We start from the raw sequence: 56,055 nt of genomic DNA, 5'->3' as shown, positions 1-56,055 counted from the left end.
GGTCCTGGAAGACCAGCCCGACACGACGGCGGATCTCGGTCAGGTTCCGCTGCTGCACCGGCAGCCCGCCCACCTCAATCCGCCCCGACCCAGCACGCAGCACGCCGTTGAGGTGCAGCGTCATCGTCGTCTTGCCCGCGCCGTTGGGCCCGAGCACGGCGACCCGCTCCCCGCGCTCGACGCGCAGGTCCAGGCCGCGCAACGCGCGGTGCCCGTCCGGGTACTCGTAGGTCAGCCCGGAAACCTCCAGTACCGCGACGTCTTCCGACGCCGCAGCGCGTTCGGGCGAGGTCTTGCTCAGGCTGTCCACAGCGCGGCTCCCAGGAGAACAGCGGCGACGGCGGGTGCGGCCATGCCCCACCACCACATCGCCGACGACGTGCGGCGCGACTCGCCGAGGTCGGGCATCGCGCTGCGCCACCCCCGCGAAACCATCGCCAGGTGCACCCGCTCACCCCGCTCGTAGGAGCGGATGAACAGGCTGCCGATGCCCCGCGCGGTTGCTCCGACCTGCCACAGGAATCGCGGGTCGTGCCCGCGGCAGATGCGGGCGATGCGCATCCGGTCCGCCTCGGCCACGATCACCTCGGCGTAGCGCAGCATCAGCGTGATGATCGTGATCAACGACTTCGGCGCGTGCAGCCGCTGCAGACCCACCACCAGCTCGCGCGGCGCGGTGGTGGCGGCCAGCAGCAGCGATGTCGCCAGCCCGAGCGTGCCCTTGACCAGGATGTTCCAGCCCGCCAGCAGTCCCTCGGTGGACAGCGACAGGCCCGCCACATCCGTCGTCGCGCCTCCAGCGGTGAACGGCAGCACCAGGGCCAGCACCACGAACGGCACCTCGATCAGCAGGCGGGCGGCCAACCAGCGCGGCGGGATCCGCGCGAGCAGAGCCAACGCGGCCAGCAGCACCGCGTACCCGCCGAAGGCCCAGAACACCTCGCGCGGAGTCGCCACCACGCACAGCACGACCAGGAACGCGGCGACGATCTTGACCTCCGGCGACAGCCGGTGCAACGCCGAAGCACCCGGCAGGTGCAACGCGCTCGCGTGCCCGGCGCCCACCGCTATTCGCTCCCGGTCCGCCGGCGCAGTCCCCAGAACAGGCCGCCGGCCGCGATCAGGGTGACCGCCGCGCCGATCACGCCCGCAAGACCGGTCCAGCGATCGTCACCGCGAATGGTGTAATCCGCCAGCGGACCGCCGGAAAGCGCGTGGTCCTCGGTGTTCTGCGCGATGCAGTGCCCGGTCAGCTGCTCGCCCTGGTCGGTCTGCACCACCTGGCAGCCCTGCTGGGTCACCGCGTCCAAGCCGTCCGGGTCGGAGTCGGCGAAGTAGGCCACCCCACCGGCGATGACCAGCACCACCAGTCCGAACACCAGCAGGAACCGTCGCATCCCCGTCACCGCACGGCCTCCTTCTCAACACGAGCAACGCGCAGCAGGTGGATCAGGTCCGGCCGCACCGCTGCCACTGCGCCAACAGTGGCAGCGGTGATCACGCCCTCGCCCAACCCGATCAAGCAGTGCACACCGACCACGGCGATCGCAGCGGTACCGGTGCCGTAACCGGCCGCGCCACCGATGGCGTACTCCAGGACGAAACCTCCGGACGCGGCAACGGTGTTCACCCAAGCCGCGACGAACGCGGTCACCAGCAACCCGCCCCTGCTGCGAGTGGCCACGCGGCGCAAGGCCAGCGCGACGAAATAGCCGACCGCGGTGCCGATCAAGGCCATGTTGGTGATGTTCGCGCCGAGCATGGTCAGCCCGCCGTCGGCGAACAGCAGCGCCTGCACCACCAGCACGATGGCCACGCACAGCGCGCCCACCCACGGCCCGGCCAGGATCGCCGCCAGCGCACCGCCCAGCAAGTGCCCGCTCACGCCCGGCAGCACCGGGAAGTTGATCATCTGCGCAGCGAACACGAACGCGGCCACCAGACCGGCCATCGGCGCAGTCCGATCGTCGAGGTCACCGCGCGCCTTGACCAGCGCCAGGGACAACCCCGCCACCGCGACAGCGGCGAACAGCACCGCCGTCGGCGCGCTCAGCAACCCGTCGCTCATGTGCATCGCGAGCGTCTCGGTCCGCATCTCGCACCCTCCCGCACATCCAACTGCCTATGGAGGGTAGTTGCCCGCGAGGTGCTGTCACCAGACTTTGGCAAGAGGTGCTGATCGCATTCTCGCAAGCAAAAACAGACGACCCGGGCAAAAGCACCCGGGTCGTCCGCAAGTCCTTCGGATCAGTCTCTGACTGCCAGCGCCAGTTCGCCGTTGGCGTCCCTTTCGGCATCCAGCGTCTTGTCCCCGAGCAGGGTGGCGACCTGCTGTTCGAGGAACACCCGGACCCCGGAGGTCTCGATCACCTCGTCGCCCTCCTGGGGCGCCTCGGCGATCGACGCCTGCAATCCGTCCCCGGCCGGCGCGATGCGCAACCCGGAGCCTTCTTGAGAGTCACCACCGACGAGGACGAGCTTGATGACCTCGGCGGCGCTCTCACTGATGGTGAGCATGATGCTCAACTCCCTTGTCGGAGCCGGTCAGGTGAAGGAGCCACCGTGTCATCCGTCCCGCAGGGCGCGCAAACCGGGCCAACCCCCGCGTGTCACCCGACGGCCCCCGCCCACATCGAGCGGGGGCCGGCAGGCGATCAGGACTGGTAGGCGTCCAGCGGAGGGCAGGAGCAGACCAGGTTGCGGTCGCCTCGGGCGCCGTCGATGCGGCGGACCGGCGGCCACACCTTCGCCACGTCCGTACCCAGCGGATAGGCCGCCTCCTCGCGGGAGTAGGCGTGGTCCCAGTCCTTGGCCAGGCACTCGGCCGTGTGCGGGGCACCGACCAGCGGGTTGTCCTCGGCCGGCCACTGCCCGGCGACGACCTTGTCGATCTCCGCGCGGATCGCGATCATGGCCTCGCAGAAGCGGTCCAGCTCGGCCAGGTTCTCGCTCTCGGTCGGCTCCACCATCAGCGTCCCGGCCACCGGGAACGACATGGTCGGCGCGTGGATGCCGTAGTCGGCCAGCCGCTTGGCCACGTCGTCCACACTGATGCCGCTGGTCTTGCTGATCTCGCGCAGGTCCAGGATGCACTCGTGGGCGACGAAGCCGCCCTTGCCGGTGTAGAGCACCGGGAAGTAGTTGTTGAGCCGCCGCGCCACGTAGTTGGCCGCCGCGACCGCGGTCAGCGTCGCGCGCCGCAGCCCGTCGGCACCCATCATCCGCACGTAGGCCCACGAGATCGGCAGGATCGAGGCGCTGCCCCACGGCGCCGCGCTGATCGGGCCCACCCCGGTCTCCGGACCGGCCGCCGGCTGCAGCGGGTGGTTCGGCAGGAACGGCGACAGGTGCTCCCGCACGCCGATCGGGCCGACGCCCGGGCCACCGCCGCCGTGCGGGATGCAGAACGTCTTGTGCAGGTTCAGGTGCGAGACGTCGGAGCCGAACTTGCCCATCCGGGCCAGGCCGATCAGCGCGTTGAGGTTCGCGCCGTCGACGTAGACCTGGCCGCCGGCGTCGTGCACGAGACCGCACACCTCGCGCACGGTGTCCTCGTAGACGCCGTGCGTGGACGGGTAGGTGATCATGATCGCGGCGAGGTCGTCGGCGTGCTCGGCGACCAGCTCGCGCAGGTGGTCCAGCTGGATGTTGCCCTGCTCGTCGCAGCGCACCACGATCACGCGCATCCCGGCCATCACCGCGCTGGCGGCGTTGGTGCCGTGCGCGCTGGCCGGGATCAGGCACAAGTCCCGGTCGGCCGCACCGCGGCTGCGGTGGTAGGCGCGGATGGCCAGCAGACCGGCGAACTCACCCTGGCTACCGGCGTTGGGCTGCAGGCTCACCGCGTCGTAACCGGTGACCTCGGCCAGCCAGGTCTCCAGGTCCTTGACCAGCGACAGCAGACCCTCGGCGTCTTGCGCGGGCGCGAACGGGTGCAGCGAACCGAACTCCGGCCAGGTGATCGGCTCCATCTCGGCGGTCGCGTTGAGTTTCATCGTGCACGACCCCAGCGGGATCATGCTGCGGTCCAGCGCGACGTCCTTGTCCGACAGCCGCCGCAGGTAGCGCAGCAGCGAGGTCTCGGAGTGGTGGCTGTGGAACACCGGGTGCGTCATGTACTCGGAGGTGCGCAGCAGCGCCAGCGGAAGCGCGTCGGAGGTCTGCGCGTCCAGCTCGTCGACGTCCACGCCGTCGATGCCGAAGGCCTGCCACACCGTCGCCAGGTTGGCGCGCGTGGTGGTCTCGTCGCAGCTGATGCCCACCCGGTCGACGTCGATGCGCCGCAGGTTGATGCCGCCGCGCCGCGCCGCGGACACGACCTCATCGGCCCGCCCCGGCACCTTCGCGACGATCGTGTCGAAGAAGTCCTGGTGCAGCACCTCGACGCCGCCGCGCCGCAGCTGCTCGGCCAGCACGGACGCCATCCGGTGCGCGCGGGTAGCGATCGCCTTCAGCCCGGCCGGACCGTGGTAGACGGCGTACATCGACGCCACCACGGCCAGCAGGACCTGCGCGGTGCAGATGTTGCTGGTCGCCTTCTCGCGGCGGATGTGCTGCTCCCGGGTCTGCAACGCCAGGCGGTAGGCCTTGTTGCCGTCGGCGTCGACGCTCACACCGACCAGTCGGCCGGGCAGCTGCCGCTCGAATCCCTTGGCCACGGCCATGAATCCGGCGTGCGGACCACCGAAGCCCATCGGCACGCCGAATCGCTGGGTGCTGCCGACGACCACGTCCGCACCGATCTCACCGGGCGCGCGCAGCAGCGTCAGGGCCAGCAGATCGGACGCCACCACGACCTTCGCCCCGCGCTCGTGCGCCTCGGCGATGATCCGCTCGTGGTCGCGCACCGAACCCGAAGCACCCGGGTAGGACAGCAGCGCGCCGAAGAACTCGTCCTCGGGCAGCCCTGCCGACAGGTCGGCGACGACGACCTCGATGCCCAGCGGCTCGGCGCGGGTCTGGATGACCGCGATGGTCTGCGGCAGCGTGTCGGAGTCGACCAGGAAGCGCGGCGACTTGGACTTGCCGGCGCGGCGCACGAGCGTCATGCCCTCGGCCGCGGCGGTCGCCTCGTCCAGCATGGACGCGTTGGCCACCGGCACCCCGGCCAGGTCGGCCACCATCGTCTGGAAGTTCAGCAGCGCCTCGAGCCGGCCCTGTGAGATCTCCGGCTGGTACGGCGTGTACGCGGTGTACCAGGCCGGGTTCTCCAACACGTTGCGCAGGATGACCGGCGGGGTCGTGGTGCCGTAGTAACCGAGCCCGATCATCTCGGTGTGCGGGTGACAGCGGCGCGCGAGGTCGCGCAGCTCGGCAAGCGCAGCGGTCTCGGTGGCCGGCTGGGGCAGCGCCAAGCGCAGGTCGTCCTCGCGGATCGCGTCCGGCACCGCGCTGCGGCCCAGTTCCTCCAGCGAACCGACGCCGATCACGTCGAGCATGCGGGCCAGTTCGGCCGGGGACGGCCCGACGTGCCGGTCGGAGAACGGCGTGCCGTGCTCCAGAGCGGCCAGGGGAATGCGGTCGTGGGTCACGTCGGACATCGCCAAACCTCAATCATCGCGGCGAACACAGGGGCGGCAGTACAGCCAGGACTGCGCTGCTCTCCCCCTCTGTCACCGTCCGCGAAGCGAACGCCTGAGAGCTTCACCCGGGGACCGGGCTTGCACCGTCGGCGGGTGGTGCCAGCGAATGGCACCACCTCTTTCCAGAGGTATCTCGCCCGTGCGGTCCAGGTGGCCTGAGAGGTTGTCGGGGAGGTTTTGCTCCTTCGGCGCCGACCGCGGCTAGGCCGGGCCGGACTCTCCCGCACGGGGTCGGCGATGTGTCGCAGCCTACCCGATCAGGTGGCCCGCGCGGACCTCTGATGCGAGCTGCGGCACAGTCTTTCGATCACGGCCAGGGCTGGTCAGCCGGTCTCGGCCTGGCGGTCCCGGCGACGGCGGGACAGCTCGTCCGCCGCCTGCACCATCTCGCCGCCGTCGGCCCGCTCGGCCGGGAACTCGTGGATGGTGCCGCTGATCTCGCGCATCGCACCGCTGACGGCGATGCCGAACACGCCCTGACCACCTTGCAGCAGGTCGACCACCTCCTCGGCAGAGGTGCACTCGTAGACCGTCGTCCCGTCGCTGAACAACGTCAGCCGCGCCAGGTCCTCGACGCCGCGGTTGCGCAGGTGCTCCACCGCGACCCGGATGTTGTGCAGCGACACCCCTGTGTCCAGCAGGCGCTTGACCACCTTGAGCACCAGGATGTCCTTGAACGAGTACAGCCGTTGCGAGCCGGAACCGGCCGCACCGCGTATGGACGGGCCGACCAGCTTGGTGCGCGCCCAGTAGTCCAACTGGCGGTAAGTGATGCCGGCGATCTGGCAGGCGGCCGGGCCCCGGTAGCCGACCAGTTCGTCCGGCAGCGAGGCGTCTGGGAACAGCCCACCCTGCTCCGCGGCAGCATCCCCGTTGGACGCTTCCTCGACCACGCCTGCCTCCCCTCGTCCGGCTTGTCGCCGACGACGATCACCAGCGCCCGAATCGATTGCGATCAGGGCCGCGAACACCCCGCCGACAGCCAGCGGCGCAGCACCGCCGCATCGGCGGTTCACCCGCTGAATCACACCAGGGCGATTTCGCGTAACCCGACGGTATGCCTGCCTCGCGAGGAGGTCAACGCGACGCGCGGGCGCCGGGACGACCCGGCCCCCGCCTGCAACTGCAAGCGGGGGCCGGATGTCAGATCTCGGGTCTGCGACGCCTCAGGTGTCCGCGCCGCGGAAGTCCTCGGGAGACACGGAGTCGAGGAACTCGCGGAACTTCTCCACCTCGTCCTCCTGCTCGTCCGGGATGATCAGCCCGGCCTCGTCCAGCACCGACTCGTCGGCGTGGATCGGCACCCCGATGCGCAACGCCAGGGCAACCGAGTCGCTCGGCCGCGCCGAAACCCGCACGTCCCCGTCGAACACCAGCTCGGCGAAGAAGGTGCCTTCCTGCAGATCGGTGATCCGCACCTGCTCCAGATCGCGCCCCAGGGCGCCGATGACGTCCTTGAGCAGGTCGTGGGTCAGCGGTCGTTGCGGTCGCACGCCCTGCTGCTCGAGCGCGATGGCCGTCGCTTCGACCGAGCCGATCCAGATCGGCAGGTAGCGCTCGCCGTTCGCCTCGCGCAACAACAGGATCGGCTGGTTGGCTGGTAGTTCCACTCGCACGCCGACGACGCGCATCTCGCTGCTCATCGTCACATCGCCTCCTCCAGCGCGCCGAAGCGTGACATCCCCGTCGAGGATCGCGCACCGACGCCTCCGACGCTACCCGCGATACGGCGGCTACGCCCAATCCCTCCGGCGGCCTGGTCGACCACCGCTGTCGCGGCTTGCCCGCTCGGGCACCTGATCCGAACGCCGGGTCCGAACCGCTGGCTGAGCTCGTCATCGAGCATTACCAGCACGATACACCGCTGCGGTCCCGCGGGACCGCTGGAAATGAAGCCGCTGCAACGGGAAAACCGGTTGCGGCGTCGAGAAATTCCCCGCCGCGGATGCCATCGACCCCGATCGCGCAAATACCGCGACGCGCCAGCGGGGCGACGCCGGTGCGGCGCCGCCCCGCTGGCGGGTCGAAAGTCGAATCCGGCGGCTCAGCGGCCGCCGTCGATCGGCCCGGTCAGGAAGACCAACCGGAACTTGCCGATCTGCACCTCGTCACCGTTGGCGAGCACCGAGGTGTCCACCGGTTCCCGGTTGACGTAGGTGCCGTTGAGGCTGCCGACGTCGACCACCACGAAGTCGTTGCCCTCGCGCCGGAACTCTGCGTGTCGGCGGGAAACCGTGACGTCATCGAGGAAGATGTCGCTGTCCGGGTGCCGTCCCGCGCTGGTGGTCTCGCGGTCCAGGAGGAACCGCGAACCCGCATTGGGACCGCGCTTGACCACCAGCAGTGCGGACCCTGCGGGCAGTGCGTCGACCCCGGACGCGGCGGCGGGCTCCGGGGCCGGGCTCTCGGGGCTTTCCTGCTCCGAGAGGAAAGGCCTGAAGACCGAGGTGGTCTCCGGTGACTGTTCTGGCGGAACGTCGCCGTAGCCGCTGTTCTGGCTCACCTGAGTCTCCTCCACGCGGATAGATCGTGCCAAGTAGGTACCCAACGTACCGTGCCTGGACAGGCGTGGGACGCGGGACTCCCGACATTCTCGTCGTCGACCCCGACAGATCGATGATCATGCCTGGTCGATCACCTTTTGATAGGCCTCGGCGTCGAGCAGACCGGCCAGTTGGTCCGGATCGGCGAGCTTGATCTCGACCATCCAGCCGTCACCCTGCGGGGCCGAGTTGACCAACTCCGGTTGGTCCTCGAGCTCGTCGTTGCGCGCGGCCACCTCACCGGTGACGGGGGCGTAGATGTCCGAGACGCTCTTGGTCGACTCCACCTCGCCCATGGAGTCCCCGACGGCGACCTTCTGCCCCACGTCCGGCAGCTGCACGAACACCACGTCGCCGAGCTGCTGCTGGGCGTAGTCGGTGATCCCGATGCGCACGGTGTCCTCGCCGGTGCGCTGGATCCACTCGTGCTCTTCGGTGTACTTGATCTCGTCCGGGGCCGCCACGTGGTCCCGCCTTCCTCGTCCGCTGCTACTTGGCTCACCGATCGCGCGCTGTGGGCGTGATCGGCTCGGCGAGCGTATGCAGCGCGCGGCACCGCCCGCAAGACGGCTCGCGGCGGCGTGGGAGGAGTGCGCTGTCGGCAGAATCGACGTCAGCCGTCCAGCGCATGCGGGGATCTCAGGCCGTTCTGGAGCGCGCTTGGCGCACCGCGGCCACGACCTGGCCCAGGTAGAGGATTCCGGCCCACAGGTACAGCGCGCCGCCCCAGAAGGTGAAGGCGTAGGCGATCGGACGCACCACTTCGGACAGCGGGAATTCCTCCTGCACCAGCAACAACAGCGGGAACGCGTACATCAGGCAGAACGTCGCGGCCTTGCCGAGGTAGTGCACTTCGGGCGGCTCGTAGCCGTGCCAGCGCAGCACTGGCAGGCACAACGTCAGCACCACGTCCCGCAACACCAGCGCGGCGGCGACCCACCAAGGCACGACATCCCGCAGCACGAAGGCGATCAGCGTGGCGATGATGTAGAGCCGGTCGGCAGCCGGATCGAGCAGTTCGCCAAGGCGGCTGTACTGGTTGAGCCAGCGGGCGAGCTTGCCGTCGAGCCAGTCGGTGACCCCGCTGATCACCAGCATCAGCAGGGCAAGCAGGTCGGCCTGCGGGCCGAGCAGCAACCAGAGGAACAGCGGCACCCCGGCCAGGCGGAGCACGCTGAGCAGGTTCGGCAGTGTCCACCATGGATCGGCCCACACCCCGGCGGCGACTTCGCGGATCCGGGCTATGCCGGGATCCGGGCGGCCATCCTGCGGGTGGCCGGGGTTGCCCCCGTGGCCTCCGCTCGTGGCGTTCTCCGTGGTGCGCTCGGCGTCCTGCACCACGAGCCTCCCCTGAATGGTTGTGCGTGCTACCCCAGATGCACGGATGCGCATCCCCTCGGGGTCAGGATCTCACATTCGGCGCACAACACACCTGGCGGCCGGACTCCCCCGCGCATCGAGCGGATCGGGCGGGGCGCGGCGGGAGTCCGCGACCACCGCGACTAGGCCGGAGTGCGGCTCCAACCGCGGCGGCAGAGCTCGGCATCGGTGAGGAACCGCGCCCGCCCGCGGTCGTCGACGCCGGCCCAAGGGGCTCCAGCGGCACCTTCTCGCACGTAGGAATGTCCACCGCTCCACACCACGCTGCAGGGTGCGGTGGGAAGGTCGGCCGAAGTGGCCGTGCGGGATTCGAACTGGGCGGTAGACGCCTCGGCAGACCGGGCCGGTTCCGTGCTCATCGTTGCAGCACCTCCGTTTTCTGATTCTGGTGTCGGCGCGCGGCGCCCTTTTGTTAGCCCGATCTCAGACTCGCTTCAGAGTGTGATCCACCACGCACTCCGTGTCGCGCCGAATCGGTTTCGCAGCGCCCAGCGGACACGTTCCGTCGCCGAACTGCGCTCTGCGACCAGCCGGGCACTACGCCCGACCGAACTCGGACGCACCGCTCAGCGGGCAACGGCCGTTTCCGGTGTGGCAGAACGTGTTCCAGGTGCGGAAGAGCACCAGCGCGACGTGCGTCGTCCCGGATTTCCGGTGCTCTGCTGGCGAGACTCTGGCGTCCGGGGTGGTTGTGCGGTAGGACGTCAGGCAACTGGCGGCGGATGTGGGAGGTAGTTGGTCATGGGTGCCTATGCCGAGGCCCATCGGCGGAGCTTGACCGACCGGGAGGGTTTCTGGCTCGACGCGGCGAAGTCGATCGACTGGGTGCGCGAACCGTCGCGCGCTCTCGACGGCGACACCGACCCGTTCTTCCGCTGGTTCCCCGACGGGGAGCTCAACACCTGCTTCAACGCGCTGGACCGGCACGTCCGCGACGGCCGCGGCGACCAGAACGCGCTGATCTGGGACTCGGCGATGACCGGTCAGGTGCTCCGCTGGACCTACCGGGAGCTGCTGGAGCGGGTGGCGCTGTTCGCCGGGGCGCTGCGGGCGCAGGGTGTGGAGCGCGGTGATCGCGTGGTGCTCTACCTGCCGATGATCCCCGAGGCCGTGATCGCGATGCTGGCCTGCGCCCGCATCGGCGCGGTGCACTCGGTGGTCTTCGGCGGCTTCGCACCGAAGGAACTGGCCGCGCGGATCGAGGACGCCCGACCCGCGGTGGTCGTCGCGGCGTCCTGCGGGCTGGAGCCGAACCGGGTCGTGGAGTACAAGCCGATCGTCGACGAGGCGCTGCGGCGGACCGAGCACCAGCCGCGGCGGGTGATCGTGTTCCAGCGCGAGCAGGCCCGCGCCGAGCTCGGCGAGCGGGACGTGGACTGGAACGACGCGCTGGCGCAGGCCGAACCGGCCGAGTGCGTCCCGGTCAAAGCGACCGATCCGCTGTACGTGCTCTACACCTCCGGCACCACCGGCCGCCCGAAGGGCGTGGTGCGCGACAACGGCGGGCACGCAGTGGCGCTGCGCTGGTCGATGGCCAACATCTACGACATCGGTCCGGGCGACGTCTTCTGGACCGCCTCCGACGTTGGCTGGGTGGTCGGCCACTCCTACATCGTCTACGCGCCGCTGCTGACCGGGGCGACGACGGTGGTCTACGAGGGCAAGCCCGTCGGCACACCGGACGCGGGCGCCTTCTGGCGCGTCATCGCCGATCACGGGGTCAAGGCGTTGTTCACCGCGCCCACCGCGTTCCGGGCGATCAAGCGGGTGGATCCGAACGCCGAGCTGCTGGCGGAGTACGACGTGTCGAGCATGCAGACGTTATTCCTGGCCGGGGAGCGGCTGGATCCGGAGACCTATCACTGGGCGTCGGAGAAGCTGGGCGTGCCGGTGATCGACCACTGGTGGCAGACCGAGACGGGCTGGCCGATCTGCGCGAACCTGCGCGGGATGGAACCGATGCCGGTCAAGCCGGGTTCGCCGACGGTGCCGGTGCCCGGCTACGACGTGGTGGTGCTGGACCAGGCGGGCAACCCGCTGCCGCCGGAGACCGACGGCGCGATCTGCATCCGGCTGCCGCTGCCACCGGCGACCCTGACGACGCTGTGGGGCGACGACGAGCGGTTCCGCGAGTCGTACCTGTCGCGCTACCCCGGCTACTACCTCACCGGCGACAACGGCTACGTCGACGCCGACGGGTACGTGTTCGTGATGGGCCGCACCGACGATGTGATCAACGTGGCCGGGCACCGGTTGTCCACCGGCTCGATGGAGGCGGTGCTGGCAGCGCATCCGGCGGTCGCCGAGTGCGCGGTGATCGGGGTCCACGACTCCTTGAAGGGCCAGGTGCCACGAGGGCTCGTGGTGCTCAAGTCCGGTGTGGACATCGATCCGGAGACGCTGCGCGCGGAGCTGGTCGCGGCGGTGCGCGAGCAGATCGGGCCGGTGGCGGCGTTCCGCGAGGTCGCGGTGGTCGACGGGTTGCCGAAGACACGCTCGGGCAAGATCCTGCGCAAGTCGATGCGCGAGATCGCCGACACCGGCGACACCAAGGTGCCCTCGACCATCGAGGACCCCGCGGTGCTCGACCGCCTGCGCCCAGCGCTGCGCGGCGAGTGATCGGAAGTATCAGCCGCGCTGCCGGTCCCGCGCGACGTCCTCCAGTGCCTGGAGGACGGCCGCGATGGCCGGTTGCGCGCGGCTGCCCCTGCGCACGCAGGTGAGGATGCTCCGCGACGGCACCGGCTCGTCCCGCAACGGGATCCGCACCACCTAGTGGTCCGGCGAGGAGGTGGCGAGCCGGGGCAGCAGGCAGATGCCGAGCCCGCTCGCGACCATCGCCAGCACCGAGTTCCACTCCGCCGCCCCGTGCGCCACCCGCGGGGCTGGCCGCTGCGCAGAGTCGCGGAGCCGCACGGCAGCGGGTGCCAGCAGTGAGCCGAAGCTGGTCACGAACCCGCCCACCTGGACCCGGCCCATCGCACCGGCGGAATGCGCGGCCAGATCGGCGCGGGCCTGCTCCCACTCGGCCGCGATCGCATCGGCGTGCGCCGCGGAGGTGAGCCGCGGTGCTGTCGGCGGTCGTGCCGTACTCGCTGGAGCTGGCCGCGCTGCGCCGGATCCCACTGCGGGTCGTCGGGGTGCTGCAAAGCCTGGAGCCCGCGACCAGCGCCTTGGCAGGCCTGTTGTTGCTCGCCGAACTGCCGGCGCCGATCCAGCTCGTCGCGCTCGGCTGCGTCACCGCGGCGTCGATCGGCACGGTGCTCACCTGGGAGCGCTGAGGCCGTCCCACGTCCGATGCATCCGTTTGGAGGCTCCGCCGATCGATTTTGGTCTATACCTTTGGGTCTGTTCCCCGACGCCGAGGAGCTAACGCACATGACCTCACGATCGACTAGACCGACGGTGCGCAAAACCGCGCTCGCCGTCATTGCCGGTGCACTGATCGCCGGGACTGCGGTTCCAGCGACGGCCGCACCCGCCGTGGAGAACTCCGCGATAACCAACATCATCCCCACCCCGGAATCGGTGCACCCCGACCCGGCGACGACCTTCGAACTCTCCCAGCAGACCTCGATCCGAGCTTCCGGCGAAGCCGCCGAAGTCGGCGAGTACCTGGCCGGGGTCCTGCGGCCGTCGACCGGATTCCCGGTGCCGGTCAACCGCGGTCAGCTCGGCACCGGCGACATCTCGCTGGAGCTGGACGACGGCGCCGGGCTCGGCCCGGCCGGCTACCGGCTGCAGGTCACCGGCGAGACCGTCGACCTGCGCGCCGCCAGCACCGAAGGACTGTTCAACGGCGTGCAGACGCTGCGCCAGCTGCTGCCCGCCGCGATCGAGAGCCCCACCCAGCAACCCGGCCCGTGGACGGTGCCCGGCGGCGAGATCGTCGACCAGCCGCGGTTCGAGCACCGGGCCGCGATGCTCGACGTGGCGCGGCACTTCTTCAGCGTCGACCAGGTCAAGCGCTACGTCGACCAGATCGCCCGGTACAAGATGAACCGGCTGCACCTGCACCTGACCGACGACCAGGGCTGGCGCATCCAGATCGACAGCTGGCCGAAGCTGGCCGAGTACGGCGGCAGCACCGAGGTCGGCGGCGGTCCGGGCGGCCACTACACCAAGCAGGACTACGCCGAGATCGTCGAGTACGCCGCGTCCCGGCACATCACGATCATCCCCGAGATCGACATGCCCGGGCACACCAACGCCGCGCTGGCCTCCTACGCGGAGCTGAACTGCGACGGCGTGGCGCCACCGCTGTACACCGGCATCGAGGTCGGGTTCAGCTCGCTGTGCGTCGACAAGGATGTGACCTACCAGTTCGTCGAGGACGTCATCCGCGAACTGGCCGAGATCACCCCCGGCCCCTACCTGCACATCGGCGGTGACGAGGCGGCCGCGACCAACGACGAGGACTACAAGAAGTTCATGTCGCGGGTGCTGCCGATGGTGGAGAAGTACGGCAAGACCGCGGTCGGCTGGCACGAGTACGGCAAGGCCGAGCCGCAGGGCGATTCGGTGCTGCAGTACTGGGGCACCACCGACTCCGACCCGCTGCTGAACGAAGCGGTGGCCCGCGGCAACAAGATCCTGGTCTCCCCGGCGAACAAGTCCTACTTGGACATGAAGTACGACGAGAACACCCCGCTGGGTCTCCAGTGGGCCGGCTTCATCGAGGTCGCCGACGCCTACGGCTGGGACCCGGGCGCGTACCTCCAGGGCGTCCCGGAGGAATCAGTCCTGGGCGTGGAAGCCCCGCTGTGGTCGGAAACCCTCGAGAACTCCGATCACATCGAGTTCATGGCCTTCCCCCGCCTACCGGCCATCGCCGAACTCGCCTGGTCCCCGGAGGAAACCCGCAACTGGGACTCCTTCGCCCAACGCCTGGCCACCCACGGCCCCCGCCTGGAGGCCTCCACCATCAACTACTACAAGTCCCCCCAAATCCCCTGGACCGATTAACCCCCTTGGACCGGCGGAGTCGTCCAAGACTCCGCCCGAACCACAGTTTCAATTGAAACTGCAAACCCCACCCACGGTGGACCACAGTTTCAATTGAAACTGTGGTCCACCGGTGTGTCCGGCGCCCGACACGCCGACGGATGTGGACAGGTCGTCCGGCCTGTGGAGAACCTCCGCGATTTCAATGGGAGTCAGACGTCTGATTTCCATTGAAATCGCGGCGTCGCGGGCGGAACGTCACTGGACCTTGGGTTCGAGGACGGTCCACCAGTCTTCGAGGGTGGGGCGTTCGGCCAGATCGGCGAAGGTGATCTGGACGCCGAGGCGGCGCCACTTCTCCACCAGGGTCATGATCCGGACCGAGTCCAGGCCCCAGTCCATCAGGTTCTCGTCGTCGGTGAGCTCAGCCGGGTCCTCGTAGAGCAGCTCGGCGACCTGCTCCCGGACGTCTTCCAGCGTCAACTTCTGCGGCATCGCACGCACTCCCAAGAAATCGTCAGGCCACTTCGGACTCTCGCACCGCGAGGTCCTGCGCCAACCGCTGCGCGGTGTCCACCACCCCGCACCGCTTGGCCGCGTAGGTCAACGCCATCCGGTGCTCCTCCGCGGAGAAGTCCGCGACCCCATCGGCGACCAAGAACGCCTGGACCTCCTGCTGGAAGGCCTCGGCGGCGGTCATCAGGCAGCCGATGTGGGCGTAGATGCCGGTGATGATCAGCTGATCGCGTCCCCAGTCCCGCAGCAGCTGGCGCAGTTCGGTGCGCTGGAAAGCGCTGTAGCGCCACTTGGTCAGCAGCACGTCGTCGGCGTCGGGCGTCAGCTCATCGATGATCGCTTCCTGCGCCGGATCGGCCACTCCCGGCCCCCACCACTCCAGCTGCAGTCCGCGCTGTTCGGGCGTCTGACCGCCGGGCTGCGCGCAGTACACCACCGGAACACCAGCCGCTTTCGCGCGCTCGCGCAGCAGCCGGATGTTCGGCACGACCTGGTTCAGCGGTTCGCCGTCCGCGGGGAAGGCATTGACGAAGTGCCGTTCCATGTCGTGGATCAGCAGCACCGAGCGGTTCGCGTCGGGCCGCCAGGCCACGCGGTTCTCCGGCAGCTCGTCCTGCTTCGGGACGTGGTACGGGGCGATGGTCGGAAGCGCCACGGGCGACCTCCTTCTGTATCGGTGATCGGTCGTTGCAGATGTCAGCGGCGGCGGAGTTCCGGCACCAGCTCGCGGCTGATCGCCTCGCGGAGGTCACGCTTGCTGACCTTGCCGACGCCGGTCTGCGGGAACTGCTCGACGAACTCGACCCGGTCCGGCACCTTGTAGGCGGCAAGCCCGCGCTCGCGCACGAACTTGATCAGCTCGCGGGCCTTCGGCGGGGTGCCGCGCGGCACGACGAACGCGCAGCTGCGCTCGCCGAGGTAGTCGTCGGGCATGGACACCACGGCCGCGTCATGCACCGCGGGGTGCGCCAGCAGGTGGTTCTCCACCTCTTCGGCCGCGATCTTCTCGCCGCCGCGGTTGATCTGGTCCTTCGCACGGCCTTCCACGACGATGTTGCCCTCCGCGGTGAGCCGGACGACGTCGCCGGTTCGATAGAAACCGTCGGGGGTGAAGGCATTCGCGTTGTGCTCCGCGGCCCGGTAGTAGCCGCGGATGGTGTAGGGCCCGCGGGTGAGCAGGTGCCCGGTTCCGCCCGGCGCCACCGGGTTGTCGTCGTTGTCCAGGATCAGCAGCTCGTCGTCCGGCGAGATCGGCCTGCCCTGAGTGGCGAGGACGACGTCCTCGGGGTCGTCGAGGCGGGTGTAGTTCACCAGCCCCTCAGCCATGCCGAAGACCTGCTGCAACGTGGCACCGAGCACGGGCTTCACCCGACGCGCGACCTCCTCGCTGCACTTGGCCCCACCGACCTGCAGAACCTCCAGGCTGGACAGGTCGTGCTCGGTGCTGCCGGCCGCGTCCAGCCACACCAGCGCCAGCGGCGGGACCGCGGCGGCCAGCGTGACGCGCTCGCGCTCGATCAGCGGGAACACCTCGTCCGGGCTGGGACGGCGGGCCAGCACCACGCGGCCACCGGCGTGCAGGACGCCGAACGTGCCGGGCGAGCTCATCGGGAAGTTGTGCGCGATCGGCAGCGCCCCGAGGTAGACGGTGTCGGCCGTGACACCGCAGATCTCGTTGCTGGCGCGGAAGGAGTAGATGTAGTCGTCGTGGGTGCGCGGGATCAGCTTCGGCACCCCGGTGCTGCCGCCCGACAGCTGCAGGAACGCGAGGTCGCCGGGTTCGGGCCCGTCCTGCTCCCCCCGTTCGGCGTCCACATCGGACAGAGCGAGGAACTCGCCGGGATCACCGGCGATGAACACCCGCAGATCCGGCAGCTTCGCCACCACCTCGGCGGCCAGCTTCCGGTGGTCGAAGCCGGCTTCGACGTCGGTGGTGATGTAGGCGGCGGCCTCGCTGAACTCGCAGAAGTAGGAGACCTCGGTCAACCGGTGCGACGGCAGCGCGAAGACCGGCGCGGCGCCGAGCCGGAACAGTGCGAAGCAGACGTCGAAGAACTCGGAGATATTGGGCAGCTGCACGACCACGCGATCGCCCTTGCCGATGCCTCTCTCGCGCAGCCCGGCCGCGAGCCGGTCAGCGCGCACGTCGAGCTCGCGGTAGGACACGTGGCGCTCGCCGTCGACCACGGCGATGCGGTCGGGGTGCTCAGCGGCGCGTTCGCGCAGCATCTGGCCGAAGGTGTAGCCGCGCCAGTACCCCGCCGCGCGGTAGCGGTCGGCGAACTCCGGCGGCCAGATCGGGTGATCCGGAAGCGGTGCGGTCATCTCCAGTCCCTTCAGTCTGCCTGGTCCAGGCCCATCGCGGACAGCGCGGTGCGGAACTTCGCGGAGGTCTCGGCGAGTTCATCGGCCGGCTCGGAGCCCGCGACGATGCCCGCTCCGGCGTAGAGCCGCAGCGACTCGTCCTCGACGTCGGCGCAGCGGATCGCCACGACCCACTCGCCGTCCCCGGTGGCGTCGCACCAACCGACCATGCCCGCGTAGTAGCCGCGTTCGAAAGGCTCGGTCTCGGCGATGACTTCACGCGCCCGCTGCACCGGGGTGCCGCACACCGCCGGAGTCGGGTGCAGGGCGTCGGCCAGTTCCAGCGACGACGTCGCGGGATCGCGCAGCTCGCCGGTGACCTCGGTGGCCAGGTGCCACATGGCGTTGGTGCTGATCACCGACGGTTCAGGCACGGTCAGCTCGCGGCAGTACGGGCGCAGCGCATCGGCCACCGCCTCCACCACGGCTGCGTGCTCACGCAGGTCCTTGTCCGATGTGGACAGTTCAGCGGCGCGGCGCCGGTCCTCGACCGGGTCGGTGCTGCGCGGGCGCGATCCGGCCATCGGGTTGGAGCGGACCTTCATGCCGCGCCGCGACACCAGGAGTTCCGGGCTCGCGCCCAGGAAAGTGCGCTGCAGCTCGGGTTGCGGGCCGAAGCTGTCGCGGGTGCCGTCCTCGCCGCGGCGCGGCAGGTCCACCGCGAAGGTGTAGCTGGCCGGGTCGGCCAGGGCCAGGTTCTGCAGCACGGTGCGCACGTCGATGGGCTCGGCGGCGGTCAGCTCCAGCGACCGGGCCAGCACCACCTTGCTCAGCTCACCGTCGTCCAGCCGTCGCAGCACGCGGCTCACGCCGCGCTCGTACTCGCTCGGCGCGGGCACCGGGCGGACCTCGCAGTCCGGCGCACCGCTGCGGGGGCTTTGCGGCACCATGACGTTCAGCGGGTCGGCGTGGAACACCTCCTCCGGCAGCACCAGGTGTGCGGGCAGGTTGTTGCCGAAGGGCACGGCGCCGACGACCACCGGGTTGCGGTGGCCGAACTCGGCTGCGCTGTCGAAGAACTCCGCGACCCGCTTCGGCAGGTTCTCCCGCGCGCACTGGGTTTTCGGGACCGTGGCGGATACCCCGCGGGCCAGCGTCACGCCGCGCGGCGTGGAGAACAGGAACGACGAGCCCGCCTCGTAGGCAGCCAGCAACCGGGCCGCCGCATCGTCCGCGACGAGGCCGAGACTGTCGATATCGCTGTCGATCGTGGTCATGGCAACCTTTCGGGGTTCGCGGCAGGACTCAGGCGCGCAGCGTGGCGCCGCCGTCGACGTACAGGTCGTGCATGGTGATGTGCTTGGCCTGCTTTGAGGCCAGGAAGACCACGGCGTCGGCGATGTCTTCGGGGGTGGCCAGCTTGCGCAGCGGAATGCCGACCCTGAAAGCCTCGGGCGAGCCGGCGATGACCCGCTCGGCGCCGCGCTCGTCGGTCCACATGCCGCGCTGCATGTCGGTGTCGGTGGAGCCGGGGGCGACGACGTTGCAGCGGATGCCGTGCTCGGCCAGTTCCAGCCCGAGCGACTTGGTGAACATCGTGGCCGCGGCCTTGGACGCGGCATAGACGGCCATGCCGTGCCGGGGCACGCCCGCGGCGTTCGAGCTGACCGTGACGATCGAGCCGCGCTTGCGGGGGATCATGCGCTCGGACACCGCGCGGGAGAAGTTGAACACCCCGGTGGTGTTGACCGCGAAGGTCCGCTGCCAGTCCTCGTCGGTGATCTCCTGCACGGTCCCGACCTGGAGCACCCCGGCGACGTTGGCCAGGACCTCGACCGGCCCGAGCTCGGCTTCGACCCGCTCAACCACTTCGACGACAGACGCCGAGTCGGCCACGTCGGCCTGGAACGCCCGCACCTTGTCGCCCTGCTCCGCGGCGATGGCCTCGACCCGCTCGACGTTGCGGTCCACTGCGGCGACGGTGGCGCCGATCTCGGCCAACGCTCTGGTCACCGCAGCGCCGATGCCCTGGCCTGCGCCTGTCACGATGGCGACCGCGCCGCCGATCCCCGTCCGGTTCATCGCACCTTCTGAAAACTCAGGCAAGCCTAACCTTTGTCAGGCGAGCCTAAGTTTAGAACACAGAAGTGCCCAGATCGCCCCACCACCCAGGTGGCATTGATCACCGACCGCGACGATCGGCGGTTCTCCCGCACCCTCGGTCGCGGTAGACGGAGACCCGATCACGTCAGCGCAGCGCTTTGCCCAGCAGGAGTTCAGCTCAGCCCGCCTGGTGATCGTGGGCGGCAGCGCCCCCACATCCCGCCGCGCGGCAACCTCCGACTTGGACGTGGTGGTGGTCACCGCGCCTCGAGATCAGCCGTCGCGCAGGTCGCTGACCTGGGAAGGCTGACCGGTCGAGGCGCTGGAGCACGACGAGCGGAGCCTCGCGGCCTACTGCGCCGACAACCTCGAGCGCCGCTGGCCGGGGATTCCACGGCTGATCGCCGAAGGCCCGATCGTGGCGGACTCCGACGGCCTGGGCCGCCAACTCCAAGCGGAGATGCGCGAGCGCCTGGCCGCCGGACCAGCGCCCGCCACGACCGGCCGATCCTTCCGCATGGCGGAAGTTGGGTTCTGAGGATTCCGAATTTCCCCAAACTTGGACTCCCCTGTGGCGCGTGTGGGGATACAGCGGGAACGATCCGGTGTGGGTGCGGCTTCAGGACGGGGTCGTTTCGGGTTCAAGGCGGCAGGTGGTCGCTTGAGGTGCGAGGCGCCAGGAGGTTCCTAATTTTAGGGAAATTTGGGGGCCCTCTGGGGCCGAAGGTGTGGTCAGCGGGCGATGTCTTGGACGAAACCGAGGTTCTGGAGGTCTTGGGGGCGTAGGTGGAGGCGGGCGGCTAGGTCTGGGACTTCGGACGGGTCTCGTTTGAGGATCGCTGCGCTGGATTCCGGGGCTATGACGGCGAAATAGGCGTCTGCGGTGATCCAGGTTCGGTCCGGTGATGCCAGGGCCAGGGCTCCGCCGGAGCCGCCCTCGCCGATGACCAGGGTGGTGATCGGGACTTGGGCGTCGGCGACCGTGGCGAAGAGTTCCGCTATTGCGGGGCCGACTCCGCCTTGCTCGGCTGCGGCGTCGTTGGCTGCGCCTGGGGTGTCCACCAGGGTCAGGACCGGGATGTTCAGCTGGTCGGCGAGTCTGATCAGGCGGGCTGCGGTGCGGAATCCTGCTGGGGTGTTGGCGGTTCCGGTCTGCGCGGCGAACGCGACGGTGCGTCCCTCGTGCTCGCCGAATCCGCAGAGCATGCCCTCATCCCTGCCACCTGCCCGGTCGCCGTTGATCTCGAAGCGGGTGGAGAAGTAGGCGTCCAAATAGGACCGAGCGCGCGGGCGGTCGGCGGCTCGCGCTCGTTGGACCGCTTCCCAGCCGGTGGCCGACGGTTCGCCGCTGGCCTGCGACTTCGGCACCGGGGCTGGTTCCGGCGACTGCTTCGGCTGCAACATCCGGACCAGGTCGGCGAGTACCAAAGGCAGTTCAGCGGGATCGACGATGCGGTCCACCTGGCCGTGGTCGAGCTTGCCTTCGGCACTGAACGCCTCACCGGTGTCGGTGGCGCTGCGCACTCGGCTGCCGCCGAAGGCGACCGCCGCGCCGGACTCGGCCAGCACCACGTCAGCCGCCGCTGACAGCGCCGCCCACATGCCACCGGTCGTCGGATTGCGAAGCACCGTGATGTGCGGGATCCCCTGCCGACGGGCCAGCAGGCACGCCCGCGCGATCTCCTGCAGCTGCCGGAGCGCGCAGATGCCTTCCTGCATGCGGCTACCGCCAGAGGCCACCAGCGAGATCACCGGCAACCGCAGCTCCCGCGCTCGGTCGAACGCCGCCACGATCCGCGCGCCGGCTGCCTCCCCCACCGATCCGCCGAGGTAGGCGAAGTCGAACGCGATGAGCACCGCCGACCGCTCCCCGACCCGAGCACGGCCGCAGAGCACCGACTCGTCGGCTCCGCTGCGGTCGGTCGCGCGAGCGCGCTGGTCGTCGTAGCCCGGCCAGCCCAGCGGGCCGTCGACCACGTCCCGGACCGCCGGGGGCTCGAACTCCTCGAACCGCCGGCCGATCGCTTCGACCAGCGCGCGAGCCGCGCTGTGCTCAGCCATGCTGCAAGGCCTTCTTCTGCACCTTGCCCATCTCGTTGCGCGGCAAGGCGTCCAGGTAGCGCACCACGCGCGGCCGCTTGTGCGGAGTGAGCAGCCGGGCCACGTGGTCGACCAGCTCCTGGTCGGTCGCCTCCTGGCCGCGCGCGCGCACGATCCAGGCCACGATCCGCTCGCCCAGGTCGGCGTCGGGTTCGCCGGTGACCGCGACCTCGGCGACCGCCGGGTGCTCCAGCAGGCAGTTCTCGATCTCGCCCGCACCGATCTTGTACCCGCCGCTCTTGATGATGTCGGTGGCCTTGCGCCCCACGATGCGGATGTAGCCGTCCGGGGCGCGGGTGGCCACGTCGCCGGTGCGGAACCAGCCGTCGGCGAAGGCCGCCTCGGTGGCGTCGGGGCGGTTGAGGTAGCCGCTGAACAGGTTCGAGCCGCGGATCAGGATCTCGCCGACCGTCTCGTCGTCGCTGACCTCGATCTCCGCGCCCTGCTCGTCGACCAGCTTGAGCTCGACCCCGGCGAACGGGCGACCCACGTAGCCGGGTCGGCGGTCGCCGTCGGCGCGCACGCCGCAGTTCATGATCGTCTCGCTCATGCCGTAGCGCTCCACGACCCGCTGTCCGGTCAGCCGCTCGATCCGCTCGTGTTCGACCGCGGGCAGCGCCGCCGAACCCGACACGAGCAGCCGCGCCTTGCCGACCGCCTCGCCGATCTCCGGGTCGCGCTCGGCGTCCTCGGCCAGCCGGTGGTACATGGTCGGCACGCCGAACATCATGGTCGCCGCCCCGGCGAGTTCCTCGGCGATGGAAGCGGAGGAGAACTTGCCCAGGTGGTGCACCGCGCCGCCCAGCCGCACCGGACCGAGCGTGCCGAGGATCAGCCCGTGCACGTGGAACAGCGGCAGCGCGTGCGCCAGCACATCACGCTCCGTCCACTCCCAGGCCTCGGCGAGCGCGTCGAGGTTGGCGCTGATCGCGCGACGCGGCAGAACAACGCCCTTCGGCGGACCGGTCGTGCCCGAGGTGTAGACGATCAGCGCGGGGGCGTCCTCGTCGGCCTCTGGCGGCAGCTCACCTCCGCGGACGCTCAGGTCTACCTCGTGCACCGGGATCTCGCCGAGACCTTCCGGTGCCTGGAACCCGGGTGCGGCGAGCAGCAGTTCGGGCTGGCTGTCGTTCAGGATGTGCGCGAGTTCGCGCTCCCCCACCTTCGGGTTGATCGGCACGACCGCGACGCCCGCACTGAGCCCGCCGATGACGGCCGCGCAGGTCTCGAGCTCGTTGGTCGCCCACACTGCGATCCGGCCGCGGCCCGCGACCAGGTCGGCGATCGCGGCGGCCACCCCGGCCAGCTCCTGGTAGTTCAGCGCCCGCGCACCGAAGCGCAGCGCCTCCTTCTCATCCGGCTGCCGCAGCTTCGGGAACAGCACCGGCCACCTCCACGATCGTCTGAGGACTGGTCCACTGGCTCATCCACTTTTGCCCGCCGGTCAGACACCGTCAAGCGTCTGTGGCCGAATTGGCTCAGCCACTCATCCACACTCCCGGTGCTAGCCTGACCACCGCCCGCTCCCCTCCCTGGAGGAACCCGGTGTCCGACGCCCTGCGCCCGCTCGCCCGCCCGCGCCTGTACGAGCAGGTCGTGCAGCGGCTGCGCGAGCACGTCGCCGCCTCCGGGCTGCGCGCGGGCGACCGCCTGCCGCCGGAGCGCAAGCTCGCCGAGCAGCTCGGCGTCAGCCGCGCCTCGGTCAAGCAGGCCATCGTGGTGCTCGAGGTGCAGGGTCTGGTCGAGGTCAGGCACGGCGGCGGCACCTACCTGCGCCGCGAGTCGCTGGACGTCGAGCCGGTCGACGAACTGGTGGCGCGCAAGCGCCGACTCCCCGACGTGCTCGACGCGCGCGAAGCACTGGAGACCAAGCTCGCCGAACTGGCCGCGCAGCGCCGCACCGACGACGACCTGGCCGAGATCGACGCAGCCCTGGCGGACATGCGCCGCGAGATCGCCGACGGCGAGCTCGGCAACGAGGGCGACCGCCGGTTCCACGCAGCGATCACCGCCGCCGCGCACAGCTCCCTGCTCGCAGACTTCATGCGCACCATCGCACCCGAGATCACCGAAAGCCGCCAGGAATCCCTGCGCCAACCGAACCGCCCGACCAAGTCCCTGACCCAGCACGAACGCATCGCCGAGGCGATCCGGGCAGGCGACGCCCACGCCGCGGTCACCGCGATGCGCCGCCACCTGCGCACGGTCAGCCGAGTCCGCCTCCTCACCTGGGACCCCGACGCCGATTCCACTCCCCCGGAAGCCTCCGGGTCTGAATGACAGCGGCGCGAAGCGCCACCTTGGGGGCGGCGGTCGGGCGAAGGGCTGGCCCAATTTCGCGAGAAATTGACACCCCGCACCTGGCCGGGTGGCGCGTGGAGCGGCTCGGTAGGGTTGGTCGTCCTGTTCTGATCGTTGTGGGGTGCGTGACGTGATCGACCGCCTTGCTCTGCTGCGCGAGCGGGTGGTCCGATGATCGGGTGGCTGCTGGCCACCGCGGGCACCGCTGCGCTGGGCAGCTTCTTCCCGCTCGTCAACATCGAGCTGTACCTGTTGGGCGTGGTGTCCAGTGTGGACGGTGTGAGCTGGTGGGCGCTCGGGCTCGCCGCCGCCGTTGGGCAGGTCGCCGGCAAGACGGCGTTCTACTTCGCCGGCAAGGGCGGATTCGCGCTCGGCGAGCGGATGCTGAAGAAGCTGGAGGCCAAGCGGCGAACCGGCCGGTGGGCCGCCTGGTTCGAGAAGTTCCACCAACGCACCATTGAACGGCCCTGGTGGGGCCTGGGCGTGCTGTGCCTGACCTCGATCCCCGGCATCCCGCCCTACAGCCTGATGTGCCTGCTCTCCGGCGCGGCGGGCCTGCCGCTGCTCGGCTTCCTGGCGGCCAGCCTCATCGGCCGCGCCGCGCACTTCCTGATCGTGGCTGGCGCCCCGGAACTGCTGCACTGGCTGCCTTCCGCACTGGGGTCCTGAGCGCGCATAGCCCTCGGCACCGGTGGGAAACCTCGTAGGCGTCAGCCGACACCGAGGGGAGTCAGGCGCGATGGGCACCGAAGACGACAAGCAACGACAGCTCGACGGGGTCCGACAGGACCTCACCGACACGAAATTGACCACTCAGCAGGGCGTGCGCATCGACCACACCGACGACGCGTTGAGCGCCGGTGAGCGCGGCCCCACGCTGCTGGAGGACTTCCACGCCCGCGAGAAGATCACGCACTTCGACCACGAGCGCATCCCGGAGCGCGTGGTGCACGCCCGCGGCGCCGGGGCCTACGGGCACTTCCAGCCCTACGACGGCTGGCTGTCCGACTACACCGTCGCGCGGTTCCTGACCGATCCGAAGCAGCGCACCCCGGTGTTCGTGCGGTTCTCCACTGTCGCCGGTTCCCGGGGATCGGCCGACACCGTCCGCGACGTGCGGGGGTTCGCCACCAAGTTCTACACCGAGCAGGGCAACTACGACCTGGTCGGCAACAACATGCCGGTGTTCTTCATCCAGGACGGGATCAAGTTCCCCGACTTCGTGCACGCGGTGAAGCCCGAGCCGCACCACGAGATGCCGCAGGCCGCCTCGGCGCACGACACGCTGTGGGACTTCGTGGCGCTGCAACCGGAAACGCTGCACATGATGATGTGGCTGATGTCGGACCGGGCGCTGCCGCGCAGCTTCCGGATGATGCAGGGCTTCGGCGTGCACACCTTCCGGCTGGTCAATGCCGCGGGCGAGGGCACCTTCGTGAAGTTCCACTGGAAGCCGGTGCTGGGCAGCCACTCACTGGTGTGGGACGAGTGCCAGAAGATCGCCGGGGCCGATCCCGACTACAACCGCCGCGACCTGTGGGAGTCCATCGAGGCCGGCCAGTACCCGGAGTGGGAGCTGGGCGTGCAGCTGGTCGAGGAGTCCAAGGAGTTCGACTTCGACTTCGACCTGCTGGATGCGACCAAGATCATCCCCGAAGAGGTGGTGCCGGTGCGACCGGTGGGCAAGATGGTGCTGGACCGCAATCCGGACAACTTCTTCGCCGAGACCGAGCAGGTCGCCTTCCACACCGCCAACGTGGTGCCGGGCATCGACTTCACCAACGATCCGCTGCTGCAGGCGCGCAACTTCTCCTACCTCGACACCCAGCTGATCCGGCTCGGCGGCCCGAACTTCGCGCAGATCCCGATCAACCGGCCGACCGCCGAGGTGACCAACAACCAGCGCGACGGCTACGGCCAGCAGAAGATCCACCAGGGGCGCACGAGCTACTCGAAGAACAGCCTCTCCGGTGGCTGCCCGGCGCTGGCCGACGAGGACGTGTTCCGGCACTACCAGCAGAAGGTGGACGGCTACGCGATCCGCAAGCGCAGCGAGAGCTTCAAGGACCACTACAGCCAGGCGACGCTGTTCTGGAACAGCATGGCGCCGTGGGAGAAGGAACACATCGTCGCGGCGTTCCGCTTCGAGCTCGGCAAGGTCGACCACCAGCACGTGCGCGCCAACGTCGTCGACCACTTGGAGAGCATCGACCACGAGCTGGCCGCGGCGGTGGCCGAGGGAGTCGGCGTGGCACCGCCCAGCGGCGGCAAGCCGAACCACGGCCGCAGCTCCCCCGCGCTGAGCCTGGCGAACTCGCGCATGGGCACGATCGCCAGCCGCAAGGTCGCGGTTCTGGTCGCCGACGGCGTGGACGCCGCGGAAGTCGTCCAGATCCAGCGCGCCCTCGCCGAGCGCGGCGCGCTGGCAGAAGTGCTGGGGTTGCGCGACGGCAAGGCCCGTGGCACCGACAGCGACGAGGTAACCGTGGACCGGGCCGTGCACACCATGGCGTCGGTGCTCTACGACGGCGTGATCGTGCCGGGCGGTGCGGACAGCGTGCGCACGTTGGCCGATGACGGGCACGTGGTGCACTTCGTCACCGAGGCCTACAAGCACCACAAGCCGGTCGCGGCCAGCGACGAGGGCATGGAGCTGCTGCAACGCGCCGGAGTCTCCGAAGCGCGCAAGGGCTTTGGGACCGACGGCGTGGTGGCCGACCTCGGCGTGGTCATGGCCGCGCACACCGGCGGCGCGCTGCCGGAAGGCTTCATCGAGGAGTTCGTGACCGCGCTCGGCAAGCACCGGGTGTGGGAGCGCGACACCTCCGCCGTGCCCGCCTGAGCCGAATGGACTGCTCGTCCCGTCCAGCGGGGCGAACAGTCCGCTCGTCTCGCGTTTGCCCTTTTGATCCGGATCACTCGTTGACATCCGGTGAACACCGAGTGTCACGTTTCGTACCGAAAGGATCACACAAAGCGACACCGGTCGCGCCGTGTCCACGTACCTCGCTTACCGTGCTTGCCCGTGAGCGTCTTCCGAACGATGCCCGTCGAGGACATCCTCTCCCGCGGTGAGCGCAGCGGACTGGTCCGCAGGCTGACCGGCAAGGACCTGATCGGCTTCGGGATCGGCATCATCATCGGCACCGGCGTGTTCACCTTGGCCGGCATCCAGGCCAAGGAGCACGCCGGTCCCGGCGTGGTGCTGTCCTTCGTCATCGGCGGGATCGTCGCGGCACTGGCCGCGCTTTGCTACGCCGAGCTGTCGTCAGCGGTTCCGACCGCGGGCAGCGCCTACACCTACGGCTACGCCACCCTCGGTGAGCTGTTCGCCTGGATCATCGGCTGGGACCTGCTGCTGGAGTTCGCCCTGGGCGCCGCGGTGGTCTCACGCAGCTGGTCGGGCTACGTGTCGAACCTGCTCGGCCTGCCACCGGAGTGGTTCGGCGAGGACGCCACGGTCAACGTCGGCGCGATACTGATCATCGCGGTGCTCACCGTGGTCGCGGTGATCGGCATCCGCGAGTCGTCGTGGGTGACCAACGCGCTGGTCGTGGTCAAGGTCGCGGTGTGCGTGCTGGTGATCGTCGCCGGTCTGTTCTTCTTCAACGGCGCCCACCTCGACCCGTTCATCCCGCCCGCGCAGCCCGCCACCGAGACCGCCAGCGCGCTGGAGCAGCCGCTGGTGCAGGCCCTGCTGGGCATGGAGCAGTCGATGTACGGCATCGGCGGCGTGTTCACCGCGGCGGCGATCGTGTTCTTCGCCTACACCGGTTTCGAGGCGCTGGCCAACCTCGGCGAGGAGACCAAGCGCCCCAAGCGCGACCTGCCGGTCGGCCTGCTCGGCAGCCTGATCGTGTGCACCGTGCTGTACGTGCTGGTCGCGATCGTGCTCAGCGCGATGGTCGACTACCGGCAGATCGACGAGGCCGCCCCGCTGGCCGCGGCGTTCCAGTCGGTCGGCCAGCCGTGGGTGGCCGCGCTGATCGCACTGGGCGCGGTGACCGGTCTGACCTCGGTGATGATGGTCGAGCTGGTCACCATCGGCCGGATCGGTTTCGCGATGAGCCGCGACGGCCTGCTGCCGCCCAAGCTCTCCCAGGTGCACCCGAAGTGGGGCACGCCGCACCGGATGACCATCGGCGGCGCAGTGCTGATCATGCTGATGGCCGGGTTCATCCCGATCTCCGAGCTGGCCGACATGGTGAGCATCGGCGCTCTGTCGGGCTTCGTGATCGTCTCGCTCGCGGTGCCGGTCCTGCGCCGCCGCAAGCCGGAGCTCGAGCGTCCGTTCCGGGTGCCGCTGTCGCCGTGGCTGCCGATCCTCAGCGCGCTGGCCTGCCTGTACCTGATGACGAACCTGGACATCATCACCTGGCTGCGCTTCGCGGCCTGGCTGGTCATCGGCCTGGTGATCTACCTCGCCTACGGCTACCGCAACGCCCGCCTCGCCAAGTCGACCGCGGACACCGCCAAGGACTGACCGCTGTCCCGCCACGATGAGGGGCGCTCGCCGAGCAATTCTGTGCTCAACGAGCGCCCCTCACTCGTTTCCCTGACGCCCTTCAAGCGGTGAGTTCCCGGATGGCCTCGGTACCGAGGTTTATGAGGTTGGTGAGGTTGTCGCGGCCGAGGGTGAGGACGTACTCGCTGTTGTGGCCGCAGTAGAGGACGACGACGTCGTTGTGGCGGTCGATCTCGTACCGCATCGGCACCCCCTCCTCCATCGCGACGAACGAGTCGACGAATATCCCGGCCTGCTGGCACACGCCCATGCTCCCGACCTTCCTCAGTGGACGACTATGGTGACTCGCTGGAACCAGGCGGACGCTGAGCGCGACCGTCGCGTTTAAGATTAGGGCGACCGTCGCGCTACGGTCACGTCCCTGATCGGGTGTTTCGAGATCGTGGAGGTCGTCGATGGCGCGAGCCCGCCAAACCCTGGAGCGACGCCAACTCGGCCTGGCCCTGCGCCGAATCCGCGAGGGCTCGGGCAGCTCCCAGCAAGCCGCAGCGGAAGCGATCGGCAGGGTCCGCTCACGCATCGTCGAGCTCGAAGACGGCAAGGGCACGCTCAGCCAAGAAGACCTGGGCAAGCTGCTGGACTTCTACGAAGTGTCCGGCGACGAGCGCGAGACTGCGCTCGCCCTGGGCGCGCAAGCCCGAAAGCGCCAACGCGGCCGCACCTACACGGACCTGCTCCCCGGCGCCTTCCAGCGCTTCGCCGACCTCGAAGCCAGCGCCACGGAGATCAGCAGCTACGAATCCGGGATGGTGCCAGGACTGCTGCAAACGCCCGAGTACGTCAGAGCGCTCATCAACGAGGGCGACGGGATCTGGTGGCAATCATCGGAAGCCGAGCTTGAGCAGCGCGTTGCGTTCCGCCTCGACCGCCAGAAGCGGACCTTCAACGCGTCGCCCAGCAAGACGATGACGTTCATCCTGACCGAGGAGTCACTTCGAGCGCGGGTCGGTGACCGGGATGTCATGCGCGGACAGCTGGCACATCTCCTTGCCCTGCAAGACGAACGCGATGAATTGACCATCCAGGTGCTGCCCTTCGAGAGCTATCAGAATCCGGCTCGTGGAGGCGGTTTCACGTTGTTCGAGTTCAGCGGCCAGGGGTCCCCGGTCGCCTTCGCGAACGTGGTTTACGGGCCGTCCACCTACTTCCACGAAGAAGCCGATACTGCGACGATGTTTCGCGTCTTCCGACGGCTCCACGACCTCGCCTTGAGCCCGCCGAAGTCACGCCAGCTGATCGACGAAATCATGAAGGATGGCTGATCATGTCCAGGCCTGCTCGAGACACCGGGTGGTTCAAGAGCTCGAGAAGCGCTGCTGCCAGCGACAACTGCGTCGAAGTCCGATTAGCCGACAGCACCGTCTGGATCCGGGACTCCAAGGCGCCTGACGACGGCGCTCTGAGCTTCGACTCCGCCGTGTGGAGCTCATTCCTCGCCTCGCTGAAGGGATAGCACTGCGGGTCACCCGCTTGCGACCGGTTGTCTGAGGATGGTGCGTTGCTTCTCGGGTGCGACCTTGCGGAAGTCGCTCAGGTAGATCTCGTGGTGCTTGCCGACCATGCGCAGCCCGTTGCCGGGGATGAACTCGTGGTGCAGTTGGTTGAGCACGTCCGTCTCATCGTCGAATGAGCCGATGTGCAGCGTCTGCACGCACCGGCCCTCGGACAGCGCCTCCAGACGGACGTCGTCGAGGCGTGCCGGCCGGTTCTTCGTCCCGGTGCGCTCGACGGCGGTGACGAACATGGCCTGGTCGATCCAGTCGGGGACCATGAGCATCAGCGTCCAGTCCCACCGCGACTTGTCCCGGGCTGCGGAGAAGGAGTCCATGTCCTCGGCCCACCACAGGCCTTCCAGGGGTGGGACCACGGTGGTCCTGCTTGCTGGCGAACTTCAGCTTGTAGGCAACCTCGATCGCCGCTTTGACCGCGCCGCAATTGTCGTGGCCGAGCACGAGCAGCACCTCGGTGCCCAGCACCGCCTGGGCGTACAGCAGTGACGCGGTGTCCGCGGGAGTAGCGATGTTCCCGGCGACGCGGCAGACGAACAGGTCACCGATGCCAGCGTCCATGGCCAGCTCCGGGGAGGTCCGCGAGTCGGCGCAACCGAGCACGGAGGCGAACGGCTGCTGGTAGCCGACGAGCTGCTGGCGAAGTTCGAGCGTTTGGTTCGGGTGCAGCGGGGCGCCCGCGACGAAGCGCTGGTTCCCCTCTTGGAGGCGTCGAAAGGCGTCCTCCGGCGTCGACGGCCGGGGCAGCACAGGTCCGGGAGGTGCGGTCGGGGTTGGCGCGCAGGACGCCACGACCAGTGGAGACGCCCCGGCTGCCAGGAGCGTGCCCAGCGCAGCACGTCTACTCAGCAACCGATCACCAGTTGGCTGCATGGCTTCCCCCTCATGCTGCCACCGCGCGACGCTCGGCCCCCGCGGTCACCTCGGCGAACAGGCCACGAGCAGATTAGCTCCGGGCCTGGCTCAGCCACCCCGGTCGTTCGTCCCGAGAAGTCGGGTGGGAGCACTGCTTCGCCAAGGCCGCGATCGCACCGTGCACGTGCGGCCTGGAACATGGCGCAAAAACGGATACCTCGAAGTGTTCACGGGATTCAAGCTGTTGAAACGGTGCGCTTGCTGAGGAAGAGCTCGGACAGGGCAACCAGGAGAGCCGCGCTGACGAAGCAGATCGAGACGATCAGGCCGCTGGTGATCGCGGCGTCGAAGCCGCTGGTGGCTAGGACTCCGAAGAACAGGCCGGAGGCCGCTGCCGTGCCCACCGCCGAGCCGATTCGCTGGCCGGTCTGCTGGACTCCTGCCGCCGTTCCGCCGTGAGCACTGTCGATCTCACTGAGGGTCACCGTTTGGTTCGGGGAGATCACCAGGCCGCTGCCGATGCCCGCCACCAGCAGAGGCAGCGCCGTCACCACACCCGCCATGGAACCCGGCTGGGTGCGCAGCAGGAGGTCGGTCGCGAGGAGACCGAGCAGCGCACCGATCAGTCCGATGACCACCAGGCGGCGGCCCATCCGGTACACGAACCGTCCGCTCATCGCCGACGAGATCGCGGAGCCCACCGCGAACGGTGTGAGCGCCAGCCCCGCTTGCAGGGCCGAAAAGCCCAGGCCGCGCTGGAAGTACACCGCCAGGACGAAGAAGATGCTGGTGAATCCCGCGAAGTACAGCAGGCCGAGGGTTGCGCCGAACGAGTAGCTGCGGATGCGCAACAACCGCAGGTTCACCAGCGGCGCGTGTCCGCGCTTGTCGTACCAGTGCTCCCACGCCACGAACGACGCCAGCAGCACCACCGCGACGATCGCCAGGTACCACGGGGTCGACCGGCCGCTCTCCTGCCCGACCAGCGGGAGCAGCAGGCACAGCAAACCACCGCCGAGCAGCAGCACACCCACCAGGTCGAGGCTGTGAGTCGTCTCCTTCCCGCTGTCGCGCGGAAGCACGCGCAGGCCGTACAGGATCGCCGCCGCGCCGATCGGCAGGTTCACGAAGAACACCCAGCGCCAGCCGTGCTCCGCGCCCGCCAGCTGGATGATCAGTCCGCCCAGCAGCGGGCCGATCGCAGTGGAAATGCCCACCACGGCCCCGAACAGGCCGAAGGCCTTCCCGCGCTCCCGACCGTGGAACAGCTGTTGCATCAAGCCGAGCACCTGCGGGTTGAGCAGACCGCCGGCCATGCCCTGCAGCAGTCGGGCCACCACCAGCCATAACGGTGTCATCGCGAATCCGGCCAGCGCGCTGGCCACCGTGAACGCTCCCAGCGCCAGCAGGAACATCCGGCTGCGGCCGCGGTCGTCGCCGAGGCGTCCCGCGGGGACCAGCACCAGGCCGAAGGTCAGCGCGTAGCCGGAGACCACCCAGGACAGCGCCGCGGCGGGCGCCTCCAGGCCCTGTTGGATGGACGGCAGGGCGACGTTGACGATGCTGACGTCCAGCAGCGTCATGAATCCCGCGACCAGGCAGATGGCGAGCACCTGCCAGCGGGTGGCTGCCTCCTCGGGGGAACGTGTCTTCGACTCGGCCGGGTCCACGGGTTCAGCTCAGCACGTTCGTTCTAGGCTCGCACTACCCGATGCACCACACCATTGCGACCGACTGACTTATCAATCACGTCGACCTCTCGTTCGACCTCGCCCAACCAGGATTCCACCGCTACTGACTGGGACATTCCCCCAGACGGGCGGTATCCGGCCCGATCGCAACACGCTCAGATCATTGCGATTCTCGCAATGGACTGTTAGCGTTCCGTCTCGTGCAGGACACGACGGCTGCGTTGCGCCAACGGGTGCGCGACGTGTTGCGCCAGTACCCCGGGAGTCAACGCGCTTTCGCCGAGCAGATCGGGTTGGACCCCACCAAGCTGTCCAAATCGCTGACCGGCACCAGGCGGTTCACCCCGGTCGAGCTCACCCGCGTCGCCGAACTGGCCGGTGTCACGGTCAACTGGCTGATCAACGGCGGGGATGACGTCGAGACGGTGGCCGCTGCGCCGCAGCGCACCGCCCGACCCGAGCGCGAACCCGGCGATCTCCGGGAAGCCAGCCGCTACCAGCAGATCCTCGACGCCGCCTGGCGGCTGATCGCCGAACGCGGCTTCCACTCGGTGCGCGTCTCCGACGTGGCCAAGGAGTGCGGCACCAGCGCCGCGACCATCCACTACTACTTCCCCGGCCGCGACGACCTGCTCACCGAGACGCTGCGCTACTCGGTGCGGCTGGCCTTCGACCGGCAGGTCGCCGAGCTGCACGCCGTCGACGACGCCCACGAGCGCCTGCTGCGACTGGTCGAGCTGCAGCTGCCCACGCCGGGCCTGCTTCGGCAGGAGTGGTCGATCTGGCTGCAGGTGTGGACCGAGAGCGCGCTCAACCCAGATCTGCAGGTGCTGCACAGCGATTCCTACACGCGCTGGCACGACACCATCGGCCGCACCATCCGGCAGGGCCAGGAACAGGGCGTGTTCGCCGACACCGACGCCGAGGAGCTGACCGTCACGCTGACCGCGCTGATCGACGGGCTCGGCATCCAGGTGCTCGCCGGGCGCCCCGGCCGGTCCGTCGAGCGGATGCGCAGAGTGCTGCGCGAGTTCGTCGAACGCGAGATCGTCCGGCACTGACATCCCCGCAAAAACCCACCGGACACCCACCTCGGATGCCCGGGCGCTGAACCCTACCCACGAGAGGAGAGCCCGATGGCCAACGAAGTCATCGTCACCGCCGCGCTCACCGGCGCCGGTGACACCACCGGAAAGAGCGAGTTCGTCCCGGTGACCCCGGAGCAGATCGCCAAGGACGCGGTCGCGGCCGCCGAGGCCGGGGCGGCCGTGGTGCACATCCACGTCCGCAACGTCGAGACCGGCCAGGGCTCGCGGGACGTCGCGCTCTACCGCGAGGTCGTGGAGCGCATCAAGGAAACCGGCATCGACGTGGTCATCAACCTGACCGCGGGCATGGGCGGCGACCTGTTCATCTCCCCCGATGACCCGCTCAAGCCGGTCGACGGCACCGACCTGGTCAACGGCCTGGAGCGGCTGCCGCACGTCGAGGAGCTGCTGCCCGACATCTGCACCCTGGACTGCGGTTCGCTGAACTTCGGCGACGGCAGCCAGCTCTACATCTCCACCCCGGACATGATGCGCGCCGGTGCCAAGCGGATCCAGGAGCTCGGCGTCAAGCCGGAGCTGGAGATCTTCGACACCGGCAACCTGTGGTTCGCCAAGCAGCTGCTCGCCGAGGGCCTGCTCGACGCCCCGCCGCTGTTCCAGCTGTGCGCGGGCATCCCGTGGGGCGCCCCGCCGGAACCGGGCCTGCTGCAGGCGATGGTGAACATGCTGCCGGAGGGCGCCAACTGGGCGAGCTTCGCCATCGGCCGCAACCAGCTGCGCTGGGTCGGTCTGGCCGCGGCGCTGGGCGGCAACGTGCGCGTCGGCCTGGAGGACAACCTCTACCTGAGCAAGGGCGTCAAGGCCACCAACGGCCAGCTCGTCGAGCGCGCGGTGGGCATCGTCGAGGGCATGGGCATGAAGATCGCCACCCCCGACCAGGCCCGCGAGCAGCTCGGCCTGAAGAAGCGCTGACACCGGTCGAAAGGGAATTCTGAGTTGAACGAGCACACTCCCTCCCCCGCTTCCGTTCGTCGGGTCACCTGCATCGGTGCTGGTGTCATCGGCGGTGGCTGGGTCGCGCACTTCCTGGCCCGCGGCTACCAGGTGACCGCCTGGGACCCGGCCCCGGAGTTCGAGGCGAAGCTGCGTCGGCTGGTCGACGCCGCGTGGCCCGCGCTGACCGAGCTCGGCCTGGCCGAGGGTGCCTCCCGCGACAACCTGGTCATCGCCGCGACGTTGGAAGACGCCGTCGCCGACGCCGAGTTCGTGCAGGAGAGCGCGCCGGAGGATCTCGCACTCAAGCGGGACCTGCTGGCCCGCATCGACGCGGCCACTCCGGCCGGCGTGGTGGTCTCCTCGTCCACCTCGGGCTACGGCATGACCGAGATGCAGGTGGACTGCCCGACGCCGCAGCGGCTCGTGGTGGGTCACCCGTTCAACCCGCCGTACCTCATCCCGCTGGTCGAGGTCGTCGGCGGCGAGAAGACCGAGCCGTGGGCAGTGCAGTGGGCCTCGGAGTTCTTCGAGGTCGCCGGCAAGTCGGTGATCACCATGGACCGCGAGGTGCCGGGCTTCATCGCCAACCGCCTGCAGGAGGCGATCTGGCGCGAGGCGCTGCACATGGTGGCCAACGGCGAGGCGACCGTCGAGCAGATCGACGCCTCGATCACCGACGGCCCGGGGCTGCGCTGGCCGCTGCTCGGCCCGTGCCTGACCTTCCACCTGGCCGGTGGTGAGGGCGGCATGGCGCACATGCTCGACCACTTCGGCCCGTCGCTGAAGTCGCCGTGGACCCGGTTGGAGGCGCCCGAGCTCACCACCGAGCTGCGCGACGCGATGGTCGAGGGCTGCGAGGAGGCCGCCGACGGTCGCAGCATCGCCGAGCTGGTCGCCGACCGCGACCGCGCGGTGATCGCCGTGATGCGTGCGGTCGACGAGGTCCGCAAGGGCGCGAAGTGAGCGGGCTCAAGGAGTTCCGCCAGCAGGTCCGTCCGGAGTGGATCGACTACAACGGTCACCTCAGCGAGGCCTACTACGTGCTGGTCTTCGGGTTCGCCACCGACGCGGTGATGGACCAGGTGGGCCTGGACGAGAACTACCGCAACAGCACCGGTTGCTCGCTGTACACAGTGGAAGCGCACGTGCGCTACCTGCGCGAGATCGGGCCGGACGCCGAGATGGTGATCACCAGTCGCGTGGTGGACGCGGGAGCGAAGAAGTTGCGCCTGTGCCACGAGATGTCGGTGGACGGCACCGTGGTTGCCACCGAGGAGATCATGGCGCTGCACGTCGACCAAGGGCAGGGCGGCACCTCGCCGTTCCCCGCCGAGGTCGCCGAGCGGCTGAGGGGGCTCGTCGAACCGCTGCCGGACTACGCCGGCCGGTCGGTGGGCTGACCTGATCGCAGGTGAGCGGAGCTCCCGACGCGGGGGTTCCGCTCACCTGGCTGTCAGAACCCGGTCCAGCAGTCCGCACACAACGATCACCAGCGCGAAGAACGCTGCTGTGGCGGCCAGCAGCCGAGCCTCGGGATACCCGCTCGCAACGGTGAAGGCGACTGCGGGGTTCCGGTTCGGACGGGTCCACCGCCAACCGATCAGGGCGGACGCTGTGGACAAGACGATCAGAGCGCCTAGAGCGACCGTCACGGTTGAGCACTCCCGGTGTGGAATACGCGTTCGACGCGGAACCTATCCACCGGGTGCCTCGCGGCGGGGCCGAATCGGTCATGCGCGAACCGCGTCTCGGGATGACCTGCTCGGCTGAGCTGGTTACGGTGGCGGGTGCTCCGACCGGCTACCGACTGGAGGACCGATGGACCCCGAGACCCCGGAAGCCGACGCCGTCGAACAGGCCCGCCAGGCCGAGGAACTACCCGAAGAAGAGGAACCGGAACAGGTCGAGGTCCCCCTCGACGTCGATCCGGCCGACCTCGCCGACCAGCGCCGCCCGGCCCCGGTCGACGAGTCCTACAACCACGACTGACAGCCGCCGCTACGCCGAGCGTGGGGTGAACTCCCCCGGCTCGGGGAAGACCCGACCCGGGTTGAGGATGTTGTGCGGGTCCAGGGCCGCCTTGATCGCGCGCTGCGCGCTCAAGGCGGCCTCGTCCAGTTCCTCCCCCAGCCAACGCCGCTTGAGGTGTCCGACGCCGTGCTCGCCGGTGATGGTCCCGTCGAGCTCCAGGCCCAGCTCCATGATCGCGTCGAACGCCTGCTGCGCGCGGACGGACTCCTCTTCGTCGCTGGCGTCGAAGACCACCGACGGGTGCATGTTGCCGTCGCCGGCGTGCCCGGCGCACAGCACCTCCACCTGGTACTGCTCGGCGATCCGCCCCAGGCCCTCGACCAGGTCGACCAGGTTGCGCCGGGGCACGCACACGTCGTCCACCAGCACCGCCACGCCCAGGTTCTCGTGGGCGTCGCCGACCAGCCGCCGCGCCTGCATCAGCAGTTCGCCCTCCGCCGGGTCGTCGGCGACGGCCACCTCTGAGGCGTCGTTGGCGCGGGCCACGGCCTCGAACGCGGCCAGGTCACCCGGCGCCGCATCGCCGCGGTCGGACTGCACCAGCAGCATGCCCGCCATGCCCTCGGGAAAACCCAGGTCGGCGAGCTTCTGCACCGCCTGAACCGTGGGCCAGTCCATGAACTCCAGCACCGACGGCCGGTAGCCCTCCGCCAGGTATCCGGTCACCGTGCGCGCGGCGTCGGCGACGGTCGGGAAGAACGCGACCGCGGTCAGCGGCTGCGCGGCGGCCGGGCGCAGCGCCACGGTGACCTCGGTGACCACGCCGAGGGTGCCTTCGGAGCCGACCACCAGGTGCGTCAGGTCGTAGCCGGCCACGCCCTTGGCGGTGCGGCGACCGGTGCGCATCACCCGGCCGTCGGCCAGCACGACCTCCAGGGCGCGGACGAAGTCGCCGGTCACGCCGTACTTCACGCAGCACATGCCGCCGGCGTTGGTTGCCACGTTGCCGCCGATCGTGGAGATGCTGCGCGAACCGGGGTCCGGCGGGTAGAACAGCCCGTGCTCGGCGACCTTCGCCGCGAGCACGCCGTTGACCACGCCGGGCTGGACGACGGCGATCTGCTCGGAGGCGTCGACGTCGAGGATCTGGTCCATCTTCTCCAGCGACAGCAGGATGCAGCCGTCCAACGCGTTGGCCGCTCCCGACAGCCCGGAGCGGGCGCCCTGCGGCACCACCGGAACCCGGTTTCGGTGCGCCCACGCCAAAGTCGTCGATACGTCCTCAGTGGACCGCGCGCGGACGAGCGCCGCGGGAGCGCCGGCCGGGCAGAAGCTGGCGCGGTCCCGGCGGTAGGCCTCCAGCACGTCGACGTCGTCGAAAACACGTCCGTCGGGCAGTAATTCGCGCAGGGCACGCACATCGGCGATGGTCATCGGGGCACTCTCCGACCTGGGCTGGGAACTTGTCTCGCTAAAACCTAACCCGCCGAACCGGTCATGAGTCCACCGCGAAGAATGGACATGATCACACTGCGTCCGCGCCGTCAGCCCGGCCAGTGGCCGAACAGGTCGGCGAAGCCCTCCCGCCAGCTGGGCCACTTAGGCCGCCAGCCCAGGGTTTCGCGGAGCCGGAAGTTCGTCGCGCCGCGCTGTTCGGTCAGCTGGTGGACGGTCAACCAGTCCAGCTGGGCTTTGGCCTGCTCCAGCGTCAGCGACACCGGGGCCGGTCCACCGGCCATCAGCGCGTAGGTGGGCAGCCACTCCACCGCTGCCGCCGGTTCGTTGTCGACCACGTTGTACGCACCGGGGTCACCGCTCGCCAGCAGTTCGAGCACCGCCCCGGCCGCGTCGTCGACGTGGGTGAAGGAGGTCAGACCGACTTCGTCGGCGACCACCGGCAGCGCGCTGCCGCACACCTTGGAGTGGATCGCGCCGCCCGGCGCGTACTGCGTGTCCGGGCCGTAGAGGTTGCCGTAGCGCAGCGCGACGCCCTCGATGTCCGGGCAGTTCAGGACCGCTTCCTCCACCGCCACCTGCGCCCGGACGGCGTCGCCCCAGCATCCCGGCGCGTCCGTCCACAGTGGTGATTCCTCGTCCAGCACGTCGTGGCCGTGCGGAAGGTAGGCAGCGGTCGTGCTCTGCCCGATGATGCGCTGCGCACCGGCTTCCACGGCCGCTGCGACCAAGTTCTTCGAGGCCCGCTCGCGCGATCGAGCGGAACGCAGCTGCCCGTCGGTGAGGTCGGTGCGGCCGATCCCGGAGGTCTGGTCCACCACGACATCTGGTGCGGCGCGGCACAACTCGCGCTGCACTTCTTCGGGCTCCTGCAGATCAGCGACTGCGACGTCGTCGAACGGTGTAGAACCGTCCAGCCGATCCACGCCGCGGACGAGCGCGGTCACGTGATGACCTCGTTCCCGCAGCATCGAGAGGAGCGTTCTCCCGACCACGCCGGTCGAACCGGCGACAACCACACGCAGGGGCACTTCGACCTCGCACCGGGTTAGACGTCAGCGGCTCGAAAGCGTACCCCGGCGAGACACCCCGGATCGGGTGAAAACTGCGGTCCTCCTGGGCGGCAGACCGGCACCGCGGACGGCCCGGACCTGCCGCCCCTCGAGGCGGTATCAGAGCTCTCTCCGATGCGCCGTCGTGCCAGAACGGCACGACCTTTCGTCAGTCAGATGGCGCGAATGCTCGCGGCCTGCGGACCCTTCGGGCCCTGGGCGATCTCGAACTCCACGCGCTGGTTCTCCTCCAACGTGCGGAAACCGGAGGAGTCGATCGCGGAGTAGTGGGCGAACACGTCAGCGCCGCCGCCATCCGGGGTGATGAACCCGTAGCCCTTCTCCGCGTTGAACCACTTGACCGTACCGGTAGCCATTCCTTGTTTCTCCTGATTCTGCTGGCCAGGGTCAACACTGCGCAGACCCGAGGTCGCCGAGCTGATCCCCTCGTGCCGGCGCGGCGCCGGCACACCACGGCACAAAAAAAGCGCCTGCGTTCTGGCAGGCACTCTTCCAGTACTGCTGAGACCAAAACTGCAACCACCACGAACGCTAGCACTCCGACTGCGGGTTGTCACACGCCAATTGCTGCACGTGAAAGCGGCCGAAAACGCCGGTTAGATCCTTTCCTGCGAACCGGTTTCCCGCGGCGTAGCCGCTCAGCGGACCCTCAGCGCTGCAAGCGTCGAGGGTCCGCTGAGCGGCTACGCCACCTCAAAGTGCCTGATTTTGATCTTTTGCTTTTGATGCGCCGCCAGGCGCATAGCCCACCCTCGGCGCTTGCACCACCGCGGGTTCTCAGCGCCCGCCTGGCGAGGACGGCCCAGCCGCCGTGTGTTGGCCATACATAAGGGTGGGCACCCGCAGACCAGGCGGGCGCTGAGGTTCCGCTACCCGCACCGCCACTCAAAACGAGTTGAAAACAGGTTCTAAGACAAACCAGGACCGGAGATAGGTGCTCAGGGAATGCTCAACAGGCCCTGTCCACGGGCTTCCGCGGCCATGTTCTGCTCGGTCCGCTGGTCGGCGAGCATCAGTGCAGCGGCCCTCGGAGTGAGCCCTTCGGCATCCCAGGCCGCCAGAAGCGGCGGGATCTTCGCGAGCATCTCCTCCCGCAACACCTGGAACGACAGCACCGGGTCCGCGTCGACCCGACCCAGCAGCAGCCACCAGACCCAGGCGACCGCGCCCGCGTTGGCCACGAAGTCCGGGATCACCGGAATACCGCGAGTGGCCAGCATTTCCTCGGCATCGGCCGTCACCGGGGTGTTGGCCGCCTCGATGATGACCTTGGCGTTGACCTCCGGCACCTGCCGCGGAGCGATCGCGTAGGACACCGCCGCCGGGATGAGCACATCGACCTCGGCGCCGAGGACCGCTTCGCGCGGCGAGCGCAGGACGTGCTCGGGCACCTGGGCGCGATCGATCTCGCCGAACCGGTCGCGCGCTTCCAGCAGCGCCGGAACGTCCAGACCGTCCGGGTCGTACAACGTCCCCGCCGCGTCGGCCATCGCCACGACTTTCAGCCCGGCCTCGTGCAAGTAGTAGGCCGCGCCGCCGCCCATCGTCCCGACGCCTTGAACCGCGACCGTCGTCGAAGCGGGAGCCCATCCCCTCGCGCGCACGACACCGAGGCAGCTCTGCGCGACACCGAAGCCACCAACCACGTCGCCGAGCAGCAACCCGCCAGGCACCGGGGCGTTGAGACCGGCTCGCACGCGGCGCAGCGTGCGCTCCACGTCCGGGGCTCGGAGGATCGCCGCGTGGTAGGACTGGTGCAGCCCGACCTCGGCGAACACCTCGTCGATCAGGTGCTGCGGCACGCCGAGGTCTTCCGCCGTCACCCAATGCGCGTCCAGGTACGGCCGCATCGCCTGCACGAAGCGGCGCAGCACCCCTTTGGCCTCGGGATCCTTCGGATCGCAGTCGATGCCGCCCTTCGCCCCGCCGACCGGCAGATCGAACACCGCGGTCTTGCGCGCCATGCCGCGCGCCAGGTCCTCCACCTCCGACAAGGTGCACCCGGCGCGCATCCGGGTTCCGCCGGTGGCCAGACCGGACACCAGGCTGTGCACCACGAGGTAGCCGTTGCGGCCGGTCACGGGATCCGTCCAGATCACCCGCATCATCGGGTCGCGGTCGACGAGAGCCACGGCCGAACCTCCTTCCCACAGAACGCGTGAACCCGCCACGGAGAACCCGCGCGGGGAATGTGCAACCAGTGATCGAGCTATCGGCGAGCCGCGTGATCGCTGCGCTCGCCCCACTGCCGATTCGATCGGTCAGTGATGTCGCAGCCAGAGCGAGGAAGAGGACAACCAACGGGCCGGGCGAGGGTTCCGGTACGACTCGATTCGCATGGCGTACCTCCCGCTTTCCGCCCGGTTGGCTCGAAGTTAAGGGCGGCCGGTTCGGATTGTCAACAATCGACTTCTCGGACAAGCGTTACGTCATCGAAACGGGTGTTTCCCACCGGTTACCGGCACGCTTCGCAGGCCTCTCACCAGCATCGCCGCGACCGCCGAGCGCCAGACCCCACCGCCACACGAACGGGTGACGCTCGGTTCTAAGCTTCCGAACGCAGCGGAAACGGGCACAGCGCGGAGCCGCGCCGGGACTTGGACCAAACCGCTCCCAAGATCACCAGGCGGCTGGAAGGATGCGAGGCATGAGCCAACCGGGACGACCCCAGGACCCATCGGGATCGCTGGACGAGGCGACGCAGCAGCAGCTGATCCAGGAGATCGGCCGAGTCATCGTGCGCGCGCTGCCCCCTGGCTGGCGGGAAGCCACCGTCGAATACCGCGCGCTGGGCAGCCACCGGGAGCTGGCCGCGCAGCTGATCGCCCCCAACGGCACTGCCATTCCGCTGGCCGCGCCGGTGGAAGCCGCCGAGCTGTTCACGCGACTGCGCCAGGTCATGTACCAACCGGACCGCGGCACCTGGGTGAGCGCACTGTACCGACTGGAGCGCCCCGGCAGCTACACCGTGGACTTCAACGGCGACTACGAGCCGAGCTGGCGCACCGCTCCCCCGGCGGGCTCTGCCGCCGAAGAGCTCAGCCGCTTCCCGCGTCCCGCCTCGGTGACTCCGGACTGGTTCATCGCCTCTCCCCCGGCTCAGCTGCGCACCGCAGAGGTCTTCGACGACTCCGGGCGGCCGATCACCGAGCGCCCGGAGCTCGACCCGACCGAGCTCGGGCCGATCGCGGACTACCTGGAGAAGGCCCCGATCGTGCTGGCCGCGCGCAGCTACGACACCGACCGGCTCGACCCGGCCCGGAACCCGGCGGTGCCGATGACCTTCCACACCGACGGCAGCTGGGTCTGGCCCGGCGCGGTCGGCTACTACCTGCGCCAGCACGGCGTCGCCCCGGAGGCCGACCTCCTGGCCCACATCCGCAACCAGGGCTTCCGGATTCCGGAGGTCACCGAACCGGTCCGGGACCAGGCCGTCGCCCTCATCACCGGCGAACAGCGCTAGTACGACCCCGAGGGCTCCGCAGATCTGCAGTTTCAATTGAAACTGCAGATCCCACCCACGCCGGATCACAGTTTCAATTGAAACTGTGGTTTTCGGTCGGGCCGTGGGCACGGAGTTCCTGCCACAATCCTCGGCATGCGCGAGGTGGTGTTCGCGGGTGGCCCGGTGGCCACAATGGACGCCGCTCGCTCGTTCACCGATGCGGTGGCGGTGCGCGACGGGCGGATCGTCGCCGTCGGCCGGGACGCCTTGGCGCGCCGGTCCCCGCGCGCCGAGTTCGTCGATCTGCGCGGCCGGTTGCTGCTGCCCGGGTTCCACGACGCGCACGTGCACCCGATCTACGGCGGGATCGAGCGACTGCGCTGCGATCTCACCGAATGCCTCGACGCCGACGAGTGCCTGCGGCAGGTCGAGGCCTACCTGCGGACCCATCCGAATGCGGATTGGGTGCTGGGCGGCGGCTGGGACATGGGGTTGTTCCCCGGCGGTGCGCCGAGCCGAACCGCGCTGGATCCGGTGACCGGGGATCGGCCCGCGTACCTGCTCAACCGCGACCACCACGGCGCCTGGGTGAACACCGCCGCGCTGCGGCTGGCCGGGGTCGACCGGCACACCCCCGACCCGCCGGACGGCCGGATCGAACGCGATGTCGACGGCCATCCATCCGGGGCCCTGCACGAGGGCGCGACCCGGCTGGTCGAGCGGGTGCTGCCGCCGACCGGTGACGACGAGTACCTGGCCGCGCTGCTGGAAGGTCAGCGGCACCTGCACGCCCGCGGTGTGACGTCCTGGCACGACGCGATCGTGGGCCCCTACCTCGGCTACGACGACACCCTGGCGACCTACCTGGACGCCGACCGGCGCGGGCTGCTGACCGGCAAGGTGCGCGGCGCGCTGTGGTGGGATCGCGCCCGCGGCCGGGAGCAGATCGAGGAACTGCGGCACCGCCGGGAGAAGGCGCGCGGGCAGCGGTTCCGGGCCGACACCGTGAAGATCATGCAGGACGGCGTGTGCGAGAACTTCACCGCAGCACTGCTGCTGCCCTACCTCGGCCGCCACGGCAGCGGACTGTCCTTCGTGGACCGCGACCTGCTCGCCGAAGTGGTGCCGGAGCTCGCTGATTCCGGGTTCCAGCTGCACTTCCACGCCATCGGCGACCGGGCGGTGCGCGACGTGCTGGACGCGCTTTCCGGTGCGCGCGAACAAGATCTGCGCCACCAGATCGCGCACGTGCAGGTGGTGCAACCCTCCGATCTCCCGCGCTTCCACGAACTCGGCGTGGTGGCGACGATCCAGCCGCGGTGGGCGGTCAACGACGCGGCCATGACGAAGCTGACCACTCCGCGCCTGGGACATCGGCGCGCCGGTTGGCAGTACCCGTTCCGCTCGCTGCGCGCGGCGGGTGCGGTGTTGGCGGCCGGCAGCGACTGGCCGGTGTCCGAGGCCGATCCGATGCTGGCGGTGCACGTCGCGGTCAACCGCAGCGAACCCGGCTCCGACGATCCGCCGTTCCTGCCGGAGCAGTCTCTCGACCTCGTCGATGCGCTCGCCGCCTACACCGCGGGCAGCGCCTGGGTCAACCACGCCGACCGCGAGACCGGGACCGTCGAGGTCGGCAAGGCGGCCGACCTGGTGGTGCTGGACCGGGACCCGTTCTCCCTGCCTCCGAACGAGATCTGGCGGTGCGAAGTGGACCTGACCGTGGTCGACGGCGAAGTGGTGCACCAGCGGAGTTGACTGTCCGCAACACCGCGCTGGGCTATGCGGGCGACGGGACTTCCCGATCGCGTGGAAGGACATCCGGGGCATTGGCCGCCGCAGGCGCGGCTGGTTTCGTGCGCAGGGTCGGTGACCATCGCAGAGAGGTGCGCGGACCACGCAGGCCCTCCGACTACCGGAGTTCTACCTGTACTACCCGGCACGGCTGAACCCGAACCTGGCGCGAGCACGGGAGCACAGCAAGGGCTGGGCTCCGGTGGACGTCGAGCTCCCCGTGCTCTTCGAAGAGCACGGACTGGACGTCGAAGCCCGCGCGACGCTCACCCGCTACGCATCCGGGCTGCAGGACTGGATGGCCGGAATCCTCAACTGGCACCGCGAATGCCGCCGGCACTTCGACGCCGAACTCCGCCACAACGTCCTGGGCAGCTCCCTGGTTCCCCGACCACCGGCCTCGGCACCTCAGCCGCCCGTCTCAGCTGGGACCGGGTGCTCGGCTAGGGAGGTTCAGGGGGCTCCCAAATTTAGGGAAATTCGGGAGCCCCCTCCCCTCACACCAGCTGGCCGCCCTGGATGACGTGGCGGATGTGTTGCGGGTCGGCGAGTTTGGCGATGTCGGTGAGCGGGTCTCCGTCGACGACCACCAGGTCGGCCAGGGCGCCGACGTCGAGGGTGCCGATCTCGCCGGTCATGCCGAGGAGGTCGGCTGCTGTGGTAGTCGCGGCTCGGATGACGTCCAGCGGGGACTGGACTTCGCTGCGGATCCGGAACTCCTCGTTCTGGTGGCGGTGCATGCCGCCGAGCAGATCGCTTCCGTAGGCGATCTTGACCCCCGCGCGGTGCGCCCGCTCCAGCGCGGCCAGGCCAGCGCCCAGCACCTCGTCGACCTTGCGCCAGCTGTCCTCGGGAAGCCCGAACTCGCGGCCTTCGGTCTTGAGCGCCCAGTAGGTCACCAGCGTCGGCACCAGGAACGCGTCGTGCTCGAGGAATTCGGGGATGTTGGACTCGTCGATGAGGTTGCCGTGCTCGATGGACCGGATGCCCGCCTTGAGCGCCCGGCTCACCGAGCGCGCGGTGTAGGCGTGGGCCGCGACGTAGCGGTTGGCGGCGTCGGCTTCCTCCACGATCGCCCGCAGTTCGTCCATCGAGTACTGGGTGGAGTCGATGCGGTCGGTCGGCGAGGCCACCCCGCCGCCAGCCATCACCTTGATGTGGTGCGCGCCTTTTCGCAGCTCATCGCGAGCGGCAGCCCGCACCGCGTCCACGCCGTCGGCGATCCGCCCCAGCCCGGCGCAGCACTGGTGGCCGTCGTGCACCCTCGTACCGCGCGGGCGGCCGTCGCCGTGACCGCCGGTCTGGCTCAGCGCCTTGCCGCAGAACGCCAACCGCGGACCGCGGATCAGGCCTTCGGCCTGCGCATCGGCCAGACCGAAGTCAGCGCCCGAAGCGTCGCGGACCGTGGTGAAGCCGCGGTCGAGCATCTGACCCATGATGCGCGCGGCGTGCGCCGTGGCGTAGGACGGCGACCACGACGGCAGCGAGCCGAGGTCCGCGGTGGCGGCGGTGACGTGCACGTGCGCGTCGATCAGTCCGGGCAGGACGGCGGCACCGGCCAGGTCCACGGTCTGCGCACCCTCCGGCGCGGTCAGGCCTGGGCCGGTCTCGGCGATCCGGCCGTCCACGGACAGGAGATCTCCTTCGGCGTACTCACCGGTTTCGACGTCGAGCAGCTTGCCGGAACGCAGCAGCAGGGCGGTCACGAATCCTCCTGGTTCTCGTCGAGGCGCTGGACCAGTTCGGTCAGCGCGGGAACGGCCAGTTCGGCCAGTTCATCAGCGCGGCCCACCTGGGCCGGGCCGTAGGTGTGCTCCGCGTCGAGCAGTGCGAGGGTTCCCAACGTGGTGCCGTTGGCGCTGATCACCGGCACGTTGATGACCGAGCCGCAGCCGAGTTCCGCGATCAGCTCGTGGTCGGCGAAGACCTGGCGGACCGACTCGGCGTCGGGCCCGAAGAACGGCTGCTGCTGGTGGATGCAGCGCTCCAGCCACTCGGCGGCGACCTCGGCGGACTTCTCGCCGCCCACCGGGTATCGGTCGGGGTGGCTGGTGTGCGCCCGGTGCAGCACTCGCCGACCGGGCAGCCAGGCGAGCACGGTGAACAACCGGACGCCGATCTCCCGCCGGACTTCATCTTCCACAGTGGACAGTTTCACCGGGCAGGTTCCTTCCGTGCGTCGGCTTCGGTCAGGTCTTCCAGCGAACGGCCCGCCGTGGACAAGCCGAACATCAGGGTGCAGACGACGCCGACGGCGAGCACCGCTGTGGTCATGCCGAACACGCCCGCGAAGCCGAGCGTCGCGGCGGACATCCCGATCACCGACGGCGCGATGATGCTGCCGACACGACCGAACGCGCTGGACAACCCGGTGCCCGAGGCGCGGATCCAGGTCGGGAACACCTCCGGGGTGTACGAGTAGACGGCCGCGTAGGTGCCGTTGAGGAAGAACGACAGCACCGCCGCCGCGACGATGATCAGTACCGGGTCGGTCATCTGCGACATCCAGAACGCGCTGGCCGCCGCGCCCGCCAGGTACAGCGCGATGGTGTTCTTGCGGTCCAGGAACTCGCCCAACCATGCCGCCGAGAAGTACCCGGGAACCTGGGCGAGATAGATGATGATCGAGAACTCGAAGCTCTTGGTGACCGTGATGCCCTGCTGCACCAGCAACGTCGGGATCCACGTGAAGAACCCGTAGTAGGAGAAGGTGATCACGAACCAGATCAGCCAGGTGATCGCGGTGCGCCGCGCCATCCGGCCGCTCCACAGGTACTTCAGCGCGGAGAACAGCCCGATCTTGCGCGCCTCGGCGGGCTTCTCCACCACGGCCTCGGGCACCGGTGGCAGCGGTTCCCCGGTCGCCAGCTGCACCTTGCGCTCCAGGTCGACCACGACTTGCTCGGCTTCGGCGGTCTTGCCGCAGGCCAGCAGGTAGCGCGGCGATTCCGGCAGCGAACGCCGCCACCACAGCAGCATCACGATCGGCAGCGCGGTGATCACCTGCGCCCAACGCCAGCCCTCGGGAACCGGCTGCACCACGAACCGGCCGAGCAGCGCCGCCGCGACGAAACCGAAGGAGAAGAAACCGGCCAGCGCGCCGACGAACCAGCCGCGCCGGGCGGCGGGAACGAACTCGGACAGGAACGGCGCGATGATCGCGCTCTCCGCGCCGGCACCGAACCCGGCGAGCACCCGGGCGCCCAGGAAGATCTCGTAGTTCGGCGACATGGCGCCGATGACCGAGAACACCGCGTAGACGGCCAGCGCCCACATCATCACCTTGCGGCGGCCGATGCGGTCGCCGAGCAGCCCGGCGCAGGTGGCGCCGAACAGGAAGCCGAACGGGGTGGCCGAGCCGATCAGGCCGAGCTGCGCGTTGTTCAGCCCCCACTCGTCTTGCACGCTCGGCAGCAGGAAGGCCACCACAGCGGAGTCCATCCCGTCGAAGGTGTAGCCGAGACCGCCGAGCAACAACAGCAGGTAGTGCGGCCGACTCAGCGGGAGCCGGTCCAAGCGGGCTAACAGGGACACGAGGTGCCTCCAGGAAGGTTCACCGCATCAGATGAAGCGACCGGCAACATATAGTGCAGATATCTGAATATGCAATACCTGTTGCGCCAGCCTGCGATCATTGCTGTTCGCGTTGATGCGCAGCGATCGACGAGAGGAACCCGATGACCACCGACCGCGCCGCCAGCAGCGCAGCCGGGGAACCCGACGGATTCGAGGCCTGGCTGCGTGGACGCGTGCCCGAACGCGGCCTGCGCAGCAAGGGCGCGTCAGTGCTGGAAGTGCTGCTGACGCAACCTCGGCGGGTGTCCTACAGCTCCGCAGCCGAGGCTGCCGAGCTGGCCGGCGTCAACGTCGCGACGGTGAGCCGGACCGCCCAGGCGCTCGGCTTCAGCGGCTGGTCAGACCTGCAGCGGGAACTGCGGGCGCGCTACCTGTCCTCGCTGAGCGCCCCGGAGGTCGCCGCCGCGCAGCGCATCGAGGGCGAGCTCGGCGGAGCGTCGTTGCGCCGAGACCTGGAGTCGCTCGCGGTGCTGAACCGGCGACTGGATGAGCAGCAGCTCCGGACCATCGCCGAAGCGATCGCACAGGCCCGGCGAGTGTTGATCATCGCCAACGGCAGCTACGTCGCGATCGGCTCGGCGTTGGGGCACAACGTGCAGCTGGCCGGGTACGACGCGACGGTGGTGCGCAACGACGCCGATCTGGCCAACTCGATGTCCCGGATCGAGCCGGGCGACGTGCTGGTGGCGATCAGCTTCTGGCGGCTGTACCAGAGCACGGTGACGGCCGCCGAGGAGGCGCACAGCCGCGGCGCGCGAGTCTTCGCGCTCACCGACGCCGCCAGCCCCGCTCTGGCCGCAGCCGCCGAGGAAGTCGTGCTGATCCCCGCCGAAGGCGTGGCTTTCTTCCCTTCACTGGCACCGGGCCTCGCGGTCGCGCAGGCGATCGTCGCGCAGTTGTCCACAGTGGATCCCGATCGCACACGTCGATCCATCGAAGCGGCTGAGACCCAGTGGTCGCGGTTCGGCCTGCTGCACCGCCAGCCTCGGCGCAGCTGAAACCCACGCCGAGTGTGGCGCGGGTGCGAAACCCGCGCCACACTCGGCGTTCACCTCGGAACCCACGAGGCTGTCCCGCTACTCGGCGCGGCGGAGGTCGGCCATGGCTGTCCAGTGGGTGAGGTACTTGGCCACTTCGGCGGACAGCATCGCGTCGAGTTCTGCTCGGTTCGCGTTCTTGCGCAGTCGCATGGCTTTTCCGCGTCGCACGTCGAGGACCATCGGCGTCGCTCCTGGTAACAAGACCGGCACCAGGTGCTCCAGCACTCGTAGTGCCAGGTTTGCCGAATCCGTTCCGAGTTCTGGCTCCTTCAGGTAGGGCAGCACGACCTCGGTGCTGCCGTCCCGGTGGCGCAACGCCATCGCACTGTGCCTGGAGACGGTGACCGAGAGCTCGCCGACCGTCCACATGGCGGACTCCAACGGCACGCCAGTGGCCTTCACCTTCCGCCACCAGCGCTCGAATCCCTCGTGCAGCTGCAGGAAGTGCGGCTGCTGCACCGGCCGCGCATCCTCCACCACCGCCGCCATGACCGCCGATGGGTCCGGCGAGTTCACCGCCCTTCGCAGCGCCGATCGGAACGGCGCGTAGAACGTCCAGGCCATGCTCGTTTCGGCGACGTAGATCTCCCACTGGTTTCGAACTATGCCCGCGCAGCCGCGCGGCGTGCTGCGCGCGTAGTCCAGGAACGAACCGAGACTGATGTGCACACCGTCCACGAGTACCCCTCCGCGGCCGAGGGCAGCATTCAACGCCACCGCGAACCGCGTGCCCGAACCACGACAGTCCACAGTGGTCGAAATGTGCCCAAATCCCCTGCCTGACAGCACGATACTACCACGTCAGAGCACGCTTTAGAACACGCATTCGAGTGATTTCGAGGGCCGATGACGGCCCCGGCTCGCGGCAGTTTTCAAACCGTGCGACGCCTTCCAGGTCGCTCGAAATTCGCCAGCGCTGTCGCCAGATTCGCCAACCCGGACGAGTAGGCCTCCTTGGAATTCTCCGGCCACCACGGCGCCACCTCAGCCTTCACCGTGTTCCAGTCCTTCCGCAGCGAGTAGGCAGGCCAGCTCACCAACGGCGTGAGATCATCAAGCGGGACGCCATAGGACTTCTCCGCCCGACGCTGATCGAGGTTAGCCCTGGCCCGGTTCAGACCCCAGTTGAACGCGAAACGCTGCGCACCGCAATGCGACCGCAACGCCGTCTCCTGAACAGGGTTGGGATCCAACGCGAACCGATACGCCTGAATGGTAGTCATTACCCGCACACCCCGAAAACGGCCGCTCACGTCACGCCGCGCACCATGCCGTCGTCGCTCTCACCCGGGATGAACACCATCCACAAAACCCAACAAAACCAAACCAATTCACACAAAACCAGGACCAGTCGACAACCCCACCCCGCAGGGATCGCGCTGACGCTCGACAACGGCCGGCCGCTGGTGGCCGACCGGCTCGACGACGCCGGGCGGCGGTTGTTCGTCGCCAACGGCGACAGCGACGAGATCAGCGTGGTCGACACTTCTGGACTCAGGTCAGGGCGTTGAACGCACTTCGGCCGAGCGTTGCGATGGCTTCGCAGGCCGGGCCGCCGCGGTAGTCCTTGAGCGAGTGCTCGTCGGTGAGTTCGTCGACCAGGACCGCGATCACCAGCTGCGGGCGGTCGGTGCCGATCAGGCCGACGTCATGGCGCAGGCCGAGGAGCTCGCCCGTCTTGTTCCAGCAGCTCACGTCCGCGGGGAGCAAGGCAGGCAACCGGTCGCGGACCTGCTGCTCGGCCAGCACGCCCAGCGCGTGCTCGTTCAGCTCCGGCGGCAGTGCCTCTCCCCTGGCCAGGCGGTCGAGCACGCGGGCCTGATCCAGCGCGGTGGTCTCGTTGCGGCCCGGCTCGTGATGACGCATCAGGTGCCGCTCTACGCGAGTGGCGGTGCAGCCCAGATCCGCCGCGCAGTCCCGGATCGCGTCGAATCCGACGGCGTCGATGACCGCGTTGGTGGCCTCGTTGTCGCTGATCACGATCATCAGAGCGATCAGGTCGCGCAACGACATCCGGTCGACGCTGCCCAGCAGCCGCAACACTCCAGCGCCACCAACGCGCTCCGCGGGCAGGTCCAGCACGTCGTCCAGCCCGAGCCGCCCGGCCTGCACGGCTCTCAGCGCGGTGATCATGATCAGCACCTTGATCGTGCTAGCGGAGTGCACCACCCGCTCGGCACCGTGCAGCACCGGCTCGCGCTCCACCAGATCCCACGCGGCGAATCCGACGCGACCGGGCAGTTCCGCTCGATCCAGCTCCACCCGCATCCGCTCCGCAAACCCCAAAACCGCGCTCCCATCGGACGAACAACTCCGGGTGAAGGGCACCTTACTCAGGCAACGGTGCCCTTCACCCGGAGTCAGGTGAGGACGAAGAACAGCACTGCGAACAGGGCCAGGTCGGCGACCATGATCGCCCAGCCGTTGTACATCATCATCCGGAGGTTCCGGGAGCGCGCCAATCCCATCTGGCCGATCATGTCCGGGCCGGGGAACGGGCCGAACCAGTCGATCTGCGACGAGCCGAGCAGGACCGCGGCCCATGCGCCTGGTGGGACTCCGGCGCCGGCGAGAGCTGGGCCGAACAGCTTTTGGAGCAGTACGACCTGTGCCACGGCTGCGCCGGAGATTCCTAGCCAACCCACGAACAGCACGATGATGCAGAACAACCACGGTCCGACGTCGTCGAGGGTTGGAGCCATCAGTTGCTGCATCGCGTTGTAGGCGCCGGATTTCTCCAGCAGCTCCAGCATCGGGTTGAGCAGCCAGAACAGCAGGAACAGCCACAGCAGCGGCTGCGCGCCCCGGTACATCGCCTGTAGGGCCGTGCTGGGTTGCATGCGGCCGAGGAGTGCGGTGATCGCGGCGCTGATCGGCATCACGATCAGCACGTAGGTGTAGCTCGCCTGGAACACGATGCCCAGGACGACCAGCACCGCCATGCTGCCGAGGAAGCCGATCGTCGCGCGCTTCGCCGCGGCCGGTTCGTGCGCCAGGTCTTCGGCGACTTCGTCCGGGTAGTGCTCGCCGTCGGTCCAGCGCTGGATGCGGTGTGACATGCCGAGACCGGTCAGCCAGACCACCACGGCCATCGGGATCCCGGCGTTGAGCAGGTACTCGCCGTAGCTGATCTGCGCCGCGCCCATGATGGTGACCACCGGCGGTGTGAACGGCCCGGTGACCAGGCCTGCAGCGGTGCCCGCGTGGAACATCGCGGCCATCGACGGCGGGGTCACCCGCAGCGCGGCAGCGATCGGAAGCACGATCGGCACCAGCAGTGCGCTCGCGCCGGACAGCGTTCCGAGCGCAGCTGCGAGCAGCGTTGCGGAGGCCATCACGCCGAGCCGGAACCGCAACCGGGTACTGATCCCGATGCCGTGCAGCACCGCCCGGACCATGGTCTCGGCCGCGCCGGTCTCCGTGACCACGCGGCCGAGACCGCCGCCGAGCAGCACGATCATCCCGACGACCGCGATGAACGAACCCAGCGATTCGCCCATCAGCTCGCCCAGTTCCATCGGCGCGGTGCCGGTCTGCACCGCCGCGATGACGAGCGCGCCGAGCGTCGCCAGCACGACGTCGACGTCGAGCAGCACCAGGATCGCGTACACCACGATCGGCGTGAGACCCCACAGCGTTCCGGCTGTGCCGGTTACCAGCAGGACCGTGGCGGTGACCAGCGCAGCACCGAGAACCCCTGCCGCAGCCCGCGGCTTCCAGCCGGTCATCGGACGGGTTCCTCGAGGGAGGCGAGGTCGACCGAGCCGCCCGGCATCACGCGGCGGGTGTTGCGGTAGCTGTAGAGCGCGTAGACCACCAGGCCGATCATCAGCCAGACCGCGAAGCGCAGCCAGGTCTCCCCCGCCAGGAACGACATCAGCCAGGCGGAGAACAGCACGCCGAGGATCGGCACGAACGGCATGCCCGGGCAGCGGAATCCCCGCGGCAGATCCGGCTTCCGGTAGCGCAGCACCACGACCGCGGCGCAGACCAGGACGAAGGCGAACAGCACGCCGATGTTGGTCAGCTCGGCGGCTTCCTTCACCGGCAGCAGACCCGCGAGCGCCGCCGAGACGATCCCGAGGATCCAGGTCGCCCGGTGCGGAACCCTGCGCACCGGGTGCAGCTCGCCGAACCACTTCGGCATCAGCCCGTCGCGGCTCATCGCGTACCACAGCCGGGAAGCGCCCATCATGAACGAGAAGCTGACCGTAACGATGCCCAGCACCGCCCCGACCGCGATCACCACGGCGACGCCGGACATCCCGACGCCGGCGAACGCGCTGGAGAAACCGCTGTCCGGGTTGACCTGGGTGTAGGGCACCATGCCGGTGAGCACGATGCAGGCGAAGACGTAGAGCACCATCGAGATGACCAGCGAGAGCAGCATGGCCTTGGGCAGCAGCTTTCGGGCCTCGACGGATTCCTCCGCCGCGGTGGACAGCGCGTCGTAGCCGAACACCGCGAAGAACACCGTCGCCGCACCGGTGACCGCACCGCCCCAGCCGAACGGCGCGAACGGCGTCAGGTTCCCGGCGTCCACTTTGGAGAATCCGACCACGACGACCAGCAGCACCACCGCGATCTTGATCACGGTGAGCACCACGTCGACCTTCGCCGAGGTCTTGGTGCCGCGGTTGAGCAGCCAGGCCACGCCGAGGCAGATCAGCATCGCGATCAGGTCCACCCGGTGGCCCTCACCGGTGCCGGGTGCGCCGAGCATCCAAGTCGGGAGGTCGATCCCGACCGAGTCCAGCAGGAACGCGGCGTAGCCGGACATCCCGATCGACACGGTTGCGACGATCGCGGTGTACTCCAGCAGCAGGTCCCAGCCGATGATCCAGCCGACGATCTCGCCGAGCACCGCGGCGGCGTAGGTGTAGGACGAACCGGCGCGCGGGACCATCCCGGCGAACTCGGCGTAGGCGAAGGCCGCGCACAGCGAAGCCACCCCGGCGATGAGGAACGACACCAGCACGGCCGGTCCGGCCACGTCGCGCGCCACCGCGCCGGCCAGGCTGAAGATCCCGGCGCCGATGATGGCCCCGACGCCGATCATGGTCAGCTGCGGCAGTCCCAGCACGCGCAGCATGCGCCGATCGGTCTGCTCCTCCGGTTTCGGGATGGTGCGGCGGAAGATGCCGTTCGGTCCAGTGCCGAACAGCGACCCACCCGTCGCGGAAGTCTCGTCGCGCATGAGTTCCTCCCCGCGAGCTGCGCCCAATTGCGCCTGCGCTCAAGCGATGCGGGGATGGTCGTCCATGGAACCCACCCGGGAAAGACGCGAAGCGCGCGGATGCGTTCCCCTGAGCCACAGCAGACCTTCAGCTGCACTACGACGAACGGACCTCGCGGAACACGCAAGTGCTTCACTGCCAAGGGAAACGCCTGAGCCTGCGGGACTCCTGAACCGGCTTTTCACCGCGATGCAGCCGAAAAACTTGCGCCGTGCTAATTGGACAAACAGTCCGTTCGACCCAATTCGAGCGAACGGACTGTTCGTCCCTCAGGTCAGAGGGTGCCGAGAACGGCGTGCGCTGCGGCGGCGTCCTGCACGCCCAAACCGACGCTGTTGTAGAAGACGACCTCCGCCGCGTCGCGGCGCCCCGGCGCCGCTCCGACGAGCACCGCGCCCAGCGCTCGCAGCTGCTCTCGCGCGACGTCGCCGCGCTCCAGCGCTCGTGCGATCGGCCCCGCGTGCGCCGCGGCCGTGTCGACTTCGTCGACGACGACCGCTCCGGCACGCCGGACCAGCTCCGCATCGACCTCGCACCGGTGGTGCTCGAAGCTGCCGACGCTGATCACGGTCGCTCCCGCCGCTACCGCGTCGGTCGGCACGACCGGCTCCGCGCTCAGGGTGCACGCGGCGATCAGCGGCGCTTCGCGCACCGCTTCCTCCGCGCTCGCCACCGCTCGCACCGGCAAGCCCAGCTCCGCCGTCAGCTCCGCTGCCACGGCGTCGCGCCGTTCCGCTCCGCGGCTGTAGATCCGCACTTCGCGCAGCTTGCGCACGCGCGCGATCGCGCGCACGTGGGCGCGCGCCTGCACGCCGGAGCCGATGACCGCCAGCTCGTCGGCATCGGGCAGCGCAAGTGCGTCCGCAGCGACGGCACTGCCTGCCGCGGTTCGGATCTCGGTGAGCGCCGTGCCCTGCAGCGTGGCCACGAGCTGGCCGGTCGCCGGGTCCATGACGAGCACGGTCGCCGAGATCGCCGGCAGTCCGCGCTCGGCGTTGCTGGGGTGGACGGTGACGAGCTTGCTCACCGCACCGTGCTTGGGCGACAGGCGGCTCAGGTAGGACAGGGTGGTGTCGTCGCCGGTTCGGATGGCGACCTTCTCGGCCAACTGCGCTTCGCCCCGGCCGAGCGATTCGAACGCCAGCCGCTGCGAGGCGATCGCGGCGTCCAGATCCAGTGCCGCAGCAACGTCGGCGTCGCTCCACATGCTCATGCGCGGCACGCTGCCACACCCCCGCCCCACTCCGGTAGAGGCACATTCCCCAGCCGTCCAGGATCCCGTTTCCGCGATTTCAATGAGGTTTTTCCAGGCTCGTTTTGCGTGGCGGTGCGGGTGGCGGAACCTCAGACGCCGCCTGGCTGCGGGATCCCGTTCTTATGTATGACCAATACACGGCAAACGGGCTGTCCTCGCCAGGCGACGTCTGAGAACCCGCGGCGGTGCCGGTTGCGGGGGTGGGCTATGCGCCTGCGGCGCATGCGACCCTCGACGCGCGGTGCCGGTCGTGCTTCGCGGTCACCAGCCGGACACGATGAAAAGGGCTCAATGGAAATCAGACGTCCAATTTCCATTGAAATCGCGGAAGTTCCCAGCACCCACCGGCATGTCGGGGCCCCAACACCCACCGGCGCGTCGGGGTCCCGACACGCCGTGTCCGCACAGTTTCAATTGAAACTGTGGTCTCCCCCCACGGCGGATCACAGTTTCAATTGAAACTGTAGGTCCGGGGCTAGAGCGCGGAGCAGAGCTGCGGTCAGCGAGCAACAGGATTGCTGTTGTTCAGCTGGAGGAGAAATCACTCTCCTGATCCTCCGCGAATGCCCCTCCGACGAACTACGGTGAGCCTGCGACGAGGGTGGCGTGCAGCACACCGAGGCGCCACCGCCGACGACACAGAGACGTTCGAGCAGGAAGAGGTGCATTCGGTGCAGTCGACGTTGAGCTCCGTGATCGGTCCGGACGCCCCGGCACGGGTCGACGGCGGGGGCGAGTACCTCTCGCGCAACCCGGCGAACCTGGAGGACGTGGTCGCCGAGGTTTCGCTCGGTGGCCCCGAGGTGCTGCCCGCC

At 69.1% G+C, this 56,055-nt stretch carries 58 protein-coding genes, 1 pseudogene and 1 riboswitch (2 of these 60 running past the window's edge); of the genes and pseudogenes, 20 read left to right on the top strand and 39 right to left on the bottom strand.

Annotation, left to right across the window (positions count from 1 at the left end; genetic code table 11):
• The 12 genes from ACWCO2_RS12070 to ACWCO2_RS12015 all read right to left on the bottom strand — a co-directional run.
• Positions 1-310 carry the 5' portion of an energy-coupling factor ABC transporter ATP-binding protein gene (locus ACWCO2_RS12070; RefSeq protein WP_450127751.1) on the bottom strand. The gene continues 470 nt to the left of window position 1, outside the view, so 310 of the gene's 780 nt are visible here — the first part of the coding sequence; its start codon is at positions 308-310; its stop codon lies beyond the left edge, outside the window.
• A complete protein-coding gene (gene cbiQ / locus ACWCO2_RS12065; protein WP_450127750.1) occupies positions 298-1,065 on the bottom strand; it encodes a cobalt ECF transporter T component CbiQ in 768 nt (255 codons plus the stop codon). Before cbiQ ends, ACWCO2_RS12070 begins: the two co-directional genes overlap by 13 nt.
• A 2-nt stretch (positions 1,066-1,067) precedes the next feature.
• A complete protein-coding gene (locus tag ACWCO2_RS12060) occupies positions 1,068-1,397 on the bottom strand; it encodes a PDGLE domain-containing protein (RefSeq protein WP_450127769.1) in 330 nt (109 codons plus the stop codon).
• Positions 1,398-1,402: 5 nt separating this feature from the next.
• The gene (locus ACWCO2_RS12055) at positions 1,403-2,095 is read right to left on the bottom strand and encodes an energy-coupling factor ABC transporter permease (protein WP_450127749.1); all 693 of its coding nucleotides are present in this window, start codon (positions 2,093-2,095) and stop codon (positions 1,403-1,405) included.
• Between the two features lie 152 nt (positions 2,096-2,247).
• Positions 2,248-2,517: a HesB/YadR/YfhF-family protein gene (locus tag ACWCO2_RS12050; protein ID WP_450127768.1), complete on the bottom strand. Its 270-nt coding sequence runs from the start codon at positions 2,515-2,517 to the stop codon at positions 2,248-2,250.
• A gap of 137 nt (positions 2,518-2,654) precedes the next feature.
• Positions 2,655-5,540: an aminomethyl-transferring glycine dehydrogenase gene (gcvP, locus tag ACWCO2_RS12045; RefSeq protein ID WP_450127748.1), complete on the bottom strand. Its 2,886-nt coding sequence runs from the start codon at positions 5,538-5,540 to the stop codon at positions 2,655-2,657.
• A gap of 174 nt (positions 5,541-5,714) precedes the next feature.
• A riboswitch (glycine riboswitch) is annotated at positions 5,715-5,816 on the bottom strand.
• Positions 5,817-5,905: 89 nt separating this feature from the next.
• Positions 5,906-6,475, bottom strand: a complete 570-nt coding sequence (locus ACWCO2_RS12040) for a MerR family transcriptional regulator (RefSeq protein ID WP_450127747.1) — start codon at positions 6,473-6,475, stop codon at positions 5,906-5,908.
• Positions 6,476-6,748: 273 nt separating this feature from the next.
• Complete coding sequence (locus tag ACWCO2_RS12035) at positions 6,749-7,225, bottom strand: bifunctional nuclease family protein (protein WP_270953834.1); 477 nt, start codon at positions 7,223-7,225, stop codon at positions 6,749-6,751.
• A gap of 401 nt (positions 7,226-7,626) precedes the next feature.
• A complete protein-coding gene (garA, locus tag ACWCO2_RS12030; protein ID WP_270953833.1) occupies positions 7,627-8,085 on the bottom strand; it encodes a glycogen accumulation regulator GarA in 459 nt (152 codons plus the stop codon).
• Between the two features lie 117 nt (positions 8,086-8,202).
• Positions 8,203-8,589 (bottom strand): glycine cleavage system protein GcvH, encoded by a 387-nt coding sequence (gene gcvH, locus ACWCO2_RS12025; protein ID WP_450127746.1) that lies wholly within the window; start codon positions 8,587-8,589, stop codon positions 8,203-8,205.
• Between the two features lie 175 nt (positions 8,590-8,764).
• The gene (locus tag ACWCO2_RS12020; RefSeq protein ID WP_450127745.1) at positions 8,765-9,466 is read right to left on the bottom strand and encodes a CDP-alcohol phosphatidyltransferase family protein; all 702 of its coding nucleotides are present in this window, start codon (positions 9,464-9,466) and stop codon (positions 8,765-8,767) included.
• 161 nt (positions 9,467-9,627) lie between these two features.
• On the bottom strand, positions 9,628-9,864 hold the full coding sequence (locus ACWCO2_RS12015; RefSeq protein ID WP_450127744.1) for a hypothetical protein: 237 nt from the start codon (positions 9,862-9,864) through the stop codon (positions 9,628-9,630).
• Positions 9,865-10,246: 382 nt separating this feature from the next.
• On the opposite strand from ACWCO2_RS12015, the gene ACWCO2_RS12010 reads away from it, so the two are divergent.
• On the top strand, positions 10,247-12,124 hold the full coding sequence (locus tag ACWCO2_RS12010; RefSeq protein WP_450127743.1) for a propionyl-CoA synthetase: 1,878 nt from the start codon (positions 10,247-10,249) through the stop codon (positions 12,122-12,124).
• 9 nt (positions 12,125-12,133) lie between these two features.
• On the opposite strand, the gene ACWCO2_RS12005 is transcribed toward ACWCO2_RS12010, so the two are convergent.
• Both ACWCO2_RS12005 and ACWCO2_RS12000 read right to left on the bottom strand, forming a co-directional pair.
• Entirely contained in the window at positions 12,134-12,274 is a 141-nt protein-coding gene (locus tag ACWCO2_RS12005; RefSeq protein ID WP_450127742.1) for a hypothetical protein, read from the bottom strand.
• A 3-nt stretch (positions 12,275-12,277) separates the two neighbouring features.
• A complete protein-coding gene (locus ACWCO2_RS12000; RefSeq protein WP_450127741.1) occupies positions 12,278-12,457 on the bottom strand; it encodes a hypothetical protein in 180 nt (59 codons plus the stop codon).
• Positions 12,458-12,573: 116 nt separating this feature from the next.
• Here ACWCO2_RS12000 and ACWCO2_RS11995 point away from each other — a divergent pair, with 116 nt between their 5' ends.
• Together ACWCO2_RS11995 and ACWCO2_RS11990 are read left to right on the top strand one after the other, a co-directional pair.
• Positions 12,574-12,786, top strand: coding sequence for an EamA family transporter (locus ACWCO2_RS11995; protein WP_450127740.1), 213 nt, complete (start codon positions 12,574-12,576; stop codon positions 12,784-12,786).
• A 97-nt stretch (positions 12,787-12,883) separates the two neighbouring features.
• On the top strand, positions 12,884-14,470 hold the full coding sequence (locus ACWCO2_RS11990; RefSeq protein ID WP_450127739.1) for a beta-N-acetylhexosaminidase: 1,587 nt from the start codon (positions 12,884-12,886) through the stop codon (positions 14,468-14,470).
• 237 nt (positions 14,471-14,707) lie between these two features.
• Here ACWCO2_RS11990 and ACWCO2_RS11985 read toward each other — a convergent pair whose 3' ends face one another.
• The 7 genes from ACWCO2_RS11985 to ACWCO2_RS11955 form a co-directional block, all read right to left on the bottom strand.
• Entirely contained in the window at positions 14,708-14,944 is a 237-nt protein-coding gene (locus ACWCO2_RS11985; protein WP_450127738.1) for a phosphopantetheine-binding protein, read from the bottom strand.
• A 22-nt stretch (positions 14,945-14,966) separates the two neighbouring features.
• Positions 14,967-15,620: an isochorismatase family protein gene (locus tag ACWCO2_RS11980; protein ID WP_450127737.1), complete on the bottom strand. Its 654-nt coding sequence runs from the start codon at positions 15,618-15,620 to the stop codon at positions 14,967-14,969.
• Between the two features lie 41 nt (positions 15,621-15,661).
• The gene (locus ACWCO2_RS11975; protein ID WP_450127736.1) at positions 15,662-17,290 is read right to left on the bottom strand and encodes a (2,3-dihydroxybenzoyl)adenylate synthase; all 1,629 of its coding nucleotides are present in this window, start codon (positions 17,288-17,290) and stop codon (positions 15,662-15,664) included.
• Positions 17,291-17,301: 11 nt separating this feature from the next.
• Complete coding sequence (dhbC, locus tag ACWCO2_RS11970) at positions 17,302-18,546, bottom strand: isochorismate synthase DhbC (RefSeq protein ID WP_450127735.1); 1,245 nt, start codon at positions 18,544-18,546, stop codon at positions 17,302-17,304.
• 28 nt (positions 18,547-18,574) lie between these two features.
• Positions 18,575-19,351 (bottom strand): 2,3-dihydro-2,3-dihydroxybenzoate dehydrogenase, encoded by a 777-nt coding sequence (locus ACWCO2_RS11965; RefSeq protein ID WP_450127734.1) that lies wholly within the window; start codon positions 19,349-19,351, stop codon positions 18,575-18,577.
• 753 nt (positions 19,352-20,104) lie between these two features.
• Complete coding sequence (locus tag ACWCO2_RS11960) at positions 20,105-21,433, bottom strand: carboxyl transferase domain-containing protein (RefSeq protein ID WP_450127733.1); 1,329 nt, start codon at positions 21,431-21,433, stop codon at positions 20,105-20,107.
• Positions 21,426-22,856 (bottom strand): acyl-CoA synthetase, encoded by a 1,431-nt coding sequence (locus ACWCO2_RS11955; protein ID WP_450127732.1) that lies wholly within the window; start codon positions 22,854-22,856, stop codon positions 21,426-21,428. The genes ACWCO2_RS11960 and ACWCO2_RS11955 overlap by 8 nt, the downstream gene beginning before the upstream one ends.
• A gap of 161 nt (positions 22,857-23,017) precedes the next feature.
• Here ACWCO2_RS11955 and ACWCO2_RS11950 point away from each other — a divergent pair, with 161 nt between their 5' ends.
• The 4 genes from ACWCO2_RS11950 to ACWCO2_RS11935 all read left to right on the top strand — a co-directional run bounded on the left by ACWCO2_RS11950 (position 23,018) and on the right by ACWCO2_RS11935 (position 28,256).
• Positions 23,018-23,752 carry a FadR/GntR family transcriptional regulator gene (locus tag ACWCO2_RS11950; RefSeq protein ID WP_450127731.1) on the top strand — a complete coding sequence of 245 codons (735 nt, stop codon included), beginning with the start codon at positions 23,018-23,020 and terminating at the stop codon, positions 23,750-23,752.
• A gap of 192 nt (positions 23,753-23,944) precedes the next feature.
• Complete coding sequence (locus tag ACWCO2_RS11945; RefSeq protein WP_450127730.1) at positions 23,945-24,442, top strand: VTT domain-containing protein; 498 nt, start codon at positions 23,945-23,947, stop codon at positions 24,440-24,442.
• Positions 24,443-24,512: 70 nt separating this feature from the next.
• Positions 24,513-26,615 (top strand): catalase, encoded by a 2,103-nt coding sequence (locus ACWCO2_RS11940; RefSeq protein ID WP_450127729.1) that lies wholly within the window; start codon positions 24,513-24,515, stop codon positions 26,613-26,615.
• Between the two features lie 201 nt (positions 26,616-26,816).
• The gene (locus ACWCO2_RS11935; protein ID WP_450127767.1) at positions 26,817-28,256 is read left to right on the top strand and encodes an APC family permease; all 1,440 of its coding nucleotides are present in this window, start codon (positions 26,817-26,819) and stop codon (positions 28,254-28,256) included.
• 82 nt (positions 28,257-28,338) lie between these two features.
• Here the strand turns inward: ACWCO2_RS11935 and ACWCO2_RS11930 are convergent, their stop codons facing one another.
• Complete coding sequence (locus ACWCO2_RS11930) at positions 28,339-28,548, bottom strand: hypothetical protein (RefSeq protein ID WP_450127728.1); 210 nt, start codon at positions 28,546-28,548, stop codon at positions 28,339-28,341.
• A 145-nt stretch (positions 28,549-28,693) separates the two neighbouring features.
• Here ACWCO2_RS11930 and ACWCO2_RS11925 point away from each other — a divergent pair, with 145 nt between their 5' ends.
• Both ACWCO2_RS11925 and ACWCO2_RS11920 read left to right on the top strand, forming a co-directional pair.
• A complete protein-coding gene (locus ACWCO2_RS11925; RefSeq protein ID WP_450127727.1) occupies positions 28,694-29,560 on the top strand; it encodes a helix-turn-helix domain-containing protein in 867 nt (288 codons plus the stop codon).
• A 2-nt stretch (positions 29,561-29,562) separates the two neighbouring features.
• Positions 29,563-29,751, top strand: a complete 189-nt coding sequence (locus ACWCO2_RS11920; protein WP_450127726.1) for a DUF397 domain-containing protein — start codon at positions 29,563-29,565, stop codon at positions 29,749-29,751.
• 9 nt (positions 29,752-29,760) lie between these two features.
• On the opposite strand, the gene ACWCO2_RS11915 is transcribed toward ACWCO2_RS11920, so the two are convergent.
• Entirely contained in the window at positions 29,761-30,165 is a 405-nt protein-coding gene (locus ACWCO2_RS11915) for a GyrI-like domain-containing protein (RefSeq protein ID WP_450127725.1), read from the bottom strand.
• 1 nt (position 30,166) lies between these two features.
• Between ACWCO2_RS11915 and ACWCO2_RS11910 the strand changes: the two genes are divergently transcribed.
• Positions 30,167-30,295: a hypothetical protein gene (locus tag ACWCO2_RS11910; RefSeq protein ID WP_450127770.1), complete on the top strand. Its 129-nt coding sequence runs from the start codon at positions 30,167-30,169 to the stop codon at positions 30,293-30,295.
• Here the strand turns inward: ACWCO2_RS11910 and ACWCO2_RS11905 are convergent.
• Both ACWCO2_RS11905 and ACWCO2_RS11900 read right to left on the bottom strand, forming a co-directional pair.
• A pseudogene (locus ACWCO2_RS11905) lies at positions 30,260-30,367 on the bottom strand (carbonic anhydrase); the annotation flags it as partial. The gene ACWCO2_RS11910 and the pseudogene ACWCO2_RS11905 overlap by 36 nt on opposite strands.
• 530 nt (positions 30,368-30,897) lie before the next feature.
• Positions 30,898-32,331: an MFS transporter gene (locus ACWCO2_RS11900; protein WP_450127724.1), complete on the bottom strand. Its 1,434-nt coding sequence runs from the start codon at positions 32,329-32,331 to the stop codon at positions 30,898-30,900.
• A gap of 221 nt (positions 32,332-32,552) precedes the next feature.
• Here ACWCO2_RS11900 and ACWCO2_RS11895 point away from each other — a divergent pair, with 221 nt between their 5' ends.
• From ACWCO2_RS11895 to ACWCO2_RS11880, 4 genes are all read left to right on the top strand, one after another.
• Positions 32,553-33,413, top strand: coding sequence for a TetR family transcriptional regulator C-terminal domain-containing protein (locus ACWCO2_RS11895; RefSeq protein WP_450127723.1), 861 nt, complete (start codon positions 32,553-32,555; stop codon positions 33,411-33,413).
• 75 nt (positions 33,414-33,488) lie between these two features.
• Entirely contained in the window at positions 33,489-34,373 is an 885-nt protein-coding gene (locus ACWCO2_RS11890; protein ID WP_450127722.1) for a 3-keto-5-aminohexanoate cleavage protein, read from the top strand.
• Positions 34,374-34,397: 24 nt separating this feature from the next.
• The gene (locus tag ACWCO2_RS11885) at positions 34,398-35,360 is read left to right on the top strand and encodes a 3-hydroxyacyl-CoA dehydrogenase NAD-binding domain-containing protein (protein WP_450127721.1); all 963 of its coding nucleotides are present in this window, start codon (positions 34,398-34,400) and stop codon (positions 35,358-35,360) included.
• Positions 35,357-35,797, top strand: coding sequence for a thioesterase family protein (locus ACWCO2_RS11880; RefSeq protein ID WP_450127720.1), 441 nt, complete (start codon positions 35,357-35,359; stop codon positions 35,795-35,797). Before ACWCO2_RS11885 ends, ACWCO2_RS11880 begins: the two co-directional genes overlap by 4 nt.
• Before the next feature lie 42 nt (positions 35,798-35,839).
• Here ACWCO2_RS11880 and ACWCO2_RS11875 read toward each other — a convergent pair whose 3' ends face one another.
• Positions 35,840-36,049, bottom strand: a complete 210-nt coding sequence (locus tag ACWCO2_RS11875) for a hypothetical protein (RefSeq protein WP_450127719.1) — start codon at positions 36,047-36,049, stop codon at positions 35,840-35,842.
• A 166-nt stretch (positions 36,050-36,215) separates the two neighbouring features.
• Here ACWCO2_RS11875 and ACWCO2_RS11870 point away from each other — a divergent pair, with 166 nt between their 5' ends.
• Positions 36,216-36,386: a hypothetical protein gene (locus tag ACWCO2_RS11870; protein WP_450127718.1), complete on the top strand. Its 171-nt coding sequence runs from the start codon at positions 36,216-36,218 to the stop codon at positions 36,384-36,386.
• A 9-nt stretch (positions 36,387-36,395) separates the two neighbouring features.
• Here ACWCO2_RS11870 and ACWCO2_RS11865 read toward each other — a convergent pair whose 3' ends face one another.
• From ACWCO2_RS11865 to ACWCO2_RS11850, 4 genes are all read right to left on the bottom strand, one after another.
• Positions 36,396-37,802 carry an FAD-binding oxidoreductase gene (locus tag ACWCO2_RS11865; protein WP_450127717.1) on the bottom strand — a complete coding sequence of 469 codons (1,407 nt, stop codon included), beginning with the start codon at positions 37,800-37,802 and terminating at the stop codon, positions 36,396-36,398.
• A gap of 110 nt (positions 37,803-37,912) precedes the next feature.
• Positions 37,913-38,794, bottom strand: a complete 882-nt coding sequence (locus ACWCO2_RS11860; RefSeq protein WP_450127716.1) for an NAD-dependent epimerase/dehydratase family protein — start codon at positions 38,792-38,794, stop codon at positions 37,913-37,915.
• Positions 38,795-39,048: 254 nt separating this feature from the next.
• The gene (locus ACWCO2_RS11855) at positions 39,049-39,252 is read right to left on the bottom strand and encodes a cold-shock protein (RefSeq protein WP_450127715.1); all 204 of its coding nucleotides are present in this window, start codon (positions 39,250-39,252) and stop codon (positions 39,049-39,051) included.
• A 582-nt stretch (positions 39,253-39,834) separates the two neighbouring features.
• Positions 39,835-41,004 carry a Glu/Leu/Phe/Val family dehydrogenase gene (locus tag ACWCO2_RS11850; protein ID WP_450127766.1) on the bottom strand — a complete coding sequence of 390 codons (1,170 nt, stop codon included), beginning with the start codon at positions 41,002-41,004 and terminating at the stop codon, positions 39,835-39,837.
• A 539-nt stretch (positions 41,005-41,543) separates the two neighbouring features.
• Here ACWCO2_RS11850 and ACWCO2_RS11845 point away from each other — a divergent pair.
• Entirely contained in the window at positions 41,544-42,359 is an 816-nt protein-coding gene (locus ACWCO2_RS11845) for a hypothetical protein (RefSeq protein ID WP_450127714.1), read from the top strand.
• A gap of 135 nt (positions 42,360-42,494) precedes the next feature.
• Positions 42,495-44,096, top strand: coding sequence for an amidohydrolase (locus ACWCO2_RS11840; RefSeq protein WP_450127713.1), 1,602 nt, complete (start codon positions 42,495-42,497; stop codon positions 44,094-44,096).
• Positions 44,097-44,629: 533 nt separating this feature from the next.
• Here ACWCO2_RS11840 and ACWCO2_RS11835 read toward each other — a convergent pair.
• Genes ACWCO2_RS11835 through ACWCO2_RS11825 form a run of 3 tightly spaced genes read right to left on the bottom strand, consistent with a single transcriptional unit; the run spans position 44,630 to position 47,666 of the window.
• Positions 44,630-45,838: an amidohydrolase family protein gene (locus ACWCO2_RS11835; protein WP_450127712.1), complete on the bottom strand. Its 1,209-nt coding sequence runs from the start codon at positions 45,836-45,838 to the stop codon at positions 44,630-44,632.
• Positions 45,835-46,290: a GAF domain-containing protein gene (locus ACWCO2_RS11830; RefSeq protein ID WP_450127711.1), complete on the bottom strand. Its 456-nt coding sequence runs from the start codon at positions 46,288-46,290 to the stop codon at positions 45,835-45,837. Before ACWCO2_RS11830 ends, ACWCO2_RS11835 begins: the two co-directional genes overlap by 4 nt.
• The gene (locus ACWCO2_RS11825) at positions 46,287-47,666 is read right to left on the bottom strand and encodes an MFS transporter (RefSeq protein ID WP_450127710.1); all 1,380 of its coding nucleotides are present in this window, start codon (positions 47,664-47,666) and stop codon (positions 46,287-46,289) included. Before ACWCO2_RS11825 ends, ACWCO2_RS11830 begins: the two co-directional genes overlap by 4 nt.
• Positions 47,667-47,809: 143 nt before the next feature.
• Between ACWCO2_RS11825 and ACWCO2_RS11820 the strand changes: the two genes are divergently transcribed.
• Positions 47,810-48,706: a MurR/RpiR family transcriptional regulator gene (locus ACWCO2_RS11820; RefSeq protein ID WP_450127709.1), complete on the top strand. Its 897-nt coding sequence runs from the start codon at positions 47,810-47,812 to the stop codon at positions 48,704-48,706.
• A 78-nt stretch (positions 48,707-48,784) separates the two neighbouring features.
• On the opposite strand, the gene ACWCO2_RS11815 is transcribed toward ACWCO2_RS11820, so the two are convergent.
• Together ACWCO2_RS11815 and ACWCO2_RS11810 are read right to left on the bottom strand one after the other, a co-directional pair.
• Positions 48,785-49,426, bottom strand: coding sequence for a hypothetical protein (locus ACWCO2_RS11815; protein ID WP_450127708.1), 642 nt, complete (start codon positions 49,424-49,426; stop codon positions 48,785-48,787).
• 194 nt (positions 49,427-49,620) lie between these two features.
• A complete protein-coding gene (locus ACWCO2_RS11810) occupies positions 49,621-49,971 on the bottom strand; it encodes a helix-turn-helix domain-containing protein (RefSeq protein ID WP_450127707.1) in 351 nt (116 codons plus the stop codon).
• Between the two features lie 45 nt (positions 49,972-50,016).
• Here ACWCO2_RS11810 and ACWCO2_RS11805 point away from each other — a divergent pair, with 45 nt between their 5' ends.
• Entirely contained in the window at positions 50,017-50,259 is a 243-nt protein-coding gene (locus tag ACWCO2_RS11805; protein WP_450127706.1) for a hypothetical protein, read from the top strand.
• Here ACWCO2_RS11805 and ACWCO2_RS11800 read toward each other — a convergent pair.
• From ACWCO2_RS11800 to ACWCO2_RS11785, 4 genes are all read right to left on the bottom strand, one after another.
• The gene (locus tag ACWCO2_RS11800; protein WP_450127705.1) at positions 50,243-51,016 is read right to left on the bottom strand and encodes a serine hydrolase; all 774 of its coding nucleotides are present in this window, start codon (positions 51,014-51,016) and stop codon (positions 50,243-50,245) included. The two genes, ACWCO2_RS11805 and ACWCO2_RS11800, sit on opposite strands and share 17 nt — an antisense overlap.
• 92 nt (positions 51,017-51,108) lie before the next feature.
• Entirely contained in the window at positions 51,109-52,476 is a 1,368-nt protein-coding gene (locus ACWCO2_RS11795; RefSeq protein WP_450127704.1) for an SLC13 family permease, read from the bottom strand.
• Entirely contained in the window at positions 52,473-53,945 is a 1,473-nt protein-coding gene (locus ACWCO2_RS11790; protein ID WP_450127703.1) for an amino acid permease, read from the bottom strand. Before ACWCO2_RS11790 ends, ACWCO2_RS11795 begins: the two co-directional genes overlap by 4 nt.
• Before the next feature lie 314 nt (positions 53,946-54,259).
• Complete coding sequence (locus ACWCO2_RS11785) at positions 54,260-55,198, bottom strand: ornithine cyclodeaminase family protein (protein ID WP_450127702.1); 939 nt, start codon at positions 55,196-55,198, stop codon at positions 54,260-54,262.
• A gap of 626 nt (positions 55,199-55,824) precedes the next feature.
• Here ACWCO2_RS11785 and ACWCO2_RS11780 point away from each other — a divergent pair.
• Positions 55,825-56,055, top strand: the beginning of a protein-coding gene (locus ACWCO2_RS11780) for an aldehyde dehydrogenase family protein (protein ID WP_450127701.1). 1,434 nt of this gene lie beyond the right edge of the window; only the first 231 of its 1,665 coding nucleotides appear in the window; its start codon is at positions 55,825-55,827; its stop codon lies beyond the right edge, outside the window.

It is taken from the genome of Saccharopolyspora sp. NPDC002376 (genome assembly GCF_053593195.1).
Note: the sequence above shows the minus strand (reverse complement) of the source record. Positions and strands in the feature narration are given on the sequence as shown.

Coding starts and splice junctions, on each gene's coding strand:
- ACWCO2_RS12060 (WP_450127769.1), bottom strand. CDS start 1,397: ATGCGACGGTTCCTGCTGGTGTTCGGACTGGTGGTGCTGGTCATCGCC.
- ACWCO2_RS12055 (WP_450127749.1), bottom strand. CDS start 2,095: ATGCGGACCGAGACGCTCGCGATGCACATGAGCGACGGGTTGCTGAGC.
- ACWCO2_RS12050 (WP_450127768.1), bottom strand. CDS start 2,517: ATGCTCACCATCAGTGAGAGCGCCGCCGAGGTCATCAAGCTCGTCCTC.
- gcvP (WP_450127748.1), bottom strand. CDS start 5,540: ATGTCCGACGTGACCCACGACCGCATTCCCCTGGCCGCTCTGGAGCAC.
- ACWCO2_RS12035 (WP_270953834.1), bottom strand. CDS start 7,225: ATGAGCAGCGAGATGCGCGTCGTCGGCGTGCGAGTGGAACTACCAGCC.
- ACWCO2_RS12015 (WP_450127744.1), bottom strand. CDS start 9,864: ATGAGCACGGAACCGGCCCGGTCTGCCGAGGCGTCTACCGCCCAGTTC.
- ACWCO2_RS12010 (WP_450127743.1), top strand. CDS start 10,247: ATGGGTGCCTATGCCGAGGCCCATCGGCGGAGCTTGACCGACCGGGAG.
- ACWCO2_RS11990 (WP_450127739.1), top strand. CDS start 12,884: ATGACCTCACGATCGACTAGACCGACGGTGCGCAAAACCGCGCTCGCC.
- ACWCO2_RS11985 (WP_450127738.1), bottom strand. CDS start 14,944: ATGCCGCAGAAGTTGACGCTGGAAGACGTCCGGGAGCAGGTCGCCGAG.
- ACWCO2_RS11975 (WP_450127736.1), bottom strand. CDS start 17,290: ATGACCGCACCGCTTCCGGATCACCCGATCTGGCCGCCGGAGTTCGCC.
- dhbC (WP_450127735.1), bottom strand. CDS start 18,546: ATGACCACGATCGACAGCGATATCGACAGTCTCGGCCTCGTCGCGGAC.
- ACWCO2_RS11965 (WP_450127734.1), bottom strand. CDS start 19,351: ATGAACCGGACGGGGATCGGCGGCGCGGTCGCCATCGTGACAGGCGCA.
- ACWCO2_RS11960 (WP_450127733.1), bottom strand. CDS start 21,433: ATGGCTGAGCACAGCGCGGCTCGCGCGCTGGTCGAAGCGATCGGCCGG.
- ACWCO2_RS11945 (WP_450127730.1), top strand. CDS start 23,945: ATGATCGGGTGGCTGCTGGCCACCGCGGGCACCGCTGCGCTGGGCAGC.
- ACWCO2_RS11940 (WP_450127729.1), top strand. CDS start 24,513: ATGGGCACCGAAGACGACAAGCAACGACAGCTCGACGGGGTCCGACAG.
- ACWCO2_RS11935 (WP_450127767.1), top strand. CDS start 26,817: ATGCCCGTCGAGGACATCCTCTCCCGCGGTGAGCGCAGCGGACTGGTC.
- ACWCO2_RS11930 (WP_450127728.1), bottom strand. CDS start 28,548: ATGGGCGTGTGCCAGCAGGCCGGGATATTCGTCGACTCGTTCGTCGCG.
- ACWCO2_RS11925 (WP_450127727.1), top strand. CDS start 28,694: ATGGCGCGAGCCCGCCAAACCCTGGAGCGACGCCAACTCGGCCTGGCC.
- ACWCO2_RS11920 (WP_450127726.1), top strand. CDS start 29,563: ATGTCCAGGCCTGCTCGAGACACCGGGTGGTTCAAGAGCTCGAGAAGC.
- ACWCO2_RS11890 (WP_450127722.1), top strand. CDS start 33,489: ATGGCCAACGAAGTCATCGTCACCGCCGCGCTCACCGGCGCCGGTGAC.
- ACWCO2_RS11870 (WP_450127718.1), top strand. CDS start 36,216: ATGGACCCCGAGACCCCGGAAGCCGACGCCGTCGAACAGGCCCGCCAG.
- ACWCO2_RS11865 (WP_450127717.1), bottom strand. CDS start 37,802: ATGACCATCGCCGATGTGCGTGCCCTGCGCGAATTACTGCCCGACGGA.
- ACWCO2_RS11860 (WP_450127716.1), bottom strand. CDS start 38,794: ATGCTGCGGGAACGAGGTCATCACGTGACCGCGCTCGTCCGCGGCGTG.
- ACWCO2_RS11855 (WP_450127715.1), bottom strand. CDS start 39,252: ATGGCTACCGGTACGGTCAAGTGGTTCAACGCGGAGAAGGGCTACGGG.
- ACWCO2_RS11850 (WP_450127766.1), bottom strand. CDS start 41,004: ATGATGCGGGTGATCTGGACGGATCCCGTGACCGGCCGCAACGGCTAC.
- ACWCO2_RS11845 (WP_450127714.1), top strand. CDS start 41,544: ATGAGCCAACCGGGACGACCCCAGGACCCATCGGGATCGCTGGACGAG.
- ACWCO2_RS11840 (WP_450127713.1), top strand. CDS start 42,495: ATGCGCGAGGTGGTGTTCGCGGGTGGCCCGGTGGCCACAATGGACGCC.
- ACWCO2_RS11820 (WP_450127709.1), top strand. CDS start 47,810: ATGACCACCGACCGCGCCGCCAGCAGCGCAGCCGGGGAACCCGACGGA.
- ACWCO2_RS11810 (WP_450127707.1), bottom strand. CDS start 49,971: ATGACTACCATTCAGGCGTATCGGTTCGCGTTGGATCCCAACCCTGTT.
- ACWCO2_RS11805 (WP_450127706.1), top strand. CDS start 50,017: ATGCCGTCGTCGCTCTCACCCGGGATGAACACCATCCACAAAACCCAA.
- ACWCO2_RS11800 (WP_450127705.1), bottom strand. CDS start 51,016: ATGCGGGTGGAGCTGGATCGAGCGGAACTGCCCGGTCGCGTCGGATTC.
- ACWCO2_RS11795 (WP_450127704.1), bottom strand. CDS start 52,476: ATGACCGGCTGGAAGCCGCGGGCTGCGGCAGGGGTTCTCGGTGCTGCG.
- ACWCO2_RS11790 (WP_450127703.1), bottom strand. CDS start 53,945: ATGCGCGACGAGACTTCCGCGACGGGTGGGTCGCTGTTCGGCACTGGA.
- ACWCO2_RS11785 (WP_450127702.1), bottom strand. CDS start 55,198: ATGAGCATGTGGAGCGACGCCGACGTTGCTGCGGCACTGGATCTGGAC.